49 protein-coding genes, 2 tRNA genes and 1 pseudogene (2 of these 52 only partly in view) are annotated in these 57,671 nt (G+C 69.7%); 29 read left to right on the top strand and 23 right to left on the bottom strand.

Annotated elements, in window-relative coordinates; all coding sequences use genetic code 11:
* On the top strand, positions 1-1,334 hold the 3' portion of the coding sequence (locus tag ABZ707_RS09450; RefSeq protein ID WP_360170427.1) for an SMI1/KNR4 family protein. 454 nt of this gene lie to the left of the window's left edge; only the last 1,334 of its 1,788 coding nucleotides appear in the window; its start codon lies off the left edge, out of view; the stop codon is at positions 1,332-1,334.
* A gap of 227 nt (positions 1,335-1,561) precedes the next feature.
* On the opposite strand, the gene ABZ707_RS09455 is transcribed toward ABZ707_RS09450, so the two are convergent.
* Complete coding sequence (locus ABZ707_RS09455; protein ID WP_360170430.1) at positions 1,562-1,690, bottom strand: hypothetical protein; 129 nt, start codon at positions 1,688-1,690, stop codon at positions 1,562-1,564.
* On the opposite strand from ABZ707_RS09455, the gene ABZ707_RS09460 reads away from it, so the two are divergent.
* Positions 1,689-2,648 carry a hypothetical protein gene (locus tag ABZ707_RS09460; protein WP_360170433.1) on the top strand — a complete coding sequence of 320 codons (960 nt, stop codon included), beginning with the start codon at positions 1,689-1,691 and terminating at the stop codon, positions 2,646-2,648. The genes ABZ707_RS09455 and ABZ707_RS09460 overlap by 2 nt on opposite strands.
* Before the next feature lie 46 nt (positions 2,649-2,694).
* Here the strand turns inward: ABZ707_RS09460 and ABZ707_RS09465 are convergent, their stop codons facing one another.
* On the bottom strand, positions 2,695-3,339 hold the full coding sequence (locus ABZ707_RS09465) for a hypothetical protein (protein WP_360170436.1): 645 nt from the start codon (positions 3,337-3,339) through the stop codon (positions 2,695-2,697).
* A 502-nt stretch (positions 3,340-3,841) separates the two neighbouring features.
* Between ABZ707_RS09465 and ABZ707_RS09470 the strand changes: the two genes are divergently transcribed.
* The gene (locus tag ABZ707_RS09470; protein WP_360170439.1) at positions 3,842-4,012 is read left to right on the top strand and encodes a hypothetical protein; all 171 of its coding nucleotides are present in this window, start codon (positions 3,842-3,844) and stop codon (positions 4,010-4,012) included.
* A gap of 236 nt (positions 4,013-4,248) precedes the next feature.
* Here the strand turns inward: ABZ707_RS09470 and ABZ707_RS09475 are convergent.
* The 7 genes from ABZ707_RS09475 to galU all read right to left on the bottom strand — a co-directional run bounded on the left by ABZ707_RS09475 (position 4,249) and on the right by galU (position 9,718).
* Positions 4,249-4,322 (bottom strand) — tRNA-Ala (locus ABZ707_RS09475).
* A gap of 89 nt (positions 4,323-4,411) precedes the next feature.
* Positions 4,412-5,575: a gephyrin-like molybdotransferase receptor GlpR gene (gene glpR, locus ABZ707_RS09480; RefSeq protein WP_360170442.1), complete on the bottom strand. Its 1,164-nt coding sequence runs from the start codon at positions 5,573-5,575 to the stop codon at positions 4,412-4,414.
* A gap of 142 nt (positions 5,576-5,717) precedes the next feature.
* On the bottom strand, positions 5,718-6,338 hold the full coding sequence (locus tag ABZ707_RS09485) for a GNAT family protein (protein WP_360170445.1): 621 nt from the start codon (positions 6,336-6,338) through the stop codon (positions 5,718-5,720).
* On the bottom strand, positions 6,335-6,859 hold the full coding sequence (locus tag ABZ707_RS09490) for a MogA/MoaB family molybdenum cofactor biosynthesis protein (RefSeq protein WP_360170448.1): 525 nt from the start codon (positions 6,857-6,859) through the stop codon (positions 6,335-6,337). Before ABZ707_RS09490 ends, ABZ707_RS09485 begins: the two co-directional genes overlap by 4 nt.
* Positions 6,856-7,404: a cyclic pyranopterin monophosphate synthase MoaC gene (gene moaC, locus ABZ707_RS09495; protein WP_360170451.1), complete on the bottom strand. Its 549-nt coding sequence runs from the start codon at positions 7,402-7,404 to the stop codon at positions 6,856-6,858. The genes ABZ707_RS09490 and moaC overlap by 4 nt, the downstream gene beginning before the upstream one ends.
* Positions 7,405-7,476: 72 nt before the next feature.
* Positions 7,477-8,811, bottom strand: coding sequence for a gephyrin-like molybdotransferase Glp (glp, locus tag ABZ707_RS09500; RefSeq protein WP_360170454.1), 1,335 nt, complete (start codon positions 8,809-8,811; stop codon positions 7,477-7,479).
* A 4-nt stretch (positions 8,812-8,815) separates the two neighbouring features.
* Positions 8,816-9,718, bottom strand: a complete 903-nt coding sequence (galU, locus tag ABZ707_RS09505) for a UTP--glucose-1-phosphate uridylyltransferase GalU (protein ID WP_360170457.1) — start codon at positions 9,716-9,718, stop codon at positions 8,816-8,818.
* Between the two features lie 93 nt (positions 9,719-9,811).
* Between galU and ABZ707_RS09510 the strand changes: the two genes are divergently transcribed.
* Positions 9,812-10,435: a 5-formyltetrahydrofolate cyclo-ligase gene (locus ABZ707_RS09510; RefSeq protein WP_360170460.1), complete on the top strand. Its 624-nt coding sequence runs from the start codon at positions 9,812-9,814 to the stop codon at positions 10,433-10,435.
* 103 nt (positions 10,436-10,538) lie between these two features.
* Here ABZ707_RS09510 and ABZ707_RS09515 read toward each other — a convergent pair whose 3' ends face one another.
* Positions 10,539-13,376: a penicillin acylase family protein gene (locus ABZ707_RS09515; protein ID WP_360170463.1), complete on the bottom strand. Its 2,838-nt coding sequence runs from the start codon at positions 13,374-13,376 to the stop codon at positions 10,539-10,541.
* A 247-nt stretch (positions 13,377-13,623) separates the two neighbouring features.
* Here ABZ707_RS09515 and ABZ707_RS09520 point away from each other — a divergent pair, with 247 nt between their 5' ends.
* From ABZ707_RS09520 to mscL, 6 genes are all read left to right on the top strand, one after another.
* Entirely contained in the window at positions 13,624-15,183 is a 1,560-nt protein-coding gene (locus ABZ707_RS09520) for a potassium/proton antiporter (RefSeq protein ID WP_360170466.1), read from the top strand.
* A gap of 291 nt (positions 15,184-15,474) precedes the next feature.
* Entirely contained in the window at positions 15,475-16,803 is a 1,329-nt protein-coding gene (locus ABZ707_RS09525) for an MFS transporter (RefSeq protein ID WP_360171309.1), read from the top strand.
* A 66-nt stretch (positions 16,804-16,869) separates the two neighbouring features.
* Positions 16,870-17,238, top strand: a complete 369-nt coding sequence (locus tag ABZ707_RS09530) for an FmdB family zinc ribbon protein (RefSeq protein ID WP_360170469.1) — start codon at positions 16,870-16,872, stop codon at positions 17,236-17,238.
* An 80-nt stretch (positions 17,239-17,318) separates the two neighbouring features.
* A complete protein-coding gene (locus ABZ707_RS09535; RefSeq protein WP_360170472.1) occupies positions 17,319-18,152 on the top strand; it encodes an S-methyl-5'-thioadenosine phosphorylase in 834 nt (277 codons plus the stop codon).
* Positions 18,153-18,524: 372 nt separating this feature from the next.
* Entirely contained in the window at positions 18,525-19,049 is a 525-nt protein-coding gene (locus ABZ707_RS09540; protein WP_360170474.1) for a hypothetical protein, read from the top strand.
* A gap of 507 nt (positions 19,050-19,556) precedes the next feature.
* Positions 19,557-20,042 (top strand): large conductance mechanosensitive channel protein MscL, encoded by a 486-nt coding sequence (gene mscL, locus ABZ707_RS09545; RefSeq protein WP_360170477.1) that lies wholly within the window; start codon positions 19,557-19,559, stop codon positions 20,040-20,042.
* Positions 20,043-20,052: 10 nt separating this feature from the next.
* Here mscL and ABZ707_RS09550 read toward each other — a convergent pair whose 3' ends face one another.
* Positions 20,053-20,259, bottom strand: a complete 207-nt coding sequence (locus ABZ707_RS09550; protein WP_360170480.1) for a hypothetical protein — start codon at positions 20,257-20,259, stop codon at positions 20,053-20,055.
* 123 nt (positions 20,260-20,382) lie between these two features.
* On the opposite strand from ABZ707_RS09550, the gene ABZ707_RS09555 reads away from it, so the two are divergent.
* Together ABZ707_RS09555 and ABZ707_RS09560 are read left to right on the top strand one after the other, a co-directional pair.
* Positions 20,383-21,435 carry a P1 family peptidase gene (locus tag ABZ707_RS09555; protein ID WP_360170483.1) on the top strand — a complete coding sequence of 351 codons (1,053 nt, stop codon included), beginning with the start codon at positions 20,383-20,385 and terminating at the stop codon, positions 21,433-21,435.
* A gap of 125 nt (positions 21,436-21,560) precedes the next feature.
* A complete protein-coding gene (locus ABZ707_RS09560; RefSeq protein WP_360170486.1) occupies positions 21,561-22,397 on the top strand; it encodes a DUF6227 family protein in 837 nt (278 codons plus the stop codon).
* 171 nt (positions 22,398-22,568) lie between these two features.
* Here the strand turns inward: ABZ707_RS09560 and ABZ707_RS09565 are convergent, their stop codons facing one another.
* The 4 genes and pseudogenes from ABZ707_RS09565 to ABZ707_RS09580 form a co-directional block, all read right to left on the bottom strand.
* Complete coding sequence (locus tag ABZ707_RS09565; protein ID WP_360170489.1) at positions 22,569-24,632, bottom strand: fructose-specific PTS transporter subunit EIIC; 2,064 nt, start codon at positions 24,630-24,632, stop codon at positions 22,569-22,571.
* Between the two features lie 184 nt (positions 24,633-24,816).
* Positions 24,817-25,794 (bottom strand): annotated as a pseudogene (gene pfkB / locus ABZ707_RS09570) (1-phosphofructokinase); the annotation flags it as partial.
* Positions 25,791-26,567: a DeoR/GlpR family DNA-binding transcription regulator gene (locus ABZ707_RS09575; protein ID WP_360170492.1), complete on the bottom strand. Its 777-nt coding sequence runs from the start codon at positions 26,565-26,567 to the stop codon at positions 25,791-25,793. The pseudogene pfkB and the gene ABZ707_RS09575, both read right to left, overlap by 4 nt.
* A 320-nt stretch (positions 26,568-26,887) precedes the next feature.
* Positions 26,888-27,883, bottom strand: a complete 996-nt coding sequence (locus ABZ707_RS09580; protein WP_360170495.1) for a sigma-70 family RNA polymerase sigma factor — start codon at positions 27,881-27,883, stop codon at positions 26,888-26,890.
* A 153-nt stretch (positions 27,884-28,036) separates the two neighbouring features.
* Between ABZ707_RS09580 and ABZ707_RS09585 the strand changes: the two genes are divergently transcribed.
* On the top strand, positions 28,037-28,567 hold the full coding sequence (locus ABZ707_RS09585; RefSeq protein ID WP_360170498.1) for an N-acetyltransferase family protein: 531 nt from the start codon (positions 28,037-28,039) through the stop codon (positions 28,565-28,567).
* A 98-nt stretch (positions 28,568-28,665) separates the two neighbouring features.
* The gene (locus tag ABZ707_RS09590) at positions 28,666-29,718 is read left to right on the top strand and encodes a questin oxidase family protein (RefSeq protein ID WP_360170501.1); all 1,053 of its coding nucleotides are present in this window, start codon (positions 28,666-28,668) and stop codon (positions 29,716-29,718) included.
* 64 nt (positions 29,719-29,782) lie between these two features.
* Here ABZ707_RS09590 and ABZ707_RS09595 read toward each other — a convergent pair whose 3' ends face one another.
* Positions 29,783-30,565, bottom strand: a complete 783-nt coding sequence (locus tag ABZ707_RS09595) for a class III extradiol ring-cleavage dioxygenase (RefSeq protein ID WP_360170504.1) — start codon at positions 30,563-30,565, stop codon at positions 29,783-29,785.
* A gap of 126 nt (positions 30,566-30,691) precedes the next feature.
* Between ABZ707_RS09595 and ABZ707_RS09600 the strand changes: the two genes are divergently transcribed.
* Positions 30,692-31,225 (top strand): MarR family transcriptional regulator, encoded by a 534-nt coding sequence (locus ABZ707_RS09600; protein ID WP_360171312.1) that lies wholly within the window; start codon positions 30,692-30,694, stop codon positions 31,223-31,225.
* 147 nt (positions 31,226-31,372) lie between these two features.
* Here ABZ707_RS09600 and ABZ707_RS09605 read toward each other — a convergent pair whose 3' ends face one another.
* The gene (locus ABZ707_RS09605) at positions 31,373-32,908 is read right to left on the bottom strand and encodes an MFS transporter (protein ID WP_360170507.1); all 1,536 of its coding nucleotides are present in this window, start codon (positions 32,906-32,908) and stop codon (positions 31,373-31,375) included.
* 245 nt (positions 32,909-33,153) lie between these two features.
* Entirely contained in the window at positions 33,154-33,807 is a 654-nt protein-coding gene (locus ABZ707_RS09610) for a helix-turn-helix domain-containing protein (protein WP_360170510.1), read from the bottom strand.
* Positions 33,808-34,127: 320 nt separating this feature from the next.
* Between ABZ707_RS09610 and ABZ707_RS09615 the strand changes: the two genes are divergently transcribed.
* Positions 34,128-35,402 carry a M6 family metalloprotease domain-containing protein gene (locus ABZ707_RS09615; protein WP_360171315.1) on the top strand — a complete coding sequence of 425 codons (1,275 nt, stop codon included), beginning with the start codon at positions 34,128-34,130 and terminating at the stop codon, positions 35,400-35,402.
* 56 nt (positions 35,403-35,458) lie between these two features.
* Here ABZ707_RS09615 and ABZ707_RS09620 read toward each other — a convergent pair whose 3' ends face one another.
* Positions 35,459-35,884 (bottom strand): MerR family transcriptional regulator, encoded by a 426-nt coding sequence (locus ABZ707_RS09620; RefSeq protein ID WP_360170513.1) that lies wholly within the window; start codon positions 35,882-35,884, stop codon positions 35,459-35,461.
* Positions 35,885-36,144: 260 nt separating this feature from the next.
* Here ABZ707_RS09620 and ABZ707_RS09625 point away from each other — a divergent pair, with 260 nt between their 5' ends.
* Both ABZ707_RS09625 and ABZ707_RS09630 read left to right on the top strand, forming a co-directional pair.
* Entirely contained in the window at positions 36,145-37,284 is a 1,140-nt protein-coding gene (locus tag ABZ707_RS09625; RefSeq protein ID WP_360170516.1) for a serine hydrolase domain-containing protein, read from the top strand.
* 285 nt (positions 37,285-37,569) lie between these two features.
* Positions 37,570-37,642 (top strand) — tRNA-Arg (locus ABZ707_RS09630).
* 364 nt (positions 37,643-38,006) lie between these two features.
* On the opposite strand, the gene ABZ707_RS09635 is transcribed toward ABZ707_RS09630, so the two are convergent.
* Positions 38,007-38,399 (bottom strand): nuclear transport factor 2 family protein, encoded by a 393-nt coding sequence (locus ABZ707_RS09635; RefSeq protein WP_360170519.1) that lies wholly within the window; start codon positions 38,397-38,399, stop codon positions 38,007-38,009.
* 250 nt (positions 38,400-38,649) lie between these two features.
* On the opposite strand from ABZ707_RS09635, the gene ABZ707_RS09640 reads away from it, so the two are divergent.
* The 7 genes from ABZ707_RS09640 to ABZ707_RS09670 all read left to right on the top strand — a co-directional run bounded on the left by ABZ707_RS09640 (position 38,650) and on the right by ABZ707_RS09670 (position 47,954).
* Positions 38,650-40,140, top strand: coding sequence for an FAD-dependent monooxygenase (locus ABZ707_RS09640; RefSeq protein ID WP_360170522.1), 1,491 nt, complete (start codon positions 38,650-38,652; stop codon positions 40,138-40,140).
* A 259-nt stretch (positions 40,141-40,399) separates the two neighbouring features.
* Positions 40,400-41,044, top strand: coding sequence for a TetR/AcrR family transcriptional regulator C-terminal domain-containing protein (locus tag ABZ707_RS09645; protein ID WP_360170525.1), 645 nt, complete (start codon positions 40,400-40,402; stop codon positions 41,042-41,044).
* Between the two features lie 63 nt (positions 41,045-41,107).
* Entirely contained in the window at positions 41,108-41,572 is a 465-nt protein-coding gene (locus tag ABZ707_RS09650; protein ID WP_360170528.1) for a MarR family winged helix-turn-helix transcriptional regulator, read from the top strand.
* 249 nt (positions 41,573-41,821) lie between these two features.
* Positions 41,822-42,166 (top strand): hypothetical protein, encoded by a 345-nt coding sequence (locus ABZ707_RS09655; RefSeq protein ID WP_360170531.1) that lies wholly within the window; start codon positions 41,822-41,824, stop codon positions 42,164-42,166.
* A 7-nt stretch (positions 42,167-42,173) separates the two neighbouring features.
* Positions 42,174-43,787 (top strand): caspase family protein, encoded by a 1,614-nt coding sequence (locus ABZ707_RS09660; RefSeq protein ID WP_360170534.1) that lies wholly within the window; start codon positions 42,174-42,176, stop codon positions 43,785-43,787.
* Between the two features lie 85 nt (positions 43,788-43,872).
* Positions 43,873-47,019, top strand: a complete 3,147-nt coding sequence (locus ABZ707_RS09665) for a tetratricopeptide repeat protein (RefSeq protein WP_360170537.1) — start codon at positions 43,873-43,875, stop codon at positions 47,017-47,019.
* 107 nt (positions 47,020-47,126) lie between these two features.
* A complete protein-coding gene (locus tag ABZ707_RS09670) occupies positions 47,127-47,954 on the top strand; it encodes a MerR family transcriptional regulator (protein WP_360170540.1) in 828 nt (275 codons plus the stop codon).
* A 54-nt stretch (positions 47,955-48,008) separates the two neighbouring features.
* Here ABZ707_RS09670 and ABZ707_RS09675 read toward each other — a convergent pair whose 3' ends face one another.
* Complete coding sequence (locus ABZ707_RS09675) at positions 48,009-49,697, bottom strand: MFS transporter (RefSeq protein ID WP_360171318.1); 1,689 nt, start codon at positions 49,695-49,697, stop codon at positions 48,009-48,011.
* A 444-nt stretch (positions 49,698-50,141) separates the two neighbouring features.
* Positions 50,142-52,712 (bottom strand): D-alanyl-D-alanine carboxypeptidase, encoded by a 2,571-nt coding sequence (locus ABZ707_RS09680; RefSeq protein WP_360170543.1) that lies wholly within the window; start codon positions 52,710-52,712, stop codon positions 50,142-50,144.
* 171 nt (positions 52,713-52,883) lie between these two features.
* Here ABZ707_RS09680 and ABZ707_RS09685 point away from each other — a divergent pair, with 171 nt between their 5' ends.
* From ABZ707_RS09685 to ABZ707_RS09700, 4 genes are all read left to right on the top strand, one after another.
* Complete coding sequence (locus tag ABZ707_RS09685) at positions 52,884-53,624, top strand: GPP34 family phosphoprotein (protein ID WP_360170546.1); 741 nt, start codon at positions 52,884-52,886, stop codon at positions 53,622-53,624.
* Positions 53,625-54,043: 419 nt separating this feature from the next.
* Complete coding sequence (locus ABZ707_RS09690; RefSeq protein ID WP_360170549.1) at positions 54,044-54,901, top strand: helix-turn-helix transcriptional regulator; 858 nt, start codon at positions 54,044-54,046, stop codon at positions 54,899-54,901.
* Positions 54,902-55,185: 284 nt separating this feature from the next.
* The gene (locus tag ABZ707_RS09695; RefSeq protein ID WP_360170552.1) at positions 55,186-55,395 is read left to right on the top strand and encodes a DUF397 domain-containing protein; all 210 of its coding nucleotides are present in this window, start codon (positions 55,186-55,188) and stop codon (positions 55,393-55,395) included.
* Positions 55,396-55,871: 476 nt separating this feature from the next.
* The gene (locus ABZ707_RS09700) at positions 55,872-57,464 is read left to right on the top strand and encodes a sodium:solute symporter family protein (protein ID WP_360170555.1); all 1,593 of its coding nucleotides are present in this window, start codon (positions 55,872-55,874) and stop codon (positions 57,462-57,464) included.
* A 115-nt stretch (positions 57,465-57,579) separates the two neighbouring features.
* On the opposite strand, the gene ABZ707_RS09705 is transcribed toward ABZ707_RS09700, so the two are convergent.
* A protein-coding gene (locus tag ABZ707_RS09705) for an ADP-ribosylglycohydrolase family protein (RefSeq protein ID WP_360170558.1) crosses the window boundary here: on the bottom strand, positions 57,580-57,671 show its 3' end. It continues 1,024 nt past the right edge of the window; only the last 92 of its 1,116 coding nucleotides appear in the window; its start codon lies beyond the right edge, outside the window; its stop codon occupies positions 57,580-57,582.

Here is a 57,671-nt window from a genome sequence, read left to right on the forward strand (position 1 = left end):
GCGCGGTAGGCAGCCACGTCGAGGGATTGGGGACGAGTTTCAGACGGTGGTCTTCGCTGGCAGCCTTTCTGCATGAGCTCGCGGACGGCCTCGAACAGGGGCTTGCGATGGCTTGGGGGCGGAAGTTCGTACCCATCATCTGGCAGGAGACTCTGCTCTGGGAGGAAGAACCCGCGCCGCTACCGGTCCCCCGGTCGCTGCGGGATCTCGCGGCGACTGTCCCCGCCCCCGCCGCCCCCGAATGGGATCATGACCGTTTCCCCGTGGTCTCGGAGGAGGGATGGGCTGGAGAGTACGGCACGTTCTGCCTCACTTTCGCTCGGGGCCTGGACGAGTCGGAACTCCTGCGCCGCTTCGGAGCTCTGGCCGACACCCACCGCCCGCGCTCCCGCAAACAGGCGCTGGACAGCGCCGAGAGCTGGACGACCGGTTTTCTCCCGGTGGTACGGGCCGGGCGCAGCGGCCAGTGGGCATTCGGAATCGAGGAAGGGCACCAGGAGGGCAATCGAAGCGAGCTTCTGCGCCGTCTGTCCAGAGGCACTCAAGCGGTATGCCTGCTGTTCTCCGGCCCCACCAGGATGTCCTTCTACGACGACGGGGAACTCGTCACCGTCTATGACACCTGGCGTGCCTATCAGCTGCCGGGTGAGAGAGATCCTTTTGACATCTTTCCCGGGCTGCCCGCGCACGGCCGGGGCGCCGGACGGCGCCTCGCGGACGGGCGGACCTTGCTGGGCGCCGGGGAGCGGCCGACTGAGCGAACGATCCTGCGTCAGCGGGCAACTCTCCAGAGTGTGTGCCACGTCGTCTCCGATTACTTCGGAATCGACCTGCCTCCGGGCGCGCTGACCGGCGAGCTGGCCAGTGCCCAGGTGCTGCCCGTGCTGCCAGGGACAGATGGGCGATACCGTCCGCCGACCGTGCTCGCCGAGCACATCGTCGCGGCCCCGGAGTCCCGCCTGCGCACCGCGCTGGCCACTCAAATGGCCAGCCTGGCAACCGAGACCGGCCTCGACGCCTATCCCGAGGTCATCGAAGCGCTGTCTCGAACGGGGCAGGGCGAACCCCAGGGAGTCGATGACGACTCGCCCCTCGGCGTTCGGCTGCGCACCGTCTTCGCGGATGCCGCGGCAGCGCAGCGCTTCCCTCAGGACAAAGACCGCCGGATTCTTCTCGACCACAGTGAGAGCCAGGCGTGGCAGCAGCGCGCCGCTGCGGCGGGCGTGTTGATCGACGTACTCTCCCTGCCGGCCCGAGAGGCCGTGGGCAGCGTCCTCCACCAGCGGCTGAACCCCCACTGGAGGGCGGAGTTCATGGCCCAGCTCGGCGCGTGACGCCCCGCAGCGGCGGCCAGTCCGGCACGCAAGAAGCCGTGGTTGATGTACTTCGATGCTTCTGACACGGCTGCCGTACGACACCTGAGAGCCCCTGCCGGATGGCTTAGGTTCCGGTAGGGGCTCTGAGCTGCGGTGGGCTGTTCACGAGTAGGCCTGACCAGCGAGGACCCATAGCCCCTCGAGATCGCTTCCCGGCAGGTGGGCAGCTCGCCCGCAATAGCCGATCACGCATAGCTGACAAAACATTGCCGCCGGAGCGAGTGTTCGGCAGCACGCAGGTACAGCGCCGTGTAGTACGCGGCGTCCGAATCCTCGGTCCAGGGGCCGGGGTGGCTCACGGCGGCCTCGGCCATGGCCGGACTGTCGAACCAGTCGCCGAGGTCGAGGTTGCAAAATCCACGGGCCTTTGCGGGCACCCGCGACCCGCATATCCCTGTCGCCTACGTCCAGACACCGGTCACAGCGAAACCGAAGAGCACCTGCAAGGCGACCCTCGACTTCTACGCCGACCACAAGGGACTGGACCTTCCGGGACTGCCCGGGGCCGTCCGTCGTCACGTCCATGCCCATGGCACCGTCAAAATGCGGGCCTCAGCATGTTCCCCAGATCCTGCCCCCCGACTGGCCGAAGAAATCCGGGGTGAACTCTCGCTCTCCCCCGCCGACCGCAACGACCTCGCAGTCTGCCGACTCGCGCAAACAATGCATGGAGGATCACTGGGCGATGCCGCCTACTTCCTTGGCCGGCCCACCTACATATCGCGGGGATACCGCTTCGCCCAGCACGGAGCACTGGTCCTCCGCGCCGCCAAGGGGAAGGGGCTCGGCTGGCTCGACAAGACTCTCCTCAATATCCCCGACCGGCTCCACGAAATAGGACTTATCGACTACCGGCGCCGCCGGGAGACACTCCAAGACTGGCTGATCCCGAAGCTGATCTTGACCACCATGACGAGCAAGATCCTCAGCCAGAAGCGCAGGTTCTCACCCGCCAAGCACGAATTGTTCACGCCTGAAGCCGAGCGCATCCTCGACTCAGTGGCGATCTGGACATTCGTGACACATGGGCGAAAGACTCTCGCTCCTCAGATGAAGAAGTACACGTCAGAAAAAACAGCGACACCAACATCCCACCTGGAGCACCTCACCCGCGACGAACACGGCCACCACGACCTTCTACAGGCATACTCAGAGGACCTTGCGCACCAGATCGACCAGGGGCCCAGGCCCAGTATGACTGAGCACTTCACTTGGCGGGTTGACGGTGCTGAGAGCTTCAGCCGGCAGGCTGTCGTGGCAGGCGACACCTGATTGGTTGGAACTAGTCGATGACAGCCAACGCGAACGCACCGGGCGGTCAGGTCCTCATGTTCGGGGTCCCGCGGACTGCGTACGCCGGCAGGAGTCCTTCCTCCAGGCAGGCGGGCGGAAACGACAACCCGAAGCGCCGCTCTACGACGCCCAACGTGCGCCGGTAGGTGACCCTGAAGTCCTCGTAATCACCATCGGGATTCCTGGGAGCGAGGAGCGTCTCCCCGTCGGGGCCGAGTACCTGTCCGGCAATGAGGTCGGCAACCAGCAGATCGGGCTCCTTGCCATAGCGCCGATTCTCTTCGGCCAGTCCGAAACTGCACAAGACCACGCCGTCGCGGGCGTAGTCCACGGTGGCCGGCGGGTGCTCTTGGATCGGCACGTAGCGGACGGCCTCAACTCCGTGGCGGGAGATCTCCGCCAGCAGGTCCCCGCCGGTCGAGTCTCCGTACTCCACGGCAAAGGACCAGCCTGCGCACTCACCGACCCGCACGACACCATCCCCGTCGTCGCCCGGCCGGTACATTTCCATGTCCAGGCCCCACGCCTGGGCGTTGGTAATCGGCTCACTTGCTCCGTCCGGGTCCGCCCCCATGCGCAACGCGAGCTCCTGGGCAGAAATCCCCCGTGCGAACAGCACGCTGGACATCCATTTTTCCAGGTCGACCAGCCATTGAATCCCGTCGCTCACGCGCTCCTCCCCTTGCTGTCCGTCAGTGATCTAACTGCTGTCGACACCATAGGCAGACCCACTGACAACCAAACGGCGTCAACTTCCCTGAGCGCGTGCAGTATCGGGCCTGCTCGGCAAGCTCCAATGGTGCTGTCCATCTCGACCAGTCACAGCTGCCCACCAACTGAAGGGCTCAGCCTCGCCCACTCAAGCGCTGGCTCGCCAGAAGAAGCCCTCAGCCACACCCAGTGACAGGTATCGCGCCCAGGTGACAACTATTTCGCCCAGTCACAGGAAGGCGGTCTGACCATCTTTCACTGCGTCAGCTGTCAGTAGCTCCTGACACCCCTGCCCAGAAGCGAGCTGCCGCGGATCTGCCAGAAGCCCATGATCACCGTCCGCCCCGGTGACCTTGGCAAGCTCGACAAGTTCCGCCAGAACCGGCACCCCCTCCACCCCACCTGGTAGGACGCCTACCGTCCCGAGCGAGCGACCATCGCAGACCATCCCGCTCGCGCTGATGATCTGCCGCATCAACCTGCATATCGTCTTCACCTGGCAGCAGACCACCGGAGCCCGAGCGACCGCGACCACTCATGAAGTCGCCCCCATCGCCGGACCTGTCGCACGGCCACCCGACACGGTCGACCTGCCTCCACCCAACGATCCGGAAATCCGCACGACCACCTGAGACCTCAGCACCAAAAGCGGGGTTCACGCACGCCCGTCGACGGTCCCAGAACGCCCCACGCATCCGGACCACGCCGAAACTTCAGGCCGACGACCGCCAGGCAACCGCCTCCGACGCGGAACCCGTTCGGACAACTCCACGAACGGACCCCGGAAACGCCAAGATCCCGCCCGATCAACCAGATCGGACGGGATCTCGTGAACTCTTCCAGAGCGAACTCAAGAACAGTCGTGCGGTGGACCTGAGGGGATTTGAACCCCTGACCCCCTCGATGCGAACGAGGTGCGCTACCAGTCTGCGCCACAGGCCCTTGCAACGAGTGAAACTTTAGCACCCCGGCCGCCGTGCTCGGAAATCCGTTGGCGGCTGGTCACGGGCGAGCTTTGGCCTGGTCGTCGCTCACTCGTTGGCCGCGCGGGGCCGGTCGCCCTCGTCGTACTGGTCGAAGAGCGGGGTCTTGCCCCGGTCACGGCCGCGGCGGGGCGGAGGCGTGCGCTGGGGCGGCGGGGGTTCGGCGGCCGGTTCGGCGGCGGAGGAGCGGGCCGCGCTCCAGGTCTCCGGGTCGCTGACGTCGACACCGCTGGTGGCACGGGGCGCGACCGGCGCGGTGACATACGTCGGGAGCGGCACCGGGACCGGGTCCCAGCTGTCGCCCGACGCGGGGCCCCGGTCGCGCTGCTGGTCCACCCACTCCGCGTGGTCGGTCTGCTCCACAAGGGCGCGGCGGCCCGCCTCCTGCGGGGAGACGGTGGGCTCCGGCTCCGGCTCGGGGCTGGTCTCCGGCTCCTCGTCCGGTGTCCCGGCCGCCGCCGTGGACGGCTGGTGGCGGCGGGGACGGTTCTCGCGGAGGCGCTGCGCGGCGGCCTCGGCCCTGCGCCGGTCCATGGTGAAGGCGAAGCGGCGCCTCTCCTGGCCGCGCAGATGCACGATGTACGCGCTGAGCAGGACGGCCGGAACAGCCGGGGCCCAGAGGAAGCCGAGGCCGCCGACCGCCGCGACGACCGCGCCGAGCGTGAAGGCGAGAAAGAGGACCACGGTCGTACGCCGTCGGCGCGCGAGGACTTGCGAGCGCTGCGCGCGCCGCGCGCGTTCGGCCGCGGCGCTCGACGCCGCTCGCGCCGCGGCGGCCGAGGGGCGCGCGCGCCGTTCGGACGCGGGGCGGGCGCCTGCGGGGCGGGCGCCTGCGGGGCGGGGCACCGAACGGGACGGCGCGGGTCTGGCCGTTCCCGGTCCGGCCGGCTCCGGGACGTCCGCGCGGATGTCCATCCGGGCTTCGGTCAGGGCCGGATGCGCCGCGAAGGCCCGGACGTCGACGGAGCTCATCGACTCCGTGCGCACGCCCGGTTCGGCGTCGGGCCCGGCCTCCTCGGCGGCTCTCCCCTGAAGCTCCTTGGCGTAACGGCGCTCCATGGCCGCCCTTCCGGACAGCAGCCGGATGGCGGTGCTGAAGCGTTCCGTCGGACGTGCCTCATTGAGCTCGTCCTGCCTGCGGAGCCACATCGGCACCAAGTAGGCGGCCCAGGCCCCGACGATGACTGCGTAGATGAGGCCGCTGCTGCTCACGGTTCACACCGTAGAGGTGTTCACGCGAAGGCATCCGCCAATTGAGCCGGTGTGTCGCACGATCCGGCTGATATCAAGGACTTTTTTTGTGAGTGTTCAGATCACCTGATGGCCACATCCTGATCAATATCGAACACATATTTTATTTCCGCTGTCCGGGCCTCGCCTGGCGCCAGCGGCGGAGCAGTCCCTCGGGCACCTCGTCGGCCGTCAGCGCGAAGACCAGATGGTCCCGCCACGCCCCGTCGATGTGGAGATAACGGGGCCGCAGCCCCTCCTCACGGAATCCGAGTTTCTCGACGACCCTGCGGCTGGGCCCGTTCTCCGGGCGAATACAGATCTCGACACGGTGCAGCCCGACCGCACGGAAGCAGTGGTCGACGGCCAGCGCGACCGCGGTGGGCATGACGCCCCGGCCCGCGACCTCCCGGTCCACCCAGTAGCCGACATGTCCCGAGCACATCGAGCCCCAGGTGATCCCCGCGACCGTGAGCTGGCCGACGAGCCGGCCCTCGTACTCGATGACGAAGGGCAGTATCCGGCCCGCGTTGGCCTCGGCACGCAGATGGCGGACCATCTGGCGGTAGGTGGGGCGCTGGGCGACCGGGCCGCCCGGGGCCGGCGGCGGAACGGTCGCCTCCCAGGGGCGCAGCCAGTCGCGGTTGCGCCGGTTCACCTCACGCCAGACGCGCTGGTCGCGCAGTCTTATGGGACGGAGGGTGACCTCCCCGTCCACCAGGGTCACCGGCCAGGCGGGGTTCATCCGGAGGTACGCGGGTGATCGCCGCCATGGATCTGGTCCACGGCGTGGACGAGCAGCCGGCCGAGCACGGCGAGCCCGTCGCGCACACCGCCGGACGAACCCGGCAGATTCACGATCAGGGTCCGCCCCGACACGCCCGCCAGGCCCCGCGAGAGCGCGGCGGTGGGGACCTTCGCCGTGCCGGCGGCGCGGATCGCCTCCGCGATGCCCGGGATCTCGTAGTCGAGCAGGCGCCGGGTGGCTTCCGGGGTGCGGTCCGTCGGTGAGATGCCGGTGCCGCCGGTGGTCAGGATGACGTCGTACGCGGCGGCGACCCCCTCGCGCAGGGCCTGCTCGACCGGATCGCCGTCGGGGACGACCCTCGGTCCTTCGACCGAGAAGCCGAGCGCGCCGAGGCCCTCGGCGAGGATCGGGCCGCCACTGTCGGCGTAGACACCGGCGGCGGCGCGGTTCGACGCGGTGACGACCAGGGCGCGGTACGGTCCGGGCTCGCCGGGACTCCCGCTCGCGGCCGCGTTCATACCGCGTCTCCGTCTCCCGGGCGCGACTCCTCCGGAGGGCGCTCCCAGTGGCCGGATCTGCCGCCGGTCTTCTCCTCGACCCGTACGTCCGTGATGACCGCGCCCTTGTCGACCGCCTTCACCATGTCGACAAGGGTGAGTGCGGCGACCGAGACGGCGGTCAGGGCTTCCATCTCGACGCCCGTACGGTCCGTGGTCTTCACGGTCGCGACGATCTCCACGGCGTCGTCCCCGACCGAGAGGTCGAGGGTGACACCGGAGAGGGCGAGGGGGTGACAGAGCGGGATCAGGTCCGGGGTCCGCTTGGCGCCCATGATGCCCGCGATACGGGCCGTGGCGAGGGCGTCCCCCTTGGGCATTCCGCCGCCTCTGAGCAGTTCGACGACGCGCGGCGACACCAGCACCCGGCCACTGGCGCGGGCGGTGCGCGCGGTGATCTCTTTCGCCGAGACGTCGACCATGCGGGCCGCGCCCGACTCGTCGATATGTGTCAGGTTGCCCTGGTGATGATGTCCGGGGGTCTCCCCCCGGGAAAACACAGTCATTGGCTGTGGCGCTCCCGATATGGGCCCGGCAGGGCCTGTGTGCGCAGACACGGTACCGCCACCGCCGGGTGCTCAGCCGATCAGGACCACGTCGAGTTCCGCGCCCGGCTCTGCCGACGTCGACTCCTCGGGGATGACGATCAGCGCGTCGGCCTGGGCGAGGGCGGCGACGAGATGGGATCCCGAGCCGCCGACGGGGGTGACGGTGCCGGTCTCGGCGTCATAGACGCCGCGCAGGTACTGGCGGCGGCCGGCCGGGGACGACAGCGGTTTGTCGGCCGCCAGGGTGGCGCGGACGGTCGGCCGGTGGACGTCCTTGAGACCCATCAGCGCACGGATCGCGGGGCGGACGAACAGCTCGAACGAGACATAGGACGAGACCGGATTGCCGGGCAGCGCCAGCAGCGGGGTGTGCTCCGGGCCGATCGAGCCGAAGCCCTGGGGCTTTCCGGGCTGCATCGCGAGCTTGCGGAAGTCGATACCGCTGCCCGCCTCGTCCTCGTCGCCCACGGAGGAGAGCGCCTCCTTGACGACGTCGTACGCCCCGACGCTCACCCCGCCCGTGGTGACGACCATGTCCGCGCGGATGAGCTGGTCCTCGATGGTGGCGCGCAGCGTGTCCGCGTCGTCGGTGACGGCGCCGACCCGGTAGGCGATGGCGCCCGCGTCCCGGGCCGCCGCCGTGAGCGCGAAGCTGTTGGAGTCGTAGATCTGGCCCTCGCCGAGCCGCTCTCCCGGCTGGACCAGCTCGCTGCCGGTGGAGAGGACCACCACACGCGGGCGGGGCCGCACCCGCACCGTGCCCCGGCCGATGGCGGCCAGCAGACCGATCTGCGGCGGGCCGAGGACCGTACCGGCCGGCAGCGCGAGGTCACCGGCCTGTACGTCGCTGCCGCGCGAGCGGACATGGCCGCGGGCCTCGACCGGGCGGTACACCCGGACCTCGCCCCGCGCGCCGCCGAAGCCCTTGCCGGCCGGGCTCATGGTGGTGACCGCGCCGCCGCCCGTCCCGCCGTCGGTCCACTCGACGGGGACGACGGCCTCGGCACCGGGCGGCAGCGGGGCGCCCGTCATGATCCGGGCGGCCTGTCCGGGGCCGACCTCGGGCAGCGAACCGCTGCCCGCCGCGACATCGCCGACGACGGCGAGCACGGCGGGGAACTCCTCGGTGGCGCCCGCGAGATCCGCCGTGCGCACCGCGTACCCGTCCATGGAGCTGTTGTCGAACGGCGGCAGAGCCACCGGCACCGTGACGTCCTCGACGAGGACGCAGCCCTGCGCGTCGGGCAGCTGCAGCTCGATCGGGTCGAGCGGGTGGACGGCGGCGAGGATGTCCGCCAGGTGCTCGTCCACCGACCAGAGCGGCTCGTGACGGAAGGCCGGTGCCGGTTCTGCCGTACTGCTCAAGGCGCTACATCTCCTCGCTGACGTAACTGCGGAGCCAGGTCCGGAACTCCGGTCCCAGGTCTTCACGTTCGCATGCGAGTCTGACAATGGCACGGAGATAGTCGCCCCGGTCGCCCGTGTCATAGCGGCGGCCCTTGAAAACGACACCGTGCACCGGTCCGCCGACCTTCTCGTCCGCGGAGAGCTGCTGAAGGGCGTCCGTGAGCTGGATCTCACCGCCGCGGCCCGGCTCGGTCTGGCGCAGTATCCCGAAGACGGCGGGGTCCAGGACATAGCGGCCGATGATCGCGTAGTTGCTCGGGGCGTCGGCGGCGTCGGGCTTCTCGACCAGATCGTGCACCTTGACCACATCGGCGTCGGCCGTCGGCTCGACAGCGGCGCAGCCGTAGAGATGGATCTGCGCGGGGTCGACCTCCATCAGCGCGACAACGCTGCCGCCCTCACGCTCCTGGACCTCGACCATGCGGGACAGCAGCCGGTCCCTGGGGTCGATCAGGTCGTCACCGAGCAGGACGGCGAACGGCTGGTCGCCCACGTGCGGCGCGGCGCAGAGCACGGCGTGACCGAGCCCCCTGGGGTCGCCCTGGCGCACATAGTGCATGGTGGCGAGGTCGCTGGACTCCTGGACCTTCGCGAGGCGCTCGGTGTCTCCCTTGCGGGTGAGCGCCTCCTCCAGCTCGTAGTTCCGGTCGAAATGGTCCTCAAGAGGGCGCTTGTTCCGGCCCGTGACCATAAGGACGTCGGAGAGCCCGGCGGCCACCGCCTCCTCGACCACGTACTGGATCGCCGGCTTGTCCACGACCGGCAGCATCTCCTTCGGAGTGGCCTTGGTGGCGGGCAGGAACCGGGTGCCGAGGCCTGCGGCGGGGATGACAGCCTTGGTGATCCTGGAGGGCGACTGAGTCATGCGGAGCACCTTATCCGGTGAGTATGGGCGGAAGATGATGATCCGGTTAACTTTCGTCTCTTACAAGCACATACGAGAGGTTTGTGATGTCCGGTGAGTGATGAGATGACCGGAAAGCGCCGCCTGCGAGGTGAACTGCTCGCCGCGAGAACCCTGCTGACCAGTGAAGACGCGCGAAAAGCGGCAGTGGTTCTCGCGCACCACGCACTGGATCTGACCGAGCTGGCCGGGGCCCGTACCGTCGCCGCCTATGTCTCGGTGGGGCGCGAGCCGGGCACGCGCGAGCTGCTTGAGGCGATGCGCGCGCGGGGCGTACGCGTGCTGCTGCCGGTGCTGCTTCCGGACAACGATCTCGACTGGGCGGTCTACGAGGGCGCGGAGCGGCTGGTCCGCGCGGGACGGGGACTGCTGGAGCCGGACGGCACGCGGCTCGGCGCGGACGCCGTGCTGGAGGCGGATGTCGTGCTCCTGCCCGGTCTCGCGGTGGACGGCCGCGGCATGCGGCTGGGCCGGGGCGGCGGATCGTACGACCGGGTCCTCGGCCGGCTGGCGCGGGCGGGCGCCGAACCGACGCTGGCCGTTCTGCTGTACGGCGACGAGCTGGTCGCGCGGGTCCCGGCGGAGCCGCACGACCGTCCCGTACGGGCGGTGGTGACACCGGAGGGCGTCAGGCGCTTCGACGGCGGCGCCGGCGAGCGGCGTCAGCACGGGGGCTGACGCCGCTCGGCGCGGTGGCGCACGGCGCCCGCTGTCCGGCCGGCGGGGGCCGCCTCGCGGTCCTCGGCCCTCGCCCTCGGGCTGACAGCGTTCACCCGGGGACCTACGGCGTCAGGGTCAGTGTGTCGGCGGTGGCGCGTTGCACGGCGTTCACGGTGTAGGGCCAGTCGAGCAGTTCGCCCTTGGCCCACTTGTCCGTCTGGTCCGTGTAGTGCGCGCTGTACGCGTGTCCCGAGGCGCCCGTCAGATTGATCCAGCGGGATTTGTCCCAGTCACCGACGTTGACGACCATCCGCATTGACGGCACCCAGACCACGTCGTAGCCGCCCGCCGCGTTCCAGCCCGTCGCGTCGACAGCGGCCTCGCCACCGCCGAGATCCCACGGGCCACGGTTGAGCATGAACCGCAGGACACCGGGACCGTCGGTGCCGAGCGTCTGGTTCTTCAGGGTGAGCTGGTGCAGCCGGCCCCAGTTCCAGCTGTTGACGTCCTTGCCGAGCTCGGCGGTCAGCTCCCAGCGGGCGTCCTGCATGGCCCGCTCCAGCAGCTCGTCACGCGTCTTGGTGGCGGCGTCCTTACGGCTGGCCGGGGCGCTCCACCAGGCGTTGTCCTCATCCTTGATGATCTTCCGCACCACCTCGTACCAGCGGTCCCCGCCGTCCGGCTGGGCCGCGTCCGGGTCGCGCTGGCCGCATTCCCGGACGAGCTGGTCGAGATCGTCGAGCGGCCCGGTGCTGTCGGCGGGACGGACATTGAGGCACTCGCCCTTGACCCGCACCTCCTTGGGCAGCTTGTTGCCGAAGGCGAGCTTGAGGACATTGCGCCAGACCGCGTTGAAGTAGGCGGCCGCCGCCGAGTCCGGTTCCTGCGTGCCGTCCCAGCCTTCGAGCAGCTTCTGCGCCTCGCGGACGGACGGGTCCGAGACATCGATCTTGAGCAGATAGGGCATCAGCACCTTGGCGATCTGACTGCTGTTGTCCATCTGCATGGTCTGCATGTCGTCGGTCGAGATCAGGCCGCCGTCCTTGGTCTTCGACTCGATCAGATCGTTGATCCGCTGGCTGCGGGCGCCGTAGCCCCAGTCCTCGGTCAACGTGTACGGATACTTGTCCGAGTCGATGACGGCCTGGTTGGCGGTGACGATGTAGCCGCGCTTCGGGTCGTACTCGTACGGCAGCTCGTCGGACGGGATGTACCCCTTCCAGGAGTACTTCTTGTCCCAGCCGGGGGCCGGCATCCGGCCGTCGAAGCCCTCGGAGCGGATCGGGATCCTGCCCGGGGCCTGATAGCCGATGTGGCCCTTGGTGTCGGCGTAGATGAGGTTCTGCGACGGGACCTCGAAGTGCTCGGCGGCCTTGCGGAAACCGGCGAAGTCCTTGGCCCTGTTCAGCTCGAAGACCGCGTCCATGGACCTGCCCGGCTCCAGCGCGGTCCACTGCAGCGAGACCGCGTAGCCCTCGCCGCGGTCCGGGGCGACATCGCCGACGGGCGCCTTGTCGCCGACCTTCTCCAGCTCCGTGTCGCGGTCGGAGACGACGGGCCCGTGGCCGGTGGAGCGGATCGTGATCTTCTTGCTCTTGCCGCCCGCGACCTTGATGGTCTCCTCGCGGGTCTTGAAGCGCACCTCGTCGTCGCCGTACTGGTACGAGTCGCCGTCGACCTTCTCCAGATAGAGATCGGTCACATCGGCGCCGAGGTTGGTGAAGCCCCAGGCGATGTCCTGGTTGTGGCCGATGATCACGCCGGGCATACCGGCGAAGGTGTAGCCGGCGGTGTCGTACTCACAGGTCTTCGAGACGCTGCGGCAGTGCAGGCCCATCTGATACCAGAGCGAGGGGAGCTGGGGCGCCAGGTGCGGGTCATTGGCGAGCAGCGGCTTGCCGGTAGTCGTTTTGTCGCCGGAGACGACCCAGGAGTTGGAACCGATGCCGTTGCCGCTCGGACCGAGCAGCGCGGGAATGTCGTCGAGGGTGTCGGAGAGCGCGTCGAGCTGGGAGTTCAGTCCCTCGGCGGCGTCGACCACGCTCCCGGTCCCGGTGCCTGTACTACCCGCCGTACCGACCCCGGTGCCGGTCCCTGTACCGATCCCGGTGCCCGTCCCTGTACCTGCGCCTGTGCCGTCTCCGGTCCCTATGCCCGTGCCGGTGCCCGTGTCACCGCTGGTGGGCTCGGCGTCCGGGTCGTACTTCCCGGTGAGCGGATCGATCCCGCCCGCGTCGACGATGGGCTTGTTCCGGTCGAACGGATACGCCGGATACAGGTCGTCTATCTGCTTCTCGCTCAGCCGGCTCGTGAGCAGCGAGCGGTCGATCTCGTCCTGCATATTGCCGCGCAGGTCCCAGGCCATCGCCTTGAGCCAGGCCACCGAGTCGACGGGGGTCCACTTCGCGGGCTTGTAGTCGTTCGTGAAGTTCAGCGCGGCGTACTCGACGGAGATGTCCTTGCCGTCGCGGCCTTCGAGATAGGCGTTGACGCCGTCCGCGTACGCCTGGAGGTTCTTCTTGGTGTCCGGCGAGAGCTTGGAGTCGTACTCCTCCTGCGCCACCCGGCGCCAGCCGAGGGTGCGCAGGAAGGCGTCGGTCTTGACCTGGCTCCGTCCGAACATCTCGGAGAGCCGGCCCGCGGTCATATGACGCCGCACGTCCATCTCCCAGAAGCGGTCCTGCGCCTGGACAAAGCCCTGGGCGCGGAACAGGTCCTGGTTGCTGTTCGCGTAGATCTGCGGGACGCCGTAGTCGTCCCTTCTGACCTCGACCGGGCCCGAGAGCCCCTTGAGCTGGATCTTCCCCGTGGTCTGGGGCAGGGAGGCACGGACCGTGCTGACGCCCCAGTACGTGCCGTAGCCGACACCCGCGACAAGCGCCAGCACCAGGACGATCAAGATCAGACGGGCGCGTCGTCCCTTCTTTTTGACGGAAGGGGGGGCTGTGTTGGCGGGCATCGCTGTCCTTCGAGGGGCAGGGTGGTCCTGGAATGCTGGAGCAACCATAGGCGCAGCCGTCGCGCGCCCCCGACGCGGTGTCATGTTGTGCGACTCGTCGGGCGATCACATGAGGAATCACGCAGCAAATCACATCGGAACGCGACGCAGATCACAGGGCTGCTCGCACAAGCGATCGAGAGCGTCAAGAAAGCGTTAAAGATTAGGTAAGGTAATGAAGTACCGGCTGCCGGAGGAACGATCCGGCATGCGCGAGGGGAAGGATCGGCCGCTGACTGTCCACCAGCTCAACCAACTCCTGCTCATCAGCTCGCTCGTGCTGCTGATCGCTGTCGCCGCGGTACGGATCTCGTCCCGGAGCGGGCTGCCCAGCCTGCTGCTGTATCTCGGGATCGGGGTCGCCATAGGGCAGGACGGCTTCTTCAACGTCAAGTTCGACAACGCCGAGCTGACGCAGGTCATCGGCTATGCCGCGCTTGTGGTGATCCTCGCCGAGGGCGGCCTGGGCACCAAGTGGAAAGAGGTCAAACCGGCGCTCACCGCCGCGGCCGCGCTCTCGACCGTCGGTGTCGGCGTGAGCGTGGGGGTGACGGCCACCGCCGCGCACTTCCTGATCGGCCTGGAGTGGCGGCAGGCGCTGATCCTGGGCGCGGTCGTCTCCTCGACGGACGCCGCCGCGGTCTTCTCCGTGCTGCGCAAGGTGCCGCTGCCGAGCCGGGTGACGGGCGCGCTGGAGGCCGAGTCCGGCTTCAACGACGCCCCCGTGGTGATCATCGTGGTCGCGCTCTCCGTGTACGGCCCGGTGGAGCACTGGTACGTACTGATCGGCGAGATCTTCCTGGAGCTGGCCATCGGCGCCTGCATCGGGGTCGCGGTGGGCTGGGTGGGCGCCTTCGCGCTGCGGCATGTGGCGCTGCCGGCCTCCGGCCTGTATCCGATCGCCGTCATGGCCATCGCGGTCTCGGCATACGCGCTCGGCGCCACGGCGCACGGCAGCGGCTTCCTCGCCGTCTACATCGCGTCGGTGATCCTCGGCAACTCCAGACTCCCGCACGCCCCGGCCAACCGCGGCTTCGCGGAGGGCCTCGGCTGGATCGCGCAGATCGGCATGTTCGTGCTGCTCGGGCTGCTGGTCACACCCCATGAGCTGGGTGACGACTTCTGGCCCGCCGTGATCGTCGGGCTGGTACTGACCATGGTGGCGCGGCCGCTCTCGGTCCTGATCAGCCTGCTGCCGTTCCGTATCCCCTGGCAGGAGCAGGCGCTGATGTCCTGGGCCGGGCTGCGCGGCGCGGTGCCCATCATCCTGGCGACCATCCCGATGGTGTCCTACATCGAGGGCAGCCGCCGGATCTTCAATGTCGTCTTCGTCCTAGTCGTCGTGTACACGCTGGTACAGGGGCCGACGCTGCCCTGGCTGGCGAGGGCGCTGCGGCTCGGCAACTCCTCCGGCGCCGCCGACCTGGGCATCGAGTCGGCGCCGCTGGAGCGGCTGCGCGGGCACCTGCTCTCCGTCGCGATCCCCAAGCGGTCGAAGATGCACGGCGTGGAGGTGGCGGAGCTGCGGCTGCCTCCGGGCTCCGCGGTGACCCTGGTCGTCCGGGACGGAAAGAGCTTCGTGCCGCTGCCGTCCACCGTGCTGCGCCGCGGTGACGAACTGCTGGTGGTGGCGACGGATCCGGTACGGGACGCGGCGGAACGTCGGCTGAGGGCCGTCGGACAGGGCGGAAAGCTGGCGGGCTGGCTGGGCACGGACACCGAGGCGAGCGCCGGTACGGGCGCGGGCCTCGGCGGCAGGTCCGGGTGACCGGCTGATCCGGGCATCCGGGCGCGGCTCGCATTCGCAGGCTTACGCGGCGGCCACCGGACCTTTCTCAGGCAGCGTCAGATATCTGCCTGTACGATGAAAGCACATTTGATCGACCAACTCTGCCTGACGCAGTGCTGGCGCGACCGTATGGCGGCCGTGGCGTCCCCGTGATGGGCCCTGGTATCTACCGCAGTTCCGCGCAAGAGGACAGCTCTCGGCGCGCCCGTGGATCCCGGGGCGCTACCAGGCGGCAGAAAGGCAAGGACCGTGTCCGACAACACGGTCGACATCGTCGGGCCCGCCACGAGCGGTTCCGACGGTGACAGAGCCGCGGCGGTCCGGCCCGGATACGGGCGGCTGCTCCGCACACCCGGTGCCTGGACGTTTCTGCTGCCCGGCTTCGCCGCGCGGCAGCCCTTCGCGATGCTGACCATCGGGATCGTCCTGCTGGTGCAGCACACCACCGGTTCGTTCGGCAGCGCGGGAGCCGTCGCCGCCGTCACCGGCGTATCCATGGCCTTCTTCGCACCGCAGGGCGGCAGGCTCGCGGACCGGTTCGGCCAGCGCGCGGTCCTGGTACCCGGAGTCCTGGTGCACACCGGCTCCGTGACCGCGCTGATCACGCTGGCGCTGGCGGGGGCGCCGCTCTGGGCGCTGTTCGCCGCGGCCGTCTCGACGGGTGCCTCCGTCCCGCAGATCGGGCCGATGGTCCGGTCCCGCTGGGCCGCCGTCCTGGGCGGCGGCAAGGGGACCGGCGGTTCCGGAGGGGTTTCGCCGCTGCTGCCGACCGCTGCCGCCTTCGAATCGGTGACGGACGAGTTCACCTTTGTCATAGGACCGGTGCTGGCGACCGCGCTCTGCACGGGCGTCCATCCGGCGGCCGGGCTGATCGCGGAGGCGGCGCTCACACTGGCCGGCGGACTGCTCTTCGCCGCTCAGCGGCGCACCCAGCCGAGGCCGGGCGCGCGGGGCTCGGGAGCTTCGGCCGAGCCGCGCGCCTCCGCGCTGGCCGTGCCCGGGGTACGGGTGCTGGCCGTGGCGTTTCTGGGCATCGGCTCGGTCTTCGGCGGGATGCAGGTCTCGCTGACGGCGTTCACGGACGAGATCGGCGCTCCCGGCCTGAACGGCCTGCTGTACGGGATCTTCGCCGCGGGCAACATGCTCGCCGGGATCGTGTGCGGCGCCGTGGCATGGCGGACCGGGCCCCGGCGCCGACTGGTGCTCGGATACGCGGGGCTGACCCTGGCGTCCTCCGCGCTGTGGGCGGTGCACTCGGTGGCACTGCTCGCCGGGCTGGGCCTGCTGGTGGGCCTCTGCGTCGCGCCGACGCTGATCACGGGCTACACGCTGGTCGAGTCGCTGGTGCCCGCTTCGGCCCGCACCGAGGCGTTCACCTGGCTCACCGGCGCGGTCGCGCTGGGTCAGGCGGCGGCCGTCACGACCGCCGGACGGCTGGCGGACGCGTACGGCGCCGGCGCCGGGTTCGTGGTGCCGCTGGCCGGCACGGCGCTGGCACTGGCCACCCTGGTGGCGCTGCGTTCACGGCTCACACCGAGGGCCCCGGGACGCGTCGCCGCGCGTGGGATGAGTCACCGCGCGCCGGTGACAGTGGACTGATCGCGCGGAATACGTCACTATGGATCGTCGTTAGCACTCATTGAGTGAGAGTGCCAGGAGGAGCAAGTGCCGACCTATCAGTACCAGTGCACCCAATGTGGCGAGGGCCTTGAGGCGGTGCAGAAGTTCACCGACGATGCCCTTACCGTGTGCCCCAATTGCCAGGGACGCCTGAAAAAGGTGTTCTCCGCGGTCGGCATCGTCTTCAAGGGCTCCGGCTTCTACCGCAACGACAGCCGTGGCTCGTCGTCCAGCAGCGCGCCGGCCTCGGCGAGCTCTTCGAGCTCGGCCTCCGCGGGCACGAAGTCGTCGTCGGAGTCCAAGACCGCGGCGTCCACGTCGTCGTCGGCGGCCTCCGGGTCCTCCTCGGGCGGGTCGGGCTCCACGTCCGGCTCGGGCTCGTCGAGCGGCTCCAGCGGCTCGTCTGCCGCCTGATTCCTGTCACGTCCCGGGGACCCCGCCGTTTCGTACGGCCGGGGTCCTTGGCGTACACCGGTACGACTACTGTGACCGGCATGGTGAACGCAGAAATCGGCGTGATCGGTGGCTCGGGCTTCTACTCCTTCCTGGAGGATGTGACCGAGCTCCAGGTCGAGACCCCGTACGGACCGCCCAGCGACTCGCTCTTCCTCGGCGAGATCGCCGGCCGGCGGGTCGCTTTCCTGCCCCGGCACGGACGCTCCCACGACCTCGCCCCGCACCGCATCAACTACCGCGCCAATCTGTGGGCGCTGCGGTCGGTCGGTGTGAAGCAGGTCCTCGGGCCGTGCGCGGTGGGCGGGCTGCGGCCGGAGTACGGGCCGGGCACGCTGCTTGTACCGGACCAGCTCGTGGACCGTACGAAGGCGCGCACCCAGACCTTCTACGACGGGGTGCCGCTGCCGGACGGAAGCGCCTCCAAGGTCGTGCACATCTCGCTGGCCGATCCGTACTGCCCCGAGGGGCGCGAGGCGACGCTCGCGGCGGCGCGCGGGCGCGGCTGGGAGCCGGTGGACGGCGGGACGCTGGTGGTCATCGAGGGGCCGCGCTTCTCGACGCGGGCGGAATCGCGATGGCATGCGGCGATGGGCTGGTCGGTGGTCGGGATGACCGGGCATCCGGAGGCCGTGCTCGCCCGTGAGCTGGGTCTCTGCTACACGTCGATGACGCTTGTGACGGACCTGGACGCCGGCGCCGAGACGGGCGAGGGGGTCTCTCATGAGGAGGTCCTCAAGGTGTTCGCCTCCAATGTCGACCGGTTGCGTACGGTGCTGTTCGATGCGGTGGGCGGGCTGCAGGCGAGCGAGACGCGGGACTGTCTGTGCTCCCACGCGCTCGACGGGGTCGACACCGGGCTCGAACTGCCCTGAGCCCCGGGCCGGACCCTGACACCGGCACCCTCGGGCGCGCCCCGATCAACGGGAACCGGAGGGGGGTGAACCCCGCCCGGACGACTGCTCGGCTGAACCCTGCCCGAGGGCGCGGGCGTTACCCGGGTCCGCGCTGGAACCACTCACGCGGGTGAGGGACTTATCCACAGTCGGCTGCTGATCCACAGGCTTCGGCGGGATCGTCGCGGACCGTGGATCGTGAGGAGCGGTCACAGAAACTCCTCACGGCAGGCGGTGGTTGCCATGTCCCGTTCCTTCACGCATGACGCGTCTCTTCCTTCTCCCTCACCGCGTACTCGCGCGGCTTCCTGTACGCCTCCGGCCTGCACACCGGCCCCGGAGCCGCGCGGTGTGCCGCCGTTCGATCCGCTGCGGGTGCGGGGCTCCGGACAGCGGCTGCGGCGGGCGGTGCTCAGACGGCGGCGTGCGATGGCGGCCGGGCTGGCCATGACGGCTGCCGCGCTGGCCGCGACGGGTGCGGGTGGTGCGGAGGGCGCGGCGCCGGACGCCCGCGCGGAGGCCGCCGCCGGGGCCGTGGCCTCGGGGGCGCCCACGCGGCGACTCCCCGCGGCACCGGTGGAGATGGTGTCCGCGCCCGTCCGGATCGCCGACGCGGCCACGGTGCGGCTGCTGCGTGTGGGAGACAGGGTCGATGTGATCGCGGCACCGGCCGCTCCGCTGGGTTCCCCGGGAGTGGCCGAAGGACCGGCCGAGGCGCGGGTGGTGGCAGCGGGTGCCCAGGTCGCCGAGATCCCGCAGGAGCGGGAGGCCACATCGGACGGCGGGGCACTGGTCGTTCTCGCCGTCCCACGGGCCACCGCCACGGCCCTGGCCGGCGCGAGCGCCACCTCCCGCCTGGCGGTGACGCTGTGCTGAGCCTTCTCATGCCCGGCCCGACCGACGAACCGCCGCGACGGCATACGGCGGGTGCGGGCACGACGGGCGCGGGCACGGCGGGCGCGGGTATCGCGTGTGCGGATTGGACAGCGTGGGCACGTGCTGCCTTAGGTTGCGGGGCAGTAGGGGTCTTTCGTTTGGATGGGGCTGGATCGGGGAGCGGGGGCCGGTGCGGTGGTTCGCAAGGCGGAGGAGGGAGCCAGGGCGGAGCCCTGGTGACCAACGACAACACCGCGAAACACCGCACCGGGACACGCGAGCCCAGCACAATCCGGACGACAGACCCCAAGGTCTTTCGTTTGGATGGGGCTGGATCGGGGAGCGGGGGCCGGTGCCGTGGTTCGCAAGGCGGAGGAGGGAGCCAGGGCGGAGCCCTGGTGACCAACGACAACACCGCGAAACACCGTGCCGGGACACGCGAGCCCAGCACGAGCCGGACGACAGACCCCAGCCGTCCCTACCGCACATGTGAAGAAAGGCTCACTCGTGAGCAAGGAGAAAGAGAGCGTGCTGGCGGGCTTCAAAGCCTTCCTGATGCGCGGCAACGTGATCGACCTCGCGGTCGCGGTGGTCATTGGCGCGGCATTCACCAACGTCGTGACCTCGGTCGTCAAAGGCATAATCAACCCGGTCGTCGGTGCGTTCGGCACCCAGGACCTGAACAAGTACAGCTCGTGTCTCGAGTCCCCGTGCAGGACCAACCCGGCGGGCGACGCAATCGACGGCATCCCGATCATGTGGGGGACGGTGCTGAGCGCGGTCCTCACCTTTGTGATCACGGCGGCTGTCGTGTACTTCCTGATGGTGCTGCCGATGTCCCGCTTCCTCGCCAGGCGGGCACGGCAGCAGGCCGCCAAGGAAGACGTCAAGGAGGTCATGGACGTCAGCGAGCTGGAGGTGCTCAAGGAGATCCGAGACCTCCTGGTGGCGCAGCGCGGGCCGGTGCCCGGCAAGGGCCAGGACAGGATTTAGACGTCCTGGGTCAGATGTGGTGCGGCGGCTTCTCGTCGAGGAAGCGCGCGAGGTCGGCCGCGCTGTCACCGCTCGCCGCGGGCCGGTCTCCCCAGCCGCGGTCCGTGTCGTCCGAGGACTGCTGGTCCAGCGGATCATCGAAGATCAACGCCGGGTTCGGACGGGGCGGCCGGGACTGCTCCGTGGCGCGCGGATCGGGGGTGGCGGCGGGGCTCATGCCTCCAGGGTACGGGGGCGGGAGCGGGGCATCGCGGCGCCACGGACGGACGGCGCCGCCGGGGCCTGGACCGTGCGCTCACAGTGCTGCTGCCCGGCGGGCACCGTGGTACGGATGGGGCCCATGGCAACCAATGACGCACTCACCGATGTGGCCGGTCTGCGGGTCGGGCACGCGCGCCTGCCCGGGGACCGCGCGCTCACCGGCACCACCGTCGTTCTCGCCCCGGAGGGCGGGATGGTCGCCGCCGTGGACGTCCGGGGCGGAGGCCCGGCCACGCGGGAGACCGACGCCCTCGATCCGCGCAATATCGTCCAGCGCATCGACGCCGTCGTCTTGACGGGCGGCAGCGCGTACGGGCTCGACTCCGCGTCCGGTGTCATGGCGTGGCTGGAGGAGCGGGGACGCGGTGTCCGGGTCGGCCCCGGCCCCGACCGGGTGGTGCCGGTCGTCCCGGCCGCGGGCATCTTCGATCTGGGGCGGGGCGGCGACTGGCGGGCCCGTCCGGTCGCGGCGACGGGCCGTGCGGCCGTGGAGGCAGCGGCCGCCGCCGGGAGCGGGACACCGGTGGCCGAGGGCGGTGTGGGCGCCGGGACGGGTGCCCTCATCGGCCGGCTCAAGGGCGGGGTCGGTACGGCGAGCATGCTCCTGGACTCCGGGACGACCGTTGCCGCCCTGGTCGTGGCCAACGCGGCCGGCTCCGCGGTCGATCCGCTGACGGGCGTGCTCTACGGGCGGTATCTCACCGGGCGGGTGGAGTATCCGGCACCGGAGATCCACGAGGCGGCGCTGCTGCGGCTGGCCGAGCTGGGCGAGCGGAACGGCCCTCCGCCGCTCAACACCACGCTCGCGGTCGTCGCCACCGACGCGCAGCTCACCCGCGCCCAGGCGCATAAGCTCGCGGGGACGGCGCACGACGGTATCGCGCGCGCCGTGCGTCCTGTACATCTGCTCAATGACGGGGATACCGTCTTTGCTCTGTCGACGGGTGCGCGCGCCCTCGCCGACGGGGATCCACTGGCGCTCAACGATCTGCTCGCGGCGGGCGCGGACGTCGTGACCAGGGCGATCGTGCGAGCGGCGCTGCTGGCGGAGAGTGTCGACGGACCCGGCGGCACCTATCCGTCGTACCGCGAGCTGTACGGACTGGACGGACAGGCGCACCAAACGAGTTGAAGGGGGGCGCGCGGGAACTTCATGTACGCCCCTATCGTTTTCTCAAACCTAGGACGCGACGTCACCCATAGGGGCTACGTTATGCAATCACCAAGTGACATGCGGCGACGGCCTGGAGACCCACCTTGAACGATCCCTACGAGACAACCGAGACGCACCTCGAGCGACTCCTGGGTCGGGCACTCAACTCCTTCGACCTCCCTGATGCGTTGGTCGAGCGGCTCGACAATGCGCTGGCGCACGCCAGCTCGCTGTGTTCCGCGCACCACAGTGCGGGGCTGCACCGCGAGACTTTCCGGCACTCCTATCTCCTCACGGACGGCAGCACGCTCACCCTCTGGGAACTGGTGCACAACACCGGCCGGGACGGCACGCCGCTGCACGAGCTGTACGTGGAGGAGTCCGAGGTCCAGCTCGCCGCTGCCCGGCTCGGCAGCCCCGGCGGTGCGGGACACCGGGCGCGGGAAAGGCCGGAGGACCCCAGGGGGCTCACTCATTCCGCCGGACCGTCCCTGGACGATCTCGCGGCCGGTCTGCTGTCGGAGCTGGAGGCCGGCCGGAAGGCGGATATCGACGCCGACATCGCCCTGCTCAGCAGCCTCCTGTCCGAACCGGCGAAGCCCCGGCCGCGGAGATACGTCCCGGACAACTCGCCGGACCACGCCCGCCGTGTGCTGCGCCGCGCGGAGAACGACGACCGGCCGGGCGAGGACACCGCCCGGCTGCTGCGGACGGCGTTCGCGCACCACATCACGCAGGTCTTCGGCCGGCAGTGCCAGGTCGAGGGCAAGGATGCCGGCTTCATGCTCTACGAGCACGCCTTCCTGCTGATAGACGGCAGCGAGACGAGCATCTGGGAAGTGGAGCACACCGCGACGCCGGACGGACGTCACATGTGCGAGGTGTACGAGACGGAGCGCACAGCGCGTGAAGCGATGGAGGTCCGCGCGCGGGTTCGCTGAGGCAGGAGTGCGGTGCGGCGGGCGCCTCGCGGCGTCCGGCGCCGCAGGGGCCCGGGGCCGGACGCCGCGAGTCACGGGTGTACGGCCCCCGGCCCCCAGTCCTGAAGGCTCGGCGCTGCGGGGCCGCCGGGCCGGCCGTTGGAGAAGACCTTTCCTGCGGCGGGGGCGGGCTCAGGCGGCGACCAGCACCTCCGCCTCCGTACCGTCTCCTCCGTCCCGCCCCGCTCCCGCCTTCTGCTCCGGACGGCCGGTCTTCCGTGCTCCCTTCAGCAGGATGACCAGCCCGGCGCTGACGGCCGTGCCCGCCGCGACCGCGATCAGGTAGAGGAACGGATTGCCGATCAGCGGGACGACGAAGATGCCGCCGTGCGGGGCCCGCAGCGTGCACTCGAAGAGCATTGACAGTGCGCCGGTGACCGCGCCGCCGGCCATCGCCGAGGGGATCACCCGCAGCGGGTCGCCTGCCGCGAAGGGGATCGCGCCCTCGGTGATGAAGGACGCTCCGAGCACCCAGGCGGCCTTGCCGTTCTCCCGCTCGGCTTGGGTGAACAGTCTCCCTCGCACGGTCGTGGCGAGAGCCATGGCGAGCGGCGGGACCATGCCCGCGGCCATCACGGCGGCCATGACCTTGAGGCTGCCCTCGTTGGGGTTGGCGAGGCCACCCACGGCGAAGGCATAGGCGACCTTGTTCAGCGGGCCGCCCAGGTCGAAGCACATCATCAGGCCGAGGACAACGCCGAGGATGATCGCATTGGTTCCGGAGAGGCCGGACAGCCAGTCGGTCAGGGCGTTCTGGAGCGAGGCAATGGGTTTGCCGACCACCAGGAACATCAGGAAGCCGACAACCGCGGAGGAGAGCAGCGGGATGACGACGACGGGCATGATGCCGCGCAGCGACGCGGGCACCCTGATCCGCTGGACCGCCATCACGGTGCCGCCCGCGATCAGGCCGGCGGCCAGACCGCCGAGGAAGCCCGCGTTGATGGTGAGCGCTATGGAACCGCCCACAAAGCCCGGCACAAGGCCGGGGCGGTCGGCCATTCCGTACGCGATATAGCCCGCGAGGACGGGCACCAGGAAGCTGAACGCGAGGCCGCCGACCTGGAACAGCAGCGCCGCCCAGCTCGTGTGGTCCGTCCAGACGAAGTGTTCGGCGACGGAGGGCGCCTTGTTGATGGTGTATCCGCCCATGGCGAAGCCGAGCGCTATGAGAAGCCCTCCGGCGGCCACGAACGGGACCATGTAACTCACGCCCGACATCAGCCATTTACGCAGCTTGGTAGCGGCGCCCTCGCCCGGTTCCGCGGTCTTGTCCATCGGGGTGGCGTGTGCGGTGGCGGTGGTCTCGCCGCGTTCGGCCTTGCCGCGCACCTCGCTGATCAGCTCGCCGGGCCGGTTGATGCCGGCCTTCACACCGACGTCGACGGTGGGCTTCCCGGCGAAGCGTTCCTTCTCCCGTACGGGCACATCGTGCGCGAAGATCACGCCGTCGGCGGCGGCGATGACCGCGGGGTCGATCCGGCTGAATCCGGCGGAGCCCTGCGGTTCCACGACCATCTCGACACCGGCCAGTTGGCCGGCCTGTTCCAGGGCTTCGGCGGCCATATAGGTGTGCGCGATCCCGGTGGGGCAGGAGGTGACGGCGACGATCCGAAAGACATGACCGCCGCTGGAGGAGTCATCCGGCGCGGTGACTGCCGTGCCGTCCACCGCCTCGCCCGTGCCGGTGTCCGCGCCGACATCAGTCTCCGCGCCCGGGCCGGAAGCCGCTGGTGCGTCCGTGGCCGTCGATGGCTCCTCACCACGTATCAGGGACGCCGTCGCCGCCCGGTCCGTAGCCGTCCTGAGGGACTCCGTGAAGTCCGCGTCCATCAGGCGGCGGGCCAGGGCCGAGAGGATCGTCAGATGGGCGTCGTCGGCGCCGGCCGGGGCCGCGATCAGGAAGATCAGGTCTGCCGGACCGTCCGGGGCGCCGAAGTCAATGCCCCGTGCCGAGCGGCCGAAGGCCAGGGTCGGCTCGGTGACATGGGCGCTGCGGCAGTGCGGTATGCCGATGCCGCCGTCCAGCCCGGTCGGCATCTGGGCCTCGCGCGCCGCCACGTCGGCCAGGAAGCCGTCGAGATCGGTGACGCGGCCGAGGGCCACCATGCGTTCGGCCAGCGAACGGGCCGCGGCTTCCTTGCTCTCGGCGGCCAGGTCGAGGTCGACCAGGTCCGCGGTGATCATGTCGCTCATCGCGGGCTCCTTCGCTGGGGTGTCTCGCGGGTCTGATCCATCGAATCCATCGGATCCATCGAATACGCCTTATCCGTCGAACACGGCGACCGGCGCAGGAAGTAAGACGGAAAGCCGTCGGGGCTCATACGGCGGGCTCCCCGGAGGAACGGGCCGCAACGGAACGGTCCGCCCCGGAACGGTTCGCAACGGGACGGTCGGTGAGGGGACGGTCCAGCGGGATCTCGGCGGTCACCGTGACCGCCGCCGGGTCCAGGTCCGCCGGTGACGGCATCACGCTGCCGGGAAGCCGTACCGCCGCCGCGCCGTACGCCACCGCGGACGCCAGCGCGTCCGGGCCCTCGCCGCCCGCCGCCAGGAAACCCGCCAGCGAGGCGTCGCCCGCGCCGACGTTGCTGCGGACGGCGGCGACCGCGGCGTGACCGAAGTACGTCCCCGCGTCCGAGACCAGTAGCTGTCCGTCGGCGCCGAGGCTGGCGAGGACGGACCCGGCGCCGTACGTCCGGAGTTCCCGCGCGGCCTTGACCGCGTCGCCCACCGTCGTGAGCGGACGGCCGACGGCCTGGGACAGTTCCTCGGCGTTCGGCTTCACGACATCCGGCCGCTCCCGGAGCGCGGCCGACAGCGAGGGCCCCGAGGTGTCCAGCGCGACTCTGGCCCCGGCCCGGTGCGCGCGGGCGACCAGTTCGGCGTACCACCCGGGACCGAGCCCGCGCGGCAGGCTTCCGCAGCAGGCCACCCATCCTGCGGCGCCGTTGTGCGCGAGGGCCTGGACCTGCGCGCGGACCTCTGTCCGGATCGCCGAGAGCAGCGCCTCCGACTCGGCCGCCGTCAGCTCGGGCCCCGGCGCGTTGATCTTGGTCAGGGTGCCATCGGGTTCGGCGAGTGCGATGTTCGAGCGGGTCGCGCCCGCCACCGGCACCGGGGCGACCTCGATGCCCTGCCTGGCGAGGAGTTCGGCGACAAGCGCGCCCGGCGCGCCGCCCAGTGGCAGCACGGCGACGGTGCGCAGTCCGGCCGCCGCCAGGGCCCGCGAGACATTGACGCCCTTGCCGCCGGGATCCATACGCTCGGCCGTGGCCCGCAGCACCTCGCCGCGGTCAAGGACCGGCACCTCGTACGTACGGTCCAGGCTGGGGTTCGGGGTAACGGTGAGGATCACGCGCCTCCCTCCCCCACGCTCAGCACCTCGGCGCCCGCGGCCTCGACCGCCGAGGCGTCCGGGGCGCTCAGGCCGCTGTCCGTGATGAGCAGATCGACATCGCCAAGACCGCCGAAGCGCGCGAAGTGCTCCTGGCCGTACTTGGCCGAGTCGGCGAGCAGCACCACCCGCCGGGCGGCACCAATGATCGCGCGTTTGACCGCGGCCTCGGCGAGGTCCGGGGTGGTGAGACCGCCCCCGGGCGAGAAGCCATTGGTGCCGAGGAAGACGACGTCGGCCCGGATCTCGCCGTACGCGCGCAGCGCCCAGGCGTCGACGGCCGCGCGCGTGCGGTTGCGGACCCGGCCGCCGACCAGATGCAGGTCGATGCCGGGGTGGTCGGCGAGGCGCGCCGCGACGGGCAGCGCGTGGGTGACGACGGTGAGCCCGCAGTCCGGCGGAAGAGCCGCCGCGAGCCGCGCCACGGTCGAACCGGCGTCGAGGATGACGCTGCCGTCCCTCGGCAGCTCGGCGAGGGCCGCGTGGGCGATGCGGTCCTTCTCGGCGGCGGCGGTGGCCTCGCGCTCCGTGAGGTCGGGCTCGAAGTCGAGCCGCCCGGCCGGGATGGCGCCGCCGTGCACCCGCCGTACGAGGCCGGCGCGGTCCAGGGCCTTGAGATCGCGCCGCACGGTCTCCGCCGTGACCTGGAACTCCTCCGCGAGCGACAGCACATCGACGCGGCCGCCTTCACGGGCGAGACGCAGGATCTCCTGCTGACGCTCCGGTGCGTACATGTGGTTTTACGTCCATCTCATGACCGAACCTGTGGTTTCGGCGCCACGCTACGCCCGATTTTCTGGAAAGTAAACAGAAGTGGGCACAGCACGGACAGGAACGGACATCAATGCTCAACCAGCGGCAGCACGCCATGCCAGAACACCGAGGGGTGGGCCCGGCCGCCGCGCGAGCGGGGCCCCGGGCGCCGGACAAGGGTGAGCCCCGGCACCTGGGGGGGGTTGGTGCCGGGGCTCGTCTGAGGGGGCCGACGAATCGACCGGCCCGTACGGAGAGACAGTACGAGTAAGGGCGACACTACGGCTACTGGAGGGCGACGTCACGCCGCCGCGTCGAAACCTGTGTCCCGAGCCATTTTCTTCAGCTCCAGCAACGCGTGCTTCTCTATCTGCCGGATCCGCTCACGGGTCAGCCCGTGCTCCTTGCCGACCTCGGTCAGCGTGCGCTCCCGCCCGTCCTCGATGCCGTACCGCATCTTGATGATGGACGCCGTGCGCTCGTCGAGCTTGCCGATGAGGTCTTCCAGCTCCTCGCTGCGCAGCAGCGTCAACACGGACTGCTCGGGCGACACCGCGGACGTGTCCTCCAGCAGATCACCGAACTGGGTGTCTCCGTCGTCGTCCACCGACATGTTCAGACTGACCGGGTCACGCGCCCAGTCGAGTACGTCGATGACGCGGGCCGCGTTCGACCCCAGCTCGGCGGCCACTTCGGCCGGCTCGGGATCGCGGCCGTTCTCCCTGTTGAACTCACGCTGGACCCGGCGGATCCTGCCGAGCTCCTCCACCAGGTGGACGGGCAGCCGGATCGTGCGGGACTGGTCGGCTATGGACCGGGTGATGGCCTGGCGTATCCACCAGGTCGCGTACGTCGAGAACTTGAAGCCCTTGGCGTAGTCGAACTTCTCCACCGCACGTACCAGACCGGCATTGCCCTCCTGGATCAGGTCGAGCAGGGGCAGACCGCTGCGCGGATAACGACGCGCCACGGCCACCACCAGGCGGAGGTTGGAACGGATGAAGACGTCCTTCGCGCGCTCACCCGCGGCGACCAGCGCCTCAAGCTCCTCGCGCGAAGCGCCACCCGCCTCGCTCTCCACGTCTCCGTCGAGAATCTGCCGGGCGTACACTCCAGCTTCGATCGTCTGGGACAGCTCGACTTCCTTTGCGGCGTCGAGCAGCGGTGTACGCGCGATCTCGTCGAGGTACATGCCGACCAGGTCGCGATCGGCGATTTCCCCGCCCACGGCGCGAACACTGCTTGCCGCTTTCGTCTCGCCAGTGGCGGTACGACGGGCGACGGCACGGGTTGCCATGCGAGCTCCCTTACTGGACTGAGTAGGTCGCGACACCCTTTCGGGTGCCCTGCATCCGAAGGAAACAACGACTGGAATCCGGACAGAATTCCCAAGCTGTACATGGATCTTTGTGATCATGCAGTACCCTGTCGCGGCACCTGGGGAGGACATATGACAGAGCCATACGCGGAAGTGCAGGTCAGACCCCGGACCGAGGCCGACATCGGCGCGCTCACCGACATCTACAACCACTACATCCACGAGACGGCCATTACTTTCGACACCGTGGCCTTCACTCCGGAGGAGCGCCTTTCCTGGTTGCGCTCCCACCCGGTAGACGGCCCGCACCGGCTCCTGGTTGCTCAGGACGTCCCGTCCGGCCGCGTCCTCGGGTACGCGACCAGCAGCCCCTTCCGCCCCAAGGCCGCGTACTCGACATCGGTCGAGGTCAGCGTCTACTGCGCGGACGACGCGGGGGGCCGCGGCGTCGGCACACTGCTCTACAAGGCGCTGTTCGAATCCCTGGAGGGTGAGGACCTGCACCGCGCCTACGCCGGGATCACCCAGCCGAACGAGGCCTCGCGCCGGCTGCACGCGCGCTTCGACTTCCGGCACGTCGGGACGTACGCGGAGGTCGGCAGGAAGTTCGACCGGTACTGGGACGTCGCCTGGTACGAGAAGTCCCTGGGGCCGGGGACCTGAGCCGGGGCACTGAGACGCGGGACCTACGTCTCCGGGCGGTCCGGACCGGGCCTCCGGTCCGTTACGCACCGCTCCGCATCCGGCCTAGCGTGGTGTGTATGGACACAACGGGCGGCACGGCGGACCACACCCCGGGTGACACCACGGGGACCCTGGACGAAGCGCTGGAACGGCTGCACAGCTCCGGGCCCGAGCGGCAGGGCTGGCTGAGCAACCACGGCCCGATGGCGGTGGAGGCGCTGGTACATCACGGCCGGGCGCCGGTCGTCCACCGCTGGCTGGACCACTACCGCGCCAAGCTGGAGGACATGCCGTCCACCGACACCCCGGTGACCTCCGAGAACTGGCGGGAGGCCCTCGCGGATCCGCGGCGCGTCGCCGACTGGACGGTGTACTTCGAACGCGAGACGACCGAGCGCCCCTGGCGCGATGTGCTGGTGGAGTGGTGGCCTCGGCTGCTGCCCGGCATCGCGGCCGGCGCGACACATCCGGCGATCCGGGTGGGGCACGCCGTACGGACGCTGCTGACCACGGAGGAGACCGCCCCACGCGTACGGGAGCTGGCGCACGGCCTCGGCTACTGGGCCGCCCGCCATCAGCCGCTGCCGGTGCTCGGACGGCTGGCCCCGGCGCCGAGCGCCGCCGCCGCGCTGGACGCCGTACCGCCGGTGCCCGCGCAGGAGGGCGGGATCCGCGAGCGGTTCGCCAGGCTCACCGCGTTCCCCGTCTGGCCACCGGCCGGGGGCCGGGACACCGGTCCCGATGAGGTCCATGACCGGCTGACCGAGCTGGTGACGGCGGCGGTGCACCGTTACGCGAGCCATGGCCACGGCTCTCCGATCATGCTGGTGCATGCCGCGACCGCGCCCAACGCCGTGCTGCGCACCCTGCCCGCGCTCCCCCGTGAGCTGTGGGCGCCCAGCCTGGAGGCCGCCTGGGCTGCGAGCGCGGCGGTCACCGCGGCGTACTCCCCGGCCACCGCGGCTCCGTACGCGCCGACCGGGCTGTCGCCCGACGAGGTCTTCGAGCGGGCCGCGGCGCACGGTGACGATCACACGATCAAGTTCACCGACACCGCACTCGACATCGGCGACGGCACGGCGCTGGCCGCCGCGGTCAGATCGATCGAACTCAACGACCCGGTGCTGTAGGACGGCTCCGCGCCGCGACCGCACGGCCCCCCGGCCCGGGGCGCACCGGGCCGGGCCCGCAGGCTCAGCCGAACTGGAGCGAACGCTTCGCCAGCCCCATCCAGAAGCCGTCGATCACACTGCGGCCCCGGTCCAGCTCTCCCTCCGAGGCACCGAGCGTCACAAACAGCGGCGCGAAGTGCTCGGTGCGCGGATGGGCCAGCCGCCCGGCCGGGGCCTTGTGCTCGAAGTCGAGCAGCGCGTCGATGTCCTGGGCGGCCAGCGCCCTCGTGCCCCAGTCGTCGAACTCCGCCGACCAGCCGGGCACGCCGTTGCCCGCCTGCCGCAGCGCGGCCAGGTTGTGGGTGAAGAAGCCGCTGCCGACGATGAGGACCCCCTCGTCGCGCAGCGGTGCCAGTCTGCGCCCGATGTCCAGCAGTTCGCGGGGGTCGAGGGTGGGCATGGAGACCTGGAGTACGGGGATGTCGGCGTCCGGGAACATCTCCACCAGCGGTACGTAGGCCCCGTGGTCGAGCCCGCGGTCCGGCACATCGTGCACGGGCATACCGGCGCGGCCCAGCAGCTTCCGCACCGACTCGGCGAGCTCCGGCGCGCCCGGAGCGGCGTACCGCACTCCGTAGTAGCGCTCCGGGAAGCCCCAGAAGTCGTAGACCAGCGGCACTGTCTCGGTCGCGCCGAGGGCGAGCGGCGCCTCCTCCCAGTGGGCGGAGACCATCAGAATCGCCTGGGGCCGGGGCAGCGCGGCGGACCAGGCGGCCAGCTCACGGGTCCAGACGGGATCGTCCGCGAGGGGCGGCGCGCCATGGGAGAGATAGAGGGCGGGCATACGCTCCGCTGCTGCGTTCATGGCGACTCCCGGTCTGTGTGCTGCTCGCGGCTGTCCCGCCTGGCTGCTACCACGACTGCTTGAACACTCAAGCAACCACAAAGCCAACCCTAACCACGTCTAGTTTAACTTTCAAGAATGGGTACAGTGGATTACATGACCACGGCATCCACCGGCAGCGACGCCGGTACGGGCGGGGAGCCGCGTTGGCTCAGCGACGACGAGCAGCGCGTCTGGCAAGCGTATCTCCAGGCCACGACGCTGCTGGAGGATCATCTCGACCGCCAGTTGCAGCGCGACTCGGGAATGCCGCACATCTACTACGCCCTGCTCGTGCATCTCGCGCGGGCGCCCCGCCGCCGGATGCGCATGACCCAGCTCGCCATGGACGCGAAGATCACCAGGTCGCGGCTCTCCCACGCGGTGGCCCGGCTGGAGAAGCACGGCTGGGTGCGGCGGGAGGACTGCCCGTCCGACAAGCGCGGACAGAACGCCTTCCTGACCGAGCTGGGCAACGATGTGCTGAAGCGGTCCGCGCCGGGCCATGTGGCCGCCGTACGCCAGGCGATCTTCGACCGGCTCAGCGCGGAGCAGGTGGGCCAGCTCGGCGAGATCATGCGGGTCATGGCCGAGGGGCTGCAGCCGGAGGGTACGGGCGCGGATCTGCCCTGGCGGCGCTGAGCCGCCGGCCCCGCCCCATCCCGACTCCGACGAGCCGCCGGTTCCTGAAGCACGGCGCGACCACGGTGGTACGCGAGACCCCGCGGACGATTCCTCGTACGCGGGGTCTCCGCACGTCCCTCCCAGGCGATCTCCGGCAAGGAATCGTCAGTGCATCACGACCGGGACCGCGGCATCGGCCTCGGCGCCCTCGGCGCCGGCCGCGGCCGGGGTGGCACTCGGACGCCCGGTGTTGATGAGGGTCACCGCGATCGTCGCGGCGGCCAGCAGGATGCCGACCGCCCACCAGATCGCGCTGGTGAAGCCCTCGACCAGCGCCTGGAGCTCCAGGAGCTGACGATTGCCGGCCGTCGCGGCGTGGGACGCGACGTACGCGGTGGTGGCGGAGGCCGCGATGGTGTTCAGCAGCGCCGTACCGATCGCGCCGCCCACCTGCTGCGACGTGTTCACCATCGCCGAGGCGACACCCGCGTCACGCGGCTCGATGCCGTGCGTGGCGAGCGACATGGCCGGCATGAACGCCGTACCCATGCCGAGGCCGAGCATGAGCTGCGCCGGCAGGATCAGACCCGCGTACGAGGAACCGATCTCCAGCTGGGTCAGCAGCAGCATGCCGATGGCGGCGAGGACGAAGCCGGGGCCCATGAGCAGCCGCGGCGCCACCCGGGTCATCAGCCGGGCACCGATCTGGGTCGAGCCCGTGATCATGCCCGCGATCATCGGCAGGAAGGCGAAGCCCGTCTTGACCGGCGAGAAGCCCTCCACGACCTGGAGGTAGTAGGTCAGGAACAGGAACAGGCCGAACATCGCGATGATGGCGAGGCCCAGGGAGAGATAGACACCACCGCGGTTGCGGTCGGCGACCACGCGCAGCGGCAGCAGCGGGGACTTGACCTTCGACTCGACGAGGGCGAACGCCGCGAGCAGGACGGCGGCGGCGACGAAGAGGGAGATCGTCATCGGGTCGGACCAGCCGTTGGACTCGGCGCGGGTGAAGCCGTACACCAGCGACACCAGTCCCAGGGTGGACAGCACGACACCGGGGATGTCCAGCGGCGACCGGTTGCGGCTGCCGGAGGGCTCGCGGATCACGAAGTACGCGCCCAGCGCGGCCACGATCGCGAACGGGATGTTGACGAAGAACGTCCAGCGCCAGTCGAGGTACTCGGTGAGGAATCCGCCGAGGATCAGCCCCACGGCGCCACCGCCACCGGCGATCGCTCCGTAGATACCGAAGGCCTTGGCCCGCTCCTTGGCGTCGGTGAACATCACCGCGAGCAGGGACAGCGCGGCCGGCGCGAGTAGCGCGCCGAAGGCGCCCTGGAGCGCCCGGGAGCCGAGCAGCATCGCCTCGCCGGTGGCGCCGCCACCGAGTGCGGACGCGGCGGCGAAGCCCAGCAGGCCGACGACGAAGGTGCGCTTACGGCCCCACAGGTCCGCGATGCGTCCGCCGAAGAGCAGCAGACCGCCGAAGGCGAGGGCGTAGGCCGTGATGACCCACTGCTTGTTGCCGTCCGAGATCCCCAGGTCCTGCTGGGCGGAGGGCAGCGCGATGTTCACGATCGTGGCGTCGAGGACGACCATGAGCTGGGCCAGGGCGATGAACGCCAGTGCTTTCCAGCGGGTCGGGTCGGCGAGCGGAACGCTCGGGTCAGGAAGCCGCGTTTCGGCTGATTTTGGCATGGAGATGTCCACCTAAGGGTGCAGAAAGGCGAAAACGTACGTAAGTACAGGCGACGCTGCGAGACTTACGAGGTCATGGAGTCACTGGGGTCACTGGGTGACGGAGTGATGGACAGACGGGGTGCGGAGCGCGGGACCTGGGCGCGAGGCCCGGCGGACCGATGGCACCGCACGGAGTACGAGGGATTGCTGGGCCGGTTCCGGACGGCTCCGGCCGGGGGTTCATGGTTGTGGCTCAGGGCGCGTCACGGTGCGGCGCGGCGCAGATCCTCCAGGGTCGCGGCCTTGCCGGTCAGTTCGGAACGCCCCGGGGCCGCCAGGCCGTCGAGGAACAGTTCCAGGTGGCGGTGGATGTACCCGTCCATGTTCAGACAGCCTGTGCCGGGCAGCGGGCGGGTGAGCTGCGACAGCGCGACCATCAGATCGCCGACGGCGACATCGGTACGGAGCTGCCCCGCCTGCCGTGCCCGCTCCATCAGCCCTTCGACCGCCGATTCGAGGCGGATCCGCTCGGCGTCGAGATCAAGGCTGCGGGTGTCGACCGTGCCGGAAAGCATCGGGCAGAGCGCCCCTATCCGCTCGCCCGCCGCGGCGTGCACAAAGCGGCGGAGCGCGGCGAACGGCACCGCCTCCTCGGCCGCGGCCCGCTCCGCCTGGTCCGCGGTGCGGGCCAGCACGGACAGCACCACGTCATGGACGAGGGCGTGCCGGTCGGCGAAGTGCCGGTACAGCGTGGCGTTGCCGATGCCGGCCCGGCGGGCGATCTCGTCGAGCGGGGCCTCGGGTCCGTACTCCACGAACATCTCCCGGGCCGCCGTCACGATCCGTTCGCGGTTACGCAGAGCGTCCGCGCGCGGACGCGGCGCACGTCGCACTTCGGTCTCGGCGGCGATGGTCATATCGACCCCTTCCCTCCATGCGCGATCCGGCCCAGTTCTGAACGAGCCCCCGTAAGCGGGGACCGCGTCCCCGTTTTTCGGAGACACACGTGCAAACGGGGAAAGCGTCCCCGGTTATTTCATCAGCTCTTGTGACTTGAATCACAAAACCAGGGAGGTGGAAAGAACCCTCGATCGGCGCACCCAGCGAGCGGCGACACGCCGAGCGACGCAGTGTGAGCAAACGGAGAGCAGTCAGGACGGCCGACTGCCGCGGACCCGAAGGCGGCCGCATGCAGCAGACGCGTCGGATACGCAGAACCGGCGGCAGTGCCGGACCCATGGGATACGCCAGAAGCGCGCGCGGCGCCCGCCGACTCGGCGCACTCGCCGGCCTCGCCGCGATCACCATCGCCGCCCTTGCCTCCGGAAGCGGGCCTCTCCCCACCACCATCCGCGCCTCGCCGGGACCCGTCTCCACCAACAGGACGTCCGACCTCGGCGCGTGCCGTATCGCCTCCAGCGCGATCGTACAGATGTCGGAAGGACTGCCCACTCCGCCGGGCTATTCCCGGTCCACGGGGAAGGTGCGCGCCCTCAATCTCATGATTGATTTCTCGGACGCGCCGGGAGCCGGCCCGGCCCTCGCACGGCTCGCCGAGTTCTTCCCGAAGACGTCCGAATGGTTCAGGACCAGTTCGTACGGGCGGCTCGACTACCGCCCCGAAGCCCCGCTGAAGGACTGGCTGCGCATGCCGAAGCCCTTCAAGGAATACGGGATAGAACGGGGAGCTCCCTACGATCCGGGCTACCGGAAGCTCGTCGAGGACATCGTGTCCGTCACCGACGCGGATGTGGACTTCAGCGAATACGACCTGGTCAACGTGCTGGTCACACCCAATGCCGGACCCTCGGCGCTACAGACGGTCCTCTCCGTGACCTTCTCCGGCAATGTGGACGCGCCGAGCGCGGACGGTGTCCCGCTCTCGAACACGTCCTTCGTCTACAGCCGCCAGGACGACGGCTCCGGTTCGTATCCGCTGACCGGCTACCGGGTGCTGCCCCACGAGAACGGCCATGTCTTCGGCCTCCCCGACCTCTACACGATGGACGGCGGCAGCTCGGTCGGGCACTGGGACATCATGTCCGAGGACTGGGGTGCCAACAACGACCTGATGGGCTGGCACAAGTGGAAACTCGGCTGGCTCGACGACAACCAGGTCAGTTGCGCGTCCACGTCGGGCAGCAGTGAACACATGCTGGGCCCGCTGGCCACGTCGGGCGGCCCCAAACTGGCGTTCGTACCGATCTCCAAGGAGTCGGGGTACGCGGTGGAGGTGCGGACGCGGGCCGGCAACGACGACGCGGTGTGCGAACCGGGCGTCCTGATCTACCGCGTCGACTCCGGGATCGACACCGGGCGGGGCCCGATCACCGTCGCGGACAGCGCGACGAACAGCGGCGGCTGCACGCGACGGCCGAATGTGCACGCCGAACTGTCCGACGCGACGTTCCGGCCGGGGGAAACCTTTGTCGACGACGAGAACAACATCCGGATCGCGGTGCTGGCGGAGGACTCCGGCGGGCACTTCAAGGTGCGGGTGACACGGCCCTGACGCGTCGCGTCCCCGGCCCGGGCGGGCGCTTCTCCGTACCGCCCTGTCACACACCGTCACGCCGAGTGCGGCCGTCCATCGGGAGCGTGGCGGGTCCCGTCGGCGAGGTCGGCGGGGTCGGCGCGTTCCGCGCGCACCGCGCCGAGGTAGGCGGCGATCGCGTCCCTGTTACGGGTCAGGCTCTCGATGCGTGCGGACATCCGATCGTGTTCGCGTTCCAGGATGGCGATCGTCTCCGGGGTGGCACCGGGGATATGGATGCTCCGTGGCGTTTCGAGGCACGGAAGGATCTGCTGGATGACCCGGGTGGGCAGCCCCGCTTCGAGGAGGCCCCTGATCTGAAGCACGCGGCCCACCAGTGACTCGTCGTACTCGCGGTAGCCGTTCATGGAACGGCCGGGCGCCATCAGCCGTTGCTCCTCGTAGTAGCGCAGCAGCCGCCGTGATGTGCCGGTGCGCTCCGCCAGCTCTCCGATCCGCATTCGCACAAGCGTATGACACGGCGAGTGAGTGCGGCCCGATCCGGGCCTGCCCCTCGGCCCGATCCGGGCCCGACCCGCAGCCGGACCCGGTCTGACCTGGGGCGCTTGACCTTCCCACTGATGTGAGCGTTTCAGGCTGGTTCCCGGCCCCGGGCCCCGCCGCGACGTCGCGCCGGCTCAGCGGCCTTCGAGAAGCAGGCCCCGTCACGCCCTGTCACGCCCCATCACGCCCCATCACGCCCCGAGAAGAGACACCGGACATGACCGATCCACAAGGCACCTCCGAGCCCCGTTTCGACGCCGTGCGCGCCGCGCTCCGCCGAAACCTCGATTCCGGTGAGGAGTTGGGGGCCTCATTGGTCGTCGACATCGACGGCGAGCGCGTCGTCGACCTCTGGGGCGGCTTCCGCGACACCGCCCGCACTGTCGCGTGGGACGAGCACACCATCACCAACGTGTGGTCGACGACGAAGACCGTCACCAGTCTCGCCGCGCTCATGCTGGTGGACCGCGGCGAGCTGGACGTCCACGCTCCGGTGGCCAGGTACTGGCCCGAGTTCGCCGCCAACGGCAAACAGGATGTCAAGGTCCGCCACCTGCTGTCGCACACCTCCGGAGTGTCCGGCCTCGACCAGCCGGCCACGATCGAGGATCTCTACGACACGGAGCGCGCCGCGGCCCGCATGGCCGCTCAAGCTCCGTGGTGGACGCCGGGCACGGCCTCGGGCTACCACCTCCTCAGCTTCGGACATCTGGTCGGCGAACTCGTCCGTCGCGTCAGCGCAAGGACCCTCAAGCAGTTCGTCGCGGAGGAGATCGCCGGCCCGCTGGGCGCGGACTTCCAGATCGGGGCGGCCGAGCGGGACTGGCACCGCATCGCGGATGTCGTTCCGCCGCCCCCGCTGCCGTTCGATCCGGAGGCCGCCGGGCAGGACAGCCCCGCCTTCAAGACCCTGACAGGGCCGCCGCTCAGCGCGGACACGGCCAACACCCCCGAGTGGCGGGCCGCCGACATCGGCGCCGCGAACGGCCACGGCAACGCCCGGTCCGTCGCCCGCATCCTCTCCGTACTGGCCCGCGGCGGGGAGGTCGACGGAGTCCGGCTGCTCGGTGAGAAGACCATCGGGCTGATCTTCGACACCCAGGCGGACGGCGTCGACGCCGTCAACGGACTCGCCCTCCGCTGGGGCATCGGCTACGCGCTGCCCCAGACGGCCACGATCCCCTGGATCCCCGACGGACGGATCTGCTTCTGGGGCGGCTGGGGCGGATCGATGATCATCATGGATCTCGACCGGCGCATGACGATCGCCTACATGATGAACAGGATGGCCCCCGGCATCATCGGCTCCGATCGCAGCGCCACATATGTACGGGCGGTCTACGACCACTTCGCGTAGCGGACCGGCATCACCCCACCCGGCCGTACGCGTCGATGCCGGGGGGCTCTTGGCACTGCCGTACGGATCAGCGCCCGGCCCGGACCGCCATGCGGGCGGTCCGGGTGAGCCGGCCCCAACCACCGCCGCGAGTGCACGCGCCGCCCACCGTCTCACGGCGGGGAACGTCACCGGAGGGCGCACTGACTGCCACCAAGTCCCACCCAAAGACTCGGTGGCCGCTCCGGCGCCACCCGCTACACTATGTGCCGTGACGCAGCCTTACCGGTAGCGTCATCCCACCCCGCCTTCGTAGCTCAGGGGATAGAGCACCGCTCTCCTAAAGCGGGTGTCGCAGGTTCGAATCCTGCCGGGGGCACAACGCATAGGGCCGACTCGGGAGGATTTCCTTCCCGGGCCGGCCCTTCGTCGAATCTGCCGCACGCCGGGGCCGTTCTCCGGCCGGCGCATCCGGTGGAAGTCCGCTCCAGTTCCTCTTGCAGAGTGCCGATCACCCTGGCCAACTCGGGCACTCCACGCCCCCGTTGCCGGTCCGATCGACGCGAGGTCGGGATGCCTCCGGGATGTCGATTTCCCCGGGACCCAAACGGACGTCCGCGACGGTCGCGGTAGACGGACGTCTCGCACGGGGGCGAGTGCGGGCCGTGCAGCCCGGCCGACGTTCGCGGGGCACACGCTGCCGACGTTCGCGAGGGGGCGCACCCGGCGGGCCCGAGCTCCGTTCAGCGCGCGTTGCCCATCGTCCGGTCGCCCTCGCCGCCCTCCAGCAGGAGCGTGACCTCCTCGATGCGGCGGAAGCGTCCGTCGGGAGCGAATTCCCCGAAGAGGTACACCTCCATCCGCACCCGCGAACCGTCCTTCTTTGCGATGCGCACCGTGTGACGGTCCGCGTAGAACCGGCCGTCGCGCAGCTCGTCATGGACCTCCACGACCCCCTCGGACGCCACCGCGCGCAGGTGGGAGATGTGACCGAGGAAGCCGTCGCGGTCGTCCCACTGTCCGTTCGTGCGCTGGCGGTAGTCGGGGGCGAAATGACGGTCGGCGGCCTCGCGCACATCGGTGGTCGCGCTGAACAGCAGGTCGTTGAGTGCGGCGGCGATATCGGTCTGCGCCATGAGTACTTCTCCTCTGAATCTGTGAATCCTGTCGACCCTGTCGACCCTGTTGAAGTCCGGATCCCGTGAGGCCGGTTGGGGTCGGAATGCCGCCACAAGGAAACGCGTGCGTGGCGCACGCTGTTTACCGTACCCCACATGCGTGCGTTGCGCACGCTTCAGGTCGACCCCCCAGGCAGTGGCGCACCCCTTGTTCGGTGACCTATGCTCCAGAGGTCAAGCGTTGTTCATTGAACAAGAAGGAGTCACGATGCAGCAGGTCGTCATTGCCGGGGCCGGGCCCGTGGGGCTGTGGCTGGCGTTCGAGTTGCGGCTGGCGGGCGTGGCGGTGACCGTGTTCGAACCCCGCGCCGAGCCCGATCCGCACTCCAAGGCGCTCACCATCCATCCCCGCACAATCGAGGTGCTCGCCGGCAGAGGTGTCGCGGAACCGTTCCTCGCCGAGGGCCTGCGGATCCCCAGCGGCCATTTCGGCGTACTGGACCGGCGGTTGGAGTTCTCGCGGCTGGACACGCCCTTTCCCTTCACTCTGTCCCTCCCCCAGGCCAGAACGGAGGCCCTGCTGGAGGACCTCGCCCGTGAGAGCGGCGCGTCGCTCCGCCGGGGGCACCGCGTCGTGGACGTCGTCCAGGACCCGGACGGCGTCACCGTCCAGGTCGAGGGGCCCAACGGCCTGTACACGACCCGGGCCGACTATGTGGTCGGCTGCGACGGCGTCCGGTCCACCGTGCGTACCCGGGCAGGGATCCCGTACGAGGGGCAGCGGGCCACCGTGCTCGGTTTCCTGGGAGATGTCGTCCTCGACGATCCGCCCGAGCAGAAGGTGCTCAGCAAGGCCGGCCCGGCAGGATTGATCATGGTGGTGCCGCTGTCCGGCGGTCTGCACCGCCTCGTGGGCACCATGCCCGAGGACGTCCGCACCGACTGTCCCGGTGATCTGACGCTGGATCAGCTCCGGGCCAATACGATCGCCGCCGCAGGAACGGACTTCGGCATGCGCTCTCCGGCCTGGCTCTCGCGGTACGGCAACACCAGCCGGCAGGCCGCGACCTACCGGAAGGGCCGTGTCCTGCTCGCCGGTGACGCCGCCCACCAGCACATGCCCGCTGGAGGCGTCGGGCTGAACGTCGGGATCCAGGACGCCGCCAACCTGGGCTGGAAGCTCGCCGCCACACTCGACGGCTGGGCTCCCGAGGGTCTCCTGGACACCTACCACGACGAACGCCATCCGGTCGGTGCCGACCTCCTGGAGGCGAGCCAGGCGCAGACGGCCCTCATCACGGCGTTCTCCCCCGAGGGACAGGCACTGCGCTCACTGCTCAGCAAGCTCATCGGGGAGCAGCCGGCGCTCGAACTGACCCTGGCGGAACGCCTCTCCGGGCTGCATGTGCGTTATCCGAGCCCACGGCCGGGAGCGCACCCGCTCGTCGGGCGGCGCGCCCCCGATCTCGCCTTCTCCCCGTCCGGCGCGACGCTCTTCGAACTGCTCCGGCCCGGCAGCTATGTCCTGTCGGACCTGCGCGGCGCCGGTGAACGCCCGCTGATCGCGGGTGAGTTGAGGACCGTACGGCAGCACCGGTCGGAAGTGGCCCGGGACAGGTCCGAGTGGGCGTCCGTCACGGCACTGCTGGTAAGGCCGGACGGACATGTCGCCTGGGCGAGCGAGGAGCGGGATCCGGAGAGGCTGGCGGCACAGGCCCGCACGGCGCTCGCCGCGGCGAGCCGTGAGGCGGCGAGCTGACCGGCGTCCGCGGCCCGTCCGTCCCTCAGGGAGAGCAGGAGGCACTCAAACCCGTTCAGCGCGTCAACCCGCCCACACTCGCGCCGCCGGTCCAGGATCTCTGCGCCCATGTGGCGATCAGGACAGGCACCCGTTTCGTGGCGGTCGCCGGCCAGTGGGCTCTGCCGACCGGCTGATCGAGGTCGACGGCTACGCGGTCCTGGCCTGACCCGACACATGTCCGGTGGGGGGCGGCGGGGTGCCGAAGTAGCATCGACACGTGATCACCACGCACCGGACGCCGGAGGAGAAGGAACGCCGCGCAGAGATCGTCAGGACGGCACTGGCCATCATGAACGAGTCGGGCTGGGACGCCGTGACGACACGGTCCGTGGCACAGCGCCTGGGCGTCCGGCAGAACACGGTGAACTGGCACATCAAGTCCAAGGCCAGGCTGCGTGAGCTGATGGCCGACGCCATCGTCGCCACCGTGGACACGGGCGGCCTGCCGGACGACTGGGAGGGGCGTGCCCGCACTCTGGCGGCCCGTTACCGCGAGGCACTTCTCTCCTACCGGGACGGCGCCCTGGTGGTGGCGGGGACGTTCGCTCCGGAACCGGCGACGCTCGCCGTCGCCGAGTCACTGATGAAAGCCCTGCTCGACGGCGGCCTGTCCCCCCGGGCGGCGAGCTGGACATGCTGGACGATCGTCTACTTCACCCTCGGGCTCGTCCAGGAGGAGCAGGGCGCGCCGGGGCCGGTGGCGCGGACGCTGTCGCCCGCGCTGTCGAGCAGCGCCCATCCGTCTCTCCTGAGCGCTCTCCCGTACCTCGCGGACGGCGAGTTCACCGACAGATTCGAGTTCGGCGTCGGGCTCATCATGGACGCGGCGACACGGCTGTCCCAGGACGGCAAAACGCCATGAGGTGCGACGCGACAACGCTCCGGCCCGTACGGCAAGCGTGCGCCGCGCACGTACCATAGGGCGGTGAACGGGATCGGACACGAGCTGGAACAGGCGCTGGGCGCCGTACTGCTGCGCCGCAACCGGGCGCGCCTGTACAAGGACGTGCTCGACCGGGCGCCCGAGGGAGTGGACGAGCACACCTATCCCGTGCTGTCGGGCCTGACCCGGCTGGGTGTCCCGAGCACCGCGGCAGCGCTGGGCGCCGAAATCGGGACGGACCGTTCACGCGTCAGCCGCCATGCCGACCGGCTCCAGAGGGCCGGCCTGCTGGACCGCGCGCCCGACCCCCGTGACGCACGGGCCACCCTGCTGTCGCTCACCCCGCAGGGCACCGAAGTGATGGCGGGCCTCCGCCGCGATCTGGCGGAGAACCTGGAGACGATGGTGGCGGACTGGCCGGAAGGGCTCGCGGAGGCATTGGCGGAGGGCCTGCGTCGGCTCGTCGACGCTTCCGGCGAGCTGAGCAGCCGACAGCGGGACTCATAGGGCGGCTGACGGCTTCCCTGCCCGAGGTCGCTGCCCGGGTTGACATGACCGGGCGGCAGCGGCAGCGGCGACATCCCGGATCTCTCGCAAGGTCATGCGAGTTTGGAGTCGCACTTCACCATCCGGACGAGGTCGGCATGGCGCGTGGACGCAACGATATGGGGCGTCCGCCGGAGCGGGGACGCATGTCTCACCATGGGATCAAATGCCCTAGGCTATGGGTCACTTGACTGCGAATCGGGGGCTCGCGTGACTGTGCGGATCAGCATGGAAGGTCAAGGCGCCGAGGAGGAATTGCGTTCCTTGCGAACGTGGCTTCTGGAGACGCCCGAAATACGCCGGCATGCGAAGATCTCGTGGGAGACGCCGACACCGGAACCTGGCCGGATGAGCGGGGGCGCGGCCGAGATTCTGCAACTCATCACCGACAACGTATGGCAAGCGACCACCTTCGCCCTGGCTTACGTCTCGTGGCGTGGCACCCGCCGGAACACTCCCAGGGTGACCATTGAACACAACGGGAACACCCTGGTTGTGGAAGGGCACGACGAGGAGTCGGTGCGGCGCATCGCCCGCGCACTGACACGGGAATAGTGAGGCCGTGACTCTCCCCGATCCGCATCGGTCCCGAGCCGTACTCATCGGCGTGAGCAACTACGCGGCCATGCCCGGTCTCCCCTCGGTGAGAAACAATGTAGAAGCCATGCGGCATGTGCTGACGGGCGCGGCGTCCTGGAATCTGCCCGCAGCGCGCTGCGAGGCCGTCCATGACCCGAGGACCACGGAAGAACTCGTGGATCCCGTTCTTGAGGCCGCCGAAGAAGCTACCGATACGCTGCTCGTCTACTATGCCGGGCACGGCATCAAGGGGCCAAACAGAGGCGAATTGCGTCTTACCCGCTGCACGTCCCGGCCCGGCGCGCCGCACACTGCCACCCATTACGACGACATCCGCGACATCCTTCTTGGTTCATCAGCCACCCGCCGCATCATCATCCTTGACTGCTGTTATGCGGGCAGCGCCCTCGGCACCATGGCGGATCCAGGCGCAGAAATCGCCGAGGACGCGCTGATTGAAGGCACTTATCTCATCGCGGCAGCGGGCGAGACTCAGAAGGCCATGGCGGAGGACGGTGAGGGATTCACGGCTTTCACCGGCGAACTGGTGCGTCTGCTCCGCCACGGTATCCCGGACACTGAAAAGATGGTTCTGGACCTGGATACGGTCTTCACGCACCTGGATCGCGCACTGCGCGCGAAATCCCTTCCTCGCCCCCACCGGCGCGTACGCAACTCGCCGGGCGGGCTGACGCTGGCATGGAACAGACGCTGGCTTGAACGGCAGCATGCGGCGGCTTTCGCCGGCGCGCCGAACACGGCAGCCGAGGACGGCGAGCAGGAGATCCTCCCCGCACCCGCCCAGAGGTCTCGAGTACCGGCCCGGGGCTCGGTCAACTCTGCCGTCAGCGCATGGCCCACCAGCGGAAACGAGTCCGGCAACGGAGCCGGCGGTGAGGCCGAAGCGGCCCGGCCGACCGACTGGCCGACCGTCGCGCAGCCGTCGGTGCCCGTATCTCCCACGCCTGCGCCGACACGTCCCAGACCCGCGCCGGCCGCCGCTCCGCCACGACGTCCCGGTGCCTGGCCGGCGGGAATCAAACGGCCGGGCGGTGGTTCATCCCCAGAGAGCACAGCACGCCTGCGGCACATGTGGCCCGACATTCTTGAGGCAGTGAAAAACCGTCGGCGCTTCGCCTGGATCCTGCTCAGCCAGAACGCGCGGATAGTCGACAGCGATGACACCACGCTGCGCCTCGCTTTCTCGAACCCCGCTTCCCACAGCACCTTCGCCTCCTCCGGATGCGACGAGGTGCTGCGGCTGGCGCTCATCGAGGTATTCCACACCGAGTACAAGATCGAGACATTGTTCGACGCGGCCGACAGCAACGGCGGAAAATCCGGCGGCTCGGCCGAGAAGTCATCTCCGCCTCAGACCGTCGCCGAAGCAAAAACATTTCTCGACTCCGGAAAGAAAACACAGCAGTCAAACCAAACGGCCATCGCGGTCGGCGATCTGATCTCGCACGAGTCCTTCGGAGAAGGCGTCGTAGTCTCTGTCACCGGCAGTGGCCAGGAAACCCAGGCCTCCATCAGTTTCGGTGAAAACAAACCGAAGCGATTCATGTTGCGATATGCGCCCATAGTGAAGATCTAGCGCGCGGGCCCTCGCCCAACAACCTTGTCACACAGCACTTCGACGGCTGGAGCGGCGGACGGAATCGCCGGAGAGGCAGAGATCGGTGGCCACGAGGGACGACATCTTTTTCAGCTATCCACGGGCGGACCGCGACGCCGTGCTGCCACTGGTCAACGCCCTTCGGGCCACGGGACTGACCGTTTTCCTGGACGAGAGCGGAATCGACGAGTTCGAGGGCATCACGTCCACCATCCGCAGCGCCCTGGCGGGTGCGCGGCTGTTCCTGGCCTACTACTCCCTCGCCTATCCGACCCGCCCTGCCTGTCAGTGGGAGTTGCTCACCGCCTTCCGTGCCGCTTCGGCTCTCGGGAGACCCAGCGAGCGGATCCTCGTCATCAACCCCGAGCAGGATCCCGGGCACATCCAGCCCGTACCGCTGCGAGACGCCCGCTTTGCCGCCTCCGCGGAGCCCTCTTCAATGTCCCGGCTGGTCCGGCGCGTTCAGGAGGTGGCGGCTGATTCTCCCGGCTGTCTGGGAGACTCCATCGAGGCGGCCCGGCCCGTCTGGCGTCCTGACGAGCATCTCGGGTCCGACCGGTTCGTCGGCCGGGTGAATGATTTCTGGAGGCTGCACGACGCCCTGCACGCGTACGAGTACCCTGCCACCCACGACGAGGCCGGCGGAGGGCAGGCGGTCATCATCGGCCTGGGCGGTGTGGGCAAGACCCTTCTGGCCGAGCAGTACGCCCGTCGCTTCGGCTCCTTCTATCCCGGCGGCATCTACTGGTTCACCGCCGCCGCGAGCCACTCCCCGGACTCCGCGGCCACCCATGGTGCGGACGCCGACGAGGCGATGAACGGCGAGATACGCGCTCAGCACTACCAGCAGGTCGCCACCGCGCTGGGTCTCGACTCCGCCCGGCTCGACCCGCTGCAGATCCGCGAGGCCGCCCGCCGTCACATCGAGGAGACGGGCAAGCCCTGCCTGTGGGTCGTCGATGACATACCCGGCCGGCTCGCCCCGGCTGTCATACGTGAACTGGCCGCACCGCACCCCCTGGGCCGTACCGTGATGACCACCCGTTGGCGCGGCTATCCTCTCGCTCCTGTCGATGTGGACGTCCTGCGCCCGGCCGAGGCGTATCACCTGCTCACTTCCGCGCGCGCCCCGGCGGACGCCGCGGAGGAGGACGCCGCCCGCACCCTGACGGACCGGCTCGGATCCCACTCCCTGGCCATTGACCTCATCCGGGGCTGTCTCGCCGACCAACCGGGCCTCACCTATGCAGAGCTCCTCGGCGAACTCGCCGACACCCAGCACGGTGACGCGTTCCAGCGCCTGGTGGACGATCTGTTCACCCACATCCCGACCGACCACACCAGGGACATTGCCGCCACCTTCACCCGCAGCCTGCAGCATCTGGACGAGAACGCTCTGACACTGCTGCGCGTCACCGCCACGCTTGCCCCCGCGCCCCTGCCGGAACGGCTCCTGACGGCCATCAGCGCCACCCTTCACAACACCGACGACAAGACCGCGCTCCGTATGAACCGCCGAGCGCTGCAAGCAGCCCAGCGACGCTCCCTCGTCCGCCAGAACGGCACCCAGCCGCCCTCGTGGTTCGTCCACGCTCTCGTCAGTCGCACCCTCACCCTGCAGCAGGGGGCCGACGCCCTCCGGCCCTCTCTGCACCTGGCCGCCGTCGCGGCAACCACTCGGCTCATGCGCCCCGTGTACACACCGGGCAGACTCGACCTCGCCGACATCGCTCCGCACGCCCGCGCCCTCACCGAGGAGGCCGACAGCGACGCCGTCCTCACGCTGCTCGACAGCGTCGGCCGCTACGACGCCGAGACGGGCCAATTGGCCGGTGCTCTGCATCACTACAAGCGCCAGGTCGATGCGAGCACTGCCCTTCACGGCCACGACCATCCGCGCACCATCGGTGCGCGCAGCAATCTCGCCTCCACCCGTCTGGCGGCCGGAAATTACCGGGAGGCCATCGAGCTGATGGCACCCGCTCTCGCCGCTTCGGTGCGCATCTGGGGTCCCGACCATCCCAACGTCCCCGCACTGCGCGGCAACCTCGCTTCCGCCCACCGGGCCGCCGGTGACTTCCGCACGGCAACCGGACTACAGGAGCAGGCCCTCGCGGAAAGCGCACGCATCCTGGGTCCCGAGGACCCGCTCACCCTCCTTTTCAGGAACAACCTCGCCGGTATCCACCAGGAAGCGGGCGACCTGGGACAGGCGATCTCGTTGTACGAGCAGATCCTGACCGACAGCGAGCGTGTCCTCGGACCCGACCATCCCACCACCCTGAACCTGCGGCACAACCTCGCCAGCGCGCGCCGAAGCGCGGGAGATCTGACGCGGGCTGTGCCCGCGTTCGAACAGATCCTCACCGATCGCCACCGGGTCCTGGGGCCTGACCATCCGGACACTTTGACGTCCCGGATCCACGTCGGCGACGCCTATCGAACGGCGGGTCACGAGGCCGAGGCCCTCCCTCTCCTGACGGCTGCAGCCACCGACAGCGAGCGCGTCCTGGGCCCCGACCACCCGATCACCCTCCACTCACGCCACTCTCTCGCTCTCTGTCTGCTGGGCACGGGAGACCTGGGACGGGCGATCTCGTTGCTGGAGGGGGTCCTCGCCGATCGTGACCGGATTCTGAGTCCCGACCACCCGGACATTCTGGTCTCGCGTACCAATCTCGCTGACGCCTACCGTATGACGGGCCGACCGAATCGAGCGATCCCGTTGCTGGCACGGACCGTCGTCGACGCGGAGCGCGTCCTTGGACCCGACCACCCGAGAAGCCTGACCGCACGTCACAATCTCGCCGACGCCCACGAGGCCGCAGGCGACCCGTTGAAGGCGATCCGACTGCTGGAACACGTTCTGGTGGATCGCGAGCGGGTCCTGGGGCCCAGCCACCCGGATGTCCTTGCCTCACGCAACAGTCTCGCCGGCGCCCATCTCTCAGCCGGCAACCTGGAGCGGGCGGCCCCTCTGGCAGAACAGGTCTTCGCCGACGCCGAGCGGATCCTGGGGCCCGACCACCCCAATACCTTGATCGCGCGGGCCAACCTCGCAGACGTCCACTTCACGGCGAGCGGTCCGGTCCACGCGATTCCGCTGCTGGAGCAAGCCCTCGCCCGCCACGAGCGCGTCCTGGGTGCCGACCACCCGCGGACCTGGGCAGTGCGGCAGCGGCTCGCCGAGCTGCGGGGGAAAGGCATCTGACCTCCACACTGGTCGGTCACGTGGTGGGGGTTGACCTTGCCCCTGGGACAGAGCGCACCGTTCGCCCATCGGGCCGGACGTGGTCCGACGACGGAGGACGGGGTCTCGTGGAACTGCTCACGATCGGCGAGTTCGCCGCCCGCTCGCGGCTCTCGCCCAAGGCGTTGCGGCTGTACGACCGGCTCGGTCTGCTGGCGCCCGCGCGGGTCGACGCGGTCACCGGCTATCGCTGGTATCACCAGGGGCAGGTGGATCGGGCCAGGCTGGTCGCGCTGCTGCGGCAGCTCGACATGCCCTTGGCCCGGATCGCCGAGGTGGTCGCGCTGCCCGGGCCGGAGGCCGCCGACGAGGTGGCGGCGTACTGGGCCGGCGTCGAGGAGCGCCACGCGGTGCGCGGCGCGGTGGCCGCCCACCTCCGTGACCGGCTGTCAGGCAGGAGAACCCATATGTACGAGATCAAGACCGTCGACGTACCCGAGCAGGCCGTGCTGGCGGAGCGCAGACATCTGCTCTCCGACGAACTGCCGCGCTGGATCCCGGCCGCCATGGACCGCCTGGTGGCGGTCGCCGCGGAGTGCGGGGGCCCCTCGGGGATTCCGTTTGTCGCGTACCACGCCGAGGTGACGCCGGACAGCGACGGCCCGGCGGAGGTCTGTGTCCCGGTCGCGGACGCGCGGGCGGCGGAGGTGTATCTGGCGGCGGCGGGCCGGGCGGCGGCGCTGCGCGTCGAGCCCGCGCAGCGCCTGGCGTACACCCGCATCACCAAGGCCCAGGTGGCGTATCCGCAGATCATCTCGGCCTTCGAGGCGGTGGAGGAGTGGATCGGCCGGCAGGGGCTGACGGTCGGCGGACCGTGCCGCGAGATCTACTTCGCCGACTGGGAGACGGCGTCGGCGTCGGACGAGGTGTGCGATGTCGCGTTCCCGGTGAGCTGACCTTCCGGTGCCGGCCCGCGGGCCCGTCCGTACGGGCGGGTCCCCGGCGCCTCGTCAGCGCAGTTCCTCCGGGCAGCCCGTGCCACGCGGGAGCTGATACGGAGCGGCCAGCCGGTACACACCCGCCCGGGGCGCGAGCAGCTCGGTCCACTCGTCGCCCTCCGCGTCCTTCTCGGCCTTGATCAGACAGCCATGGGGATTGGTATAGACCTTGGGGCTGTCCCCGTCCGCCTTGGACGCCTCCGTCTGCTGCGGCGGCACAACGCTCTTGCCCTCCTCGTCGACCAGCCCCAGCCAGGGTGAGTACGGTATGCGGATCAGTACCCGCCCGGCCGACTTGACGTGGATCGTCAGCTCGCCCGCACCCGCCAGATCGACCGTCGCCGGCGGATCGGCCAGCGGCTTCGGGTCGTCGACGGCGTAGAGCTGCCAGTTGGCGTCGCCCCAGAGGTGCTTGAGATAGGGCAGGCCCTTCCCGACGAGTTCCGCTTCCTGCCCGGCCCCGGAGTCGGGCCTGCCCCTGGGCAGCACGACATAGTGCACGGCCCAGCGGTCCAGCCAGGCGCGGTAGCTGTCGGCGGTCAGGGTGTCGTCGTAGAAGAGCGGATTGCGTTCCATGTCCGCCTGCCGGTTCCAGCCCCGGGCGAGGTTGACGTACGGAGCGAGCGCGGAGGCCTCGCGGTGGCTGCTGGCCGGTACCACCTCGACCCGGCCCTTCGCGGCGCCGGTCCGCTGCAACTGGTTGACCAGCGGTGCCAGCTCACGGGTCCAGGAGGCCGTCGGCGCCGTCCGCACGATGTCGTCGACGCTCTTGTAGCCGATCCAGAAGTTCAGTCCGGCGAACACGATCACCAGGGCGTACCAGCGACGCGAACGCGGCGCGGTGTACGGCAGGGCCGCGAGCAGCACCACACCCGCGATGATCATCGCGAACCGGGACACGTTCGACCCGATCTGCGAGTCGACCACCCAGGTCAGCAGCACCCCGCCGCCGTAGACGGCCGCCGCCGTACGGACCGTGCGCCACCGCACGGGCACCAGGAGAAACACGAACACCGCGTAGAGGAAGGGCAGTGCGGCCGTCCCCACCGACATCGGCTGGGTGCCGGAGAACGGGAACAGCCAGGCCGAGAGTGCCACCACGGCGGCCGGCGCGAGCCCGAGCGCGTATGCCCCGGGGCGCCGCTTGTTGAGGAACAGCGCCGCCGCGACCACGCCGAGGAACAGCCCGGCCACCGGGCTCGCCGCCGTCGCGAGACCGGCGAGCGGCGCCGCCGCGGCCGCCTTGGCCCAGCGCTTCGTACGCCAGCGGTGCGGCCAGCAGAACACCGCGGCCACCGCGCCCAGCGCGAACATCACACCGAGACCGAACGTCACGCGCCCCGACAGGGCGTTGCAGAGGAACGCGAAGACCCCGGCGAGGGCGCAGGCGACAGGATTACGGACGGCCGGGACCCGGACCAGGATCAGCGCGGTCAGCGCGGCGCACACCGTCCCGGCGATCATCATCGTCGTACGGACGCCGAGGAGGGACATCAGATACGGCGAGACCACGCTGTACGAGACGGGGTGCATCCCGCCGTACCAGGCGAGGTTGTACGCGGAGTCGGGATGCCGGCCGACGAACTCCGCCCAGGCGTCCTGGGCGGCGATGTCTCCGCCGCTGTTGGCGAAGAAGAAGAACCAGAGCAGATGCACCACCGCCGCGACCGCGGTGGTGAACACGACCGGATGGCGCGCCACCCGGCCCTTGAGGCGGCGGCCGAACCGGGGTGCGGGCGGGGCGCCGGGGCCGGGATCGGAGGCGGGCCGGTGCTCCGGCTCGGGCTCCGCGCGGCGCGGCGCGGGCGGCCGGGCTATTCGCGGCCCGGTGAGGGACGCACCCGCCGGGGGCTGCTTCCGCGCGTCGGCCGACACCGCGTCGACCGGTCCCGTAGAGGTGGCGCCACCGTCGGCGCGTCTCGGCTCAGCGGTAGTCACAGCGGCTCCCCACGTCTTCCCGTCCCGACCACCGTCCGTCCGGCGCGCCGACTCCTCCGACATGTCCATGGACGCCGTCCGCGCGTCCGGCGGTTGTGCGTCGGGGCAGTCGGCCGGGCGGGTGCCCGCCGGATGCCCGTCTCGGGACGCTAACACGTGGCCGCCGCCGGAGAGGGTGCCTGATCGACACCCTCTCCGGGCCGGGGGTCAGCCGACGCGGGTCAGCTTCGCGCCGAGGCCGGGCTCGGCCAGGTCCTTCTGGAGCGCGACCGGAGCGGAGACCGCGCCGGTGCCGGTGCCGATGGTCAGCTCACCGACCACGGTGCCCGACTGCGCCGAGTGCGGGATCCCCTGGTCAGCGTCCTCGCCCAGGCGGAGCCTCACCTGGAGACCGGCCCAGCCGACCGCCTTGAGGTCCTTCGTCGTGACGACCGGGGTCCGGCCGCCCAGCCCGTCGTCGACAAAGCCGACGACGTCGCCCTTCTTGACGATGGTGGCGGAGGTGACACCTTTCTGGGCGGTCCGGATCAGCTTGAGGCTGTTGTCGATCGCCAGGTTGAGCTTGTCGTCCAGGATGGCGGCCTTCTGAGCGCTCATCACCATGCCGATGATCCGGCGCGACGTGCCGTCGACGATGGTGTCGGCGGTCCAGAGGAGATTGCCGCCGGCCGGAGTCGAGGAGCCGGTCTTGATCCCGCTCACGCCGGGCTCCAGCAGGATCCGGTTGTTGTTGTAGATCATCAGGTCGAGGCCAGGGACCCGGATCTGGGGCGTGTTCACGATCTCGCGGAAGATGTCGTTCTGCATGACGGCCTTGCCCAGCTTGAGCTGGTCGGTGGCGGTGGACACGGTGGAGGCCTCAAGGCCGCTCGGGTCCGTGTACGTCGTCTTCGTCATGCCGAGATCCTTGGCGGCGGCGTTCATCTTCTCGACGAACTCCTCCTGCGACGGAGCGTCCCAGCGGGCCAGCAGACGCGCCACGTTGTTGCCCGAGGGGATCATCAGCAACTGGAGCATCTGCCGCTCGGTGAACTGCTGTCCCTCCTCGATCGGCACGCGCGACTCGTCGACGAGCTTCGCCTCCTCGCCCGCCTTCTTGTCGACCGTGATCTTCGGGCCCACCTGCTTGCCGGTGATCGGATGGTTCTTGAGGATCACATACGCGGTCATGGTCTTCGCGACGCTCGCGATCGGCGCGGGCTTCTGCTCCCCGTACGTGCCGATGGTGCCGACGCCTTCCACCTCGACGGCGCCCTGGCCCTCGGTGGGCCACGGCATGTCGAGCCGGCCGCCCTCGAAGGTGTACGTGGGCGTCGCGGAGAGCGCCAGCGTGGGCGCCGGGAGCGGCCGCAGGGCCTGTACGACGGCGACGACAAGCAGTAGAAGCAGGACGAGCGGCGTCCAGATCTTGACCCGCCGGACGGTCGTACGGACCGGAGTCTCCGGCGGAGGCGGCGTGTTCGTCAGCTCGGCGAGCAGATCGAGCGGCGGCTTGGGCGGCAGCGGCTGCTGCCGGGTCCGCTCGGCCTCGGTGAGGGACGAGGCGGGTGCGGCGGGGGCCGCCACGGACGAGGAGGCCCCGGGCGGGGTGCCGGTGACCCGGTCGTCCCGCCGCAGCGGTACGAACGTGCTGTCCCGCGCGGCCGAGGGCTCGGCCTTCTTCTCCTCGGGCAGCCGGGGCACCTTGAGCGCGGTGGTGGGCTGGTCGACGGGCGGCTGCTTGAGCGCCTTCAGCACGGTGGTGGGCTGATCGACCTGCGGCTCACCGCGGCCGTCGCTCTCCGCACCGTCAGGGCCTCCAGCCGAAGGCTTCGTGGCGGCCTTCGTGGCGGGCTTCGACGCCTCCGGAGCGCCGTCCTGGCCGGTGGACTTGGCAGCCGGCTGGGCGGTGGAGCCATCGGCGGACTTCGCGTCGGGCGCCCCCGCGGCGGCACCGGCGGGCTTGGCCCAGGACGGCTTCTTGCCGCCGGTACGGTCCTCCGGGCCATCCGGTCGCGCGCCGGAAGCCGGGGCGGTCGCGGCCGGTTCGGCCGAGTCCGAGTCCGGCGCGGACTTCGGCTCCGGCGCGGGCTTCGGCGTCGGCTCCGGCGCGGACTTCGACTTCGGCTCGGACTTCGGCTTCGAGGCCGAGGCCGACGGCGCATCCGAGACCGGCCCGGACGGCTCGGACGGCTCGGACCGCTTGGACGGCGACTCCGGCTTCGGCTTCGCCGCCGACTCCGGCGACGAAGTCCGGTCGGTGCCGTCGTCGGACGGAGTCGAGTCCGGCTTCCTGCCCGGCTTCGCGTCCGGCCCGGTGGTGGCCTCCGGCTCGGCGGGCTTCGGTTCAGACTTCGACTCGGGCTTCGACTCGGGCCGCTTCGGTGACGCCCCCTCCTCGGTGGGTGTCCCGGTCCGGTCGGCGCTCTTCGTCTCCGCGCTCTTCGTCTCCGCGTCCTCCGTGTCCGCGCTCTTCGTGTCCTTGGTGTCCGTGCTGTTCGTGCTGTTCGTGTCCTTGGTGTCCGCGTCCTTCGTGTCGCCGCTCCCGGCGCCCGTCTTCGAGGGCTCCGGACGGGCCGTTATACGCCCGGCCTCTTGGCCGCCGGACCCCTCGGTCTCTCCGGAGTCGTCTGCGCCATTTGCAGTCGCGACCCTCGTCGGCCCCTGCGCCACGGCCGCCGGTTCGCGGAATACCGCGAGCCTCGGGTCCCTTTCGCCCGGAGTCGCCTCCCCCGACGACTTCCGCTGCTCCGACCTGCCGGGGGACTCGCCCGCCACCGCGTCTCCTTCGTGTCTCATGCGACGTACCGCACTGTCCGAACCATCTATCAGTGTCCTGCTCTGGGACCATGACCTTCGCGTTAGACGAGAACGACATACATAACGGTTCCCACACAAAGCACCCAGGCGCTCTCGACAGACCAATGTGAGAGGGGTCACCCTGTCATTCATCCACGCGGGGAGGCATGGATGGGCAGGAGCCGCAGAACAATTCCCGAGGAGCTTCTGTTGCTCGCTCTGGACCCGGCCACGGGTACCACAGCGCAGCCGCAGTCGCTCGACCTCGGCCTGGCCGGAGCACAGCTAGTGGAGCTGGCTCTGGCAGGACGGATAGCCCCTGACGGGGATCGTATCGCCGTGGTGATGCCACGGCCGACCGGAGATCCGACTCTGGACTCCGCACTGGAACTGCTGCGCAGACGTGGCAGCCCGGTTCGGGCGGTCCACTGGATTGGCGGGCCCCGCCTGGGGCTGCGCCAGACCTATCTCTCGCATCTGGAGCGGTGCGGCATGGTGCATGCCGTGGCGGGCCAGATGTGCGGGGTGCTGCCGACGACTCGCTACCAGGCGACGGAGACGGCGATCAGCCGGGAAATCAGGTCCCGGCTGGACAGTGCGATCCGCACCGGTGTGCCACCGGACCCGCGGACCGCGGCGCTCGCCGCACTGGCCCACGCGGTCGGACTCGGCAAGCATCTCTACCCCGGCAACGAGGGGCGCTCGTCGCGCTCCCGTCTCCGGGACCTGATCAGACACGACCCCATGGGCGGTCTCGTGGCGCACGCCGTGATGGACGTCCAGAACGGCGTGGGCGCGCCGCCGCGCCGTAATCCCGCACAGAGCGCTCCCAGCGCTCCGGCGGGTGGCAGGCCGGCCGGCGTGCCGTCACAGCCGAACCGCGGAAGCATGGCCCGCGTGGCGGCACACTGACCGACCGGACAACCGCTTCACAGCACGCACCGCAGCACAACAAGCAATCCGCCGCACCGTCGTCCCCAGACCCGGTTCGGGAGCCGCACACAGACGCGCGGGGCAGCCGACTCCATCGGCTGTCCCGCGCGCCGCGTTTCCGGCCCCTGAGAGCCCGCCAGGAGCCCCCCGCACGCCCTCCCGAGGCCGTTCGCGGGCCCGCCGGCCGCCCGGTGGACACCGGGACACGAGCCCCGGGCGCCGGGCCGCTCTCCGGTCCGGCCGCCGCCCGGCCCCCGGACCCCGGCGCCGGGCGCACACACCGGCGCGCAAATCAGCGCATTCGTCTCTGTGGCCATTTCCCAGCGCAGTTGGGACCATTGGTGGCAGTCTGCTGAGCAGTAGATACGTACAGCTACGCAGCCGGAGGTGCAGTTTCCGTGGCGTCCAACGTCAACCCCACCGTCAGGCGACGCCGATTGGGTCAGGAGTTGCGCCGGCTCCGAGAGCTCAAGGGCATGACGGCCGAAGAGGTGGCGGAACGCCTGCTGGTCTCCCAGTCGAAGATCAGCCGCCTGGAGAACGGCCGCCGTTCCATCAGCCAGCGCGATGTCCGCGACCTGTGCGGGGTGTACGAAGTCGAGGACCAGCGGGTCGTCGACTCGCTGATGCAAATGGCCAAAGATTCCCGCCAGCAGGGCTGGTGGCACGCCTTCGGCGACATTCCGTACAGCGTCTACATCGGCCTGGAGACGGACGCGGCCTCGCTGCGGGTGTTCGAACCCCAGGTCGTACCGGGCCTGCTCCAGACCCGCCCGTACGCGGAGGCACTGATCAACGGCGCGCTGCCGGAATCCACCACGCCCGATGTCGACAAGCGAGTCGGAGTGCGGCTCCGCCGCCAGGACCGGGTGACGGCGCCCGAGGATCCGCTCCGGCTCTGGGCCGTGGTCGACGAGGCCGCGTTGCGCCGGGTCGTCGGCGACCGGCAACTGATGCGGGAACAGCTCGAACATCTCATCGAGCAGTCGCAACTCCCCCATGTGACCGTGCAGGTGCTGCCTTTCGAGATGGGCGCGCACCCCGGAATCAGCGGGCACTACGCCATTCTCGAATTCCCGGACGCCGCCGACTCCAGCGTGGTCTATATCGAGGGCGTGACAAGCGACCTTTATCTGGAGAAGGCCAATGATGTGCAGCGCTACAGCGTCATGTACGAACATCTGCGCGCCCAGGCCCTGAATGTGGATCAGACCCGGCAGCTCATCGCGGAAATCGCCAAGGATTACGCCCGCTGAGGCGTTCGGAATCCGATTGCCCGGCTGAATCCATCGCTTCGGCCCTGTCCGCCGGGGGCTCTCCGAGTCGCTCGCCGCATTGACCCGAAATGCCAAGTACATCCATTTTTCCGTTAAGAGCGAGGGCACCATACACCTCAACTGACCCAGCTTATCGGCCACTTACCGACTGCATCATCCAGATGAGTGAACGCCTATGCCACGCATCCACCGAGGCGAGTAGCGTCGATCATGCCAGCAAGCCGTTGGCGCGCATTCACACCACTCGCTGAACCGGAGCGAACATGGCAATTCTTCAAGGCGCTACGGACACATGGACCAAGTCCTCGTACTCCGGCGGTAACGGCGCATGTGTAGAGGTCAAGTCCCCCGTCGTCCAGTCCATTGCCGTCCGGGACTCGAAGGCCCCTGAAGGGCCTTCGATCTCCTTCGTCGGCGCATCGTGGAATTCCTTCGTCGAGGAAATGAACAAGGGCGCCTTCGACCTCGGCTGAGGTCGTCCGACACCCTGCGCTCGCATCACGGACAGAGCCCTCTCGACCGGTCCGCCGTCCTGGCCGAGGGGGCTCGGCCATGCCCGGCTCCGGCCGGGGCCGCACCGGCGGGCAAGGGCCACCGCCCGGCCCGCGACATCGCCTCAGCAGCCCACAACCCCCCTTCCAGGCCGCACGGGACCCGCATCCCGTGCGGTCGTCTCTGTATGGCCGGGGCCATGTCCGGAGCCTGACGAAGTGCCCGCTCATCGTGTGGCGACCGTCGCGTGCACGACAACGCCCCGTCAGGTCAAGAACAAGTAAAATCGTTCGGCTTTCTGATCTGCGTTCACATTTATGACTCCAGAAACCCTTGACCGGCCGCCGCGCCAGGCGGTTCAATCCCCGAAGTCCCCGCTCCCGCACGGGGATGCCGCTGATCGGACGTACTGACGAAGAGCTTCGACGTTCACAAGGCGGACCCCTGGAGGGGGCATATGAACAGCCTCGACTGGATCGTGCTCATCGCGTACTTCGGTGTGATGGTGGCGATCGGTGTCTGGTCGCACAAGCGCGTGGACAACGTCAGCGACTTCTTCACCGCGGGCGGCAAGATGCCCTGGTGGCTGTCGGGCATCTCGCACCACATGTCCGGCTACAGCGCGGTGATGTTCACCGGGTACGCGGGCATCGCGTACACCTACGGAGTCACCTCGTTCGTGACCTGGTCGCTGCCGATCGCCATCGGCATCGGGATCGGATCGAAGCTCTTCGCCCCCCGGCTCAACCGGCTGCGGTCCCGGCTGCGTGTCGCGTCGCCGCTCGAATACCTGAAGAACCGCTACGACGTGAAGACACAGCAGGCCCTCGCCTGGTCCGGCCTGCTGCTGAAGATCGTGGACGTGGGCGCCAAGTGGGCCGCCATCGCGACCCTGCTCTCCGTCTTCACCGGGATCTCCCTCAACCAGGGCATCCTGATCACCGGTGTCATCACCGGTATCTACTGCACGGTCGGCGGTCTGTGGGCCGACGCCCTCACCGAGCTGGGCCAGTTCGTCATCCAGCTCTTCGCCGGTGTCGCGATGCTGGTCGCCGTCATGGGCAAGCTCGGTGGCTTCAGCGCGCTGTGGACGGTCTGGGACAAGCTCCCGGACGGTCACACGGACGCGACGGCGGGCCCGTACACCGTCACCTTCCTGCTCGCCTTTCTCTTCATCAAGACCTTCGAGTACAACGGCGGCATGTGGAACCAGGCGCAGCGCTACATGGCCACGGCCAACGCGCACGAGGCCACTCGCTCGGCGCGGCTCTCCGCCGTCCTCTGGCTGGTCTGGCCGCTGGTCCTGTTCTTCCCGATGTGGTGCGCGCCGCTGCTCGTCGAGGCGCAGAAGTCGGACGCCTCCGACTCGTACGCCCTGATGACCGAGCAGCTCCTGCCGCACGGTCTGCTGGGCCTGGTCATCGTCGGCTTCTTCTCGCACACCATGGCGATGTGTTCCTCCGACGCCAACGCGATCGCGGCGGTCTTCACCCGGGACATCGCGCCCACGCTGTCGAAGGCGGCGCGCGGCTGGTCGGAGCGGGCGGGGCTGCTCGCGGCGCGGCTCTCCACGATCGCGTTCCTGGCGCTGTCGATGGCGATCGCCACCCAGGTCAACTCGCCCACGTTCAAGGACATCATCACCGTCGTCATCAAGTGGGTGGCCGGTCTGATGGGCCCGATCGCCATTCCGTTCATGCTCGGCCTGCTCAAGCCCTTCCGTAAGTCGGGGCCGACGGCGGCACTGGTGAGCTGGGCGATGGGGCTGCTGGCCTTCTGGCTGCTCAACTACCCGATCGACTGGAACGTCGAGGGCGGTGTGCCGCTGGAGTACCAGGTCTCGCTGCCGCTCGCCGTCTCGCTGGTGCTGTACATCGTGATCGGCTTCCTGAAGCCGGAGGACACTCCGGGCCGCGATGTGCTGCTGGCGCGTATCAACGGCGAGGGGGACGGCGACGGTTCCGGTCTGGCCGCGGCCTCCGCCGCCGTACCGTCGCCCGCGGGGCCGAGCGACACCCCGGTGCGGGACCGGAAGGGCTCGGACGGCTGACCGCCTCCGCGCGCGGGGTCCGGCTCGGGCGGCGAGCCGGGCCCCGCGGTGTCCGTACGGGTGGGCGGCCGTACGGGTAGGCGCCGTTCGGGTACGCGGCCGTACGCGCGGATCGTCAGCCGCGCGGATAGCGGGTCAGCCAGCCGGACGCGCCGATCGCCGGGGTGTGCAGGGCCGGCCCCTGGGTCATCTCCATCGCGAAGTCGT

The organism is Streptomyces sp. NPDC006923, assembly GCF_040635655.1.
Lineage (GTDB): Bacteria > Actinomycetota > Actinomycetes > Streptomycetales > Streptomycetaceae > Streptomyces.

Bases quoted from the DNA above. Each gene is read 5' to 3' on its own strand.
- ABZ707_RS09460 (WP_360170433.1), top strand. From the start codon at position 1,689: ATGGCCGGACTGTCGAACCAGTCGCCGAGGTCGAGGTTGCAAAATCCA.
- ABZ707_RS09455 (WP_360170430.1), bottom strand. From the start codon at position 1,690: ATGGCCGAGGCCGCCGTGAGCCACCCCGGCCCCTGGACCGAGGATTCG.
- ABZ707_RS09470 (WP_360170439.1), top strand. From the start codon at position 3,842: ATGATCTGCCGCATCAACCTGCATATCGTCTTCACCTGGCAGCAGACC.
- ABZ707_RS09485 (WP_360170445.1), bottom strand. From the start codon at position 6,338: ATGAACCCCGCCTGGCCGGTGACCCTGGTGGACGGGGAGGTCACCCTC.
- ABZ707_RS09490 (WP_360170448.1), bottom strand. From the start codon at position 6,859: ATGAACGCGGCCGCGAGCGGGAGTCCCGGCGAGCCCGGACCGTACCGC.
- moaC (WP_360170451.1), bottom strand. From the start codon at position 7,404: ATGACTGTGTTTTCCCGGGGGGAGACCCCCGGACATCATCACCAGGGC.
- galU (WP_360170457.1), bottom strand. From the start codon at position 9,718: ATGACTCAGTCGCCCTCCAGGATCACCAAGGCTGTCATCCCCGCCGCA.
- ABZ707_RS09515 (WP_360170463.1), bottom strand. From the start codon at position 13,376: ATGCCCGCCAACACAGCCCCCCCTTCCGTCAAAAAGAAGGGACGACGC.
- ABZ707_RS09520 (WP_360170466.1), top strand. From the start codon at position 13,624: ATGCGCGAGGGGAAGGATCGGCCGCTGACTGTCCACCAGCTCAACCAA.
- ABZ707_RS09535 (WP_360170472.1), top strand. From the start codon at position 17,319: ATGGTGAACGCAGAAATCGGCGTGATCGGTGGCTCGGGCTTCTACTCC.
- ABZ707_RS09550 (WP_360170480.1), bottom strand. From the start codon at position 20,259: ATGAGCCCCGCCGCCACCCCCGATCCGCGCGCCACGGAGCAGTCCCGG.
- ABZ707_RS09555 (WP_360170483.1), top strand. From the start codon at position 20,383: ATGGCAACCAATGACGCACTCACCGATGTGGCCGGTCTGCGGGTCGGG.
- ABZ707_RS09565 (WP_360170489.1), bottom strand. From the start codon at position 24,632: ATGAGCGACATGATCACCGCGGACCTGGTCGACCTCGACCTGGCCGCC.
- ABZ707_RS09575 (WP_360170492.1), bottom strand. From the start codon at position 26,567: ATGTACGCACCGGAGCGTCAGCAGGAGATCCTGCGTCTCGCCCGTGAA.
- ABZ707_RS09580 (WP_360170495.1), bottom strand. From the start codon at position 27,883: ATGGCAACCCGTGCCGTCGCCCGTCGTACCGCCACTGGCGAGACGAAA.
- ABZ707_RS09585 (WP_360170498.1), top strand. From the start codon at position 28,037: ATGACAGAGCCATACGCGGAAGTGCAGGTCAGACCCCGGACCGAGGCC.
- ABZ707_RS09590 (WP_360170501.1), top strand. From the start codon at position 28,666: ATGGACACAACGGGCGGCACGGCGGACCACACCCCGGGTGACACCACG.
- ABZ707_RS09595 (WP_360170504.1), bottom strand. From the start codon at position 30,565: ATGAACGCAGCAGCGGAGCGTATGCCCGCCCTCTATCTCTCCCATGGC.
- ABZ707_RS09605 (WP_360170507.1), bottom strand. From the start codon at position 32,908: ATGCCAAAATCAGCCGAAACGCGGCTTCCTGACCCGAGCGTTCCGCTC.
- ABZ707_RS09610 (WP_360170510.1), bottom strand. From the start codon at position 33,807: ATGACCATCGCCGCCGAGACCGAAGTGCGACGTGCGCCGCGTCCGCGC.
- ABZ707_RS09615 (WP_360171315.1), top strand. From the start codon at position 34,128: ATGGGATACGCCAGAAGCGCGCGCGGCGCCCGCCGACTCGGCGCACTC.
- ABZ707_RS09620 (WP_360170513.1), bottom strand. From the start codon at position 35,884: ATGCGGATCGGAGAGCTGGCGGAGCGCACCGGCACATCACGGCGGCTG.
- ABZ707_RS09625 (WP_360170516.1), top strand. From the start codon at position 36,145: ATGACCGATCCACAAGGCACCTCCGAGCCCCGTTTCGACGCCGTGCGC.
- ABZ707_RS09635 (WP_360170519.1), bottom strand. From the start codon at position 38,399: ATGGCGCAGACCGATATCGCCGCCGCACTCAACGACCTGCTGTTCAGC.
- ABZ707_RS09640 (WP_360170522.1), top strand. From the start codon at position 38,650: ATGCAGCAGGTCGTCATTGCCGGGGCCGGGCCCGTGGGGCTGTGGCTG.
- ABZ707_RS09680 (WP_360170543.1), bottom strand. From the start codon at position 52,712: ATGAGACACGAAGGAGACGCGGTGGCGGGCGAGTCCCCCGGCAGGTCG.
- ABZ707_RS09685 (WP_360170546.1), top strand. From the start codon at position 52,884: ATGGGCAGGAGCCGCAGAACAATTCCCGAGGAGCTTCTGTTGCTCGCT.
- ABZ707_RS09695 (WP_360170552.1), top strand. From the start codon at position 55,186: ATGGCAATTCTTCAAGGCGCTACGGACACATGGACCAAGTCCTCGTAC.
- ABZ707_RS09700 (WP_360170555.1), top strand. From the start codon at position 55,872: ATGAACAGCCTCGACTGGATCGTGCTCATCGCGTACTTCGGTGTGATG.